Genomic DNA, 57,671 nt, shown 5'->3' with positions numbered 1-57,671 from the left:
TCCGCTTGGTGCGGGTGAAGATCATCGTCGCTCCGCGGCCCTCGGCCTGCAGGATGCGGCTGACCATCTCGACCTTGTCCAGAGCGTGGGCGCGGTACGCGAACTGCTCGGTGGTGTCGTGGGTGGCCGACGAGTGCGGGGCCTCGGCGCGGATGTGCGTGGGCTGGCTCATGAACGTGCGGGCCAGCGTGATGATCGGATCCGGCATGGTCGCCGAGAACAGCATCGCTTGCCGCTTGTCGGGGATCTGCTTGAGGATGCGTTCGATGTCGGGCAGGAAGCCCAGGTCGAGCATCTCGTCGGCCTCGTCGAGGACCAGGGTCGAGAGCCCGCCCAGCTGCAGGTGACCCTGCTGGGCCAGGTCGAGCAGCCGGCCCGGCGTCCCGACGACGACGTCGACGCCCTTCTGCAGGGCCTCGATCTGCGGCTCGTAGGGGCGCCCGCCGTAGATGGCGGTCACCGTCAGCTTGCGGGTGTCATCGGCCATCAGGTACTTCGAGGCGCCGAGGAGATCCTCGTAGACCTGGATGCACAGCTCGCGGGTCGGGACGACGACGAGGGCGCGCGGGATTCCGGTCAGCGGCCGGTCGCCGTCGGAGGAGATCCGGTGCAGCAGGGGCACGCCGAACGCGAAGGTCTTGCCCATACCGGTGCGGGCCTGGCCGATCAGGTCGTCGCCGGCCAGGGCCAGCGGCAACGTCAGCTCCTGGATGGCGAAGGGATGCTCGATGCCGCTCTCGGCGAGCGCGCGCACGATCTCGTCGCGGACGCCGAGCTGGGCGAAGGAGGGGTTGGGATGCGTGGTCACAGGGGTCATAGAGGTAGACGAAGCCTTTCGATTCAATCCTCATGCGGTTCACGCGCGCACGAGTAGAGAAGAGAACTTCGTCGGGCCCTGCACTGAGTGGGCGGGCCGCCGTCGTGCACGCACATTTCCAAGGTGTCTACGCGAAATGCGCCGACCTGACCTGGTTCGATCTGCCGACGTTCACGCCGACACCGCCACCCATGGTAGCTGGTCGCATCGCTCTTCGGTCCAGCCGGGCCGTGGCGGTTAGAGTTGGCCCATGACTTCGACCCCGTCCGCGGCCGCCTCCACCGGATCCACGGGCGCCTCCACGGAAGCGTCGAAGGCCCCGACGGCGGCCGCGGAGCACCCCGGTGTCATCGAGTTGTTCGCGTTGCTCGCCTACGGGGAGGTGGCGGCGTTCTACCGACTGACCGACGAGGCGCGAATGGCCCCCAACCTGCGGGGGCGCATCAACATGGCCAGCATGGCGGCCGCCGAGATGAACCACTACGAGGTGCTGCGCGACGCGCTGGAGCGCCGCGGGGTCGACGTGGTCCCGGCGATGACGCGCTACGCGTCGGCGCTGGAGAACTACCACCGGCTCACCACGCCGAGCACGTGGCTGGAGGCGCTGGTCAAGACCTACGTCGGGGACGCGTTGGCCGCTGATTTCTACCTCGAGATCGCCGGGTCGATGCCCGGTGAGGTCGGCGACGTGATCCGCTCGGTGCTCTCGGAGACCGGGCACTCGCAGTTCGTCGTCGGCGAGGTCCGCGCCGCGGTCACCGCCAGCGACCGGCAACGGCACCGGCTGGCGTTGTGGTCGCGGCGCCTGCTCGGCGAGGCGATCACGCAGGCCCAGTACGTGCTGGCCGATCACGACGAGCTGGTGGACCTGGTGATGTCCGAGGGTGGCCTGTCACAGATGACGGACTTCTTCGACAAACTGCAGAACACCCACCAGGCCCGGATGCGCGAGCTCGGGCTGGCCTGAGCTACCGGGTGCAGTTGGTGATGATCGAGTTGCTGTTCTGCGAGGCGATCAGGTTCCCGCCGGCGTCGGTGATGCTGCAGTTGAGCTGACCCCGCACGCTGGTGGCGGTCACCGAACTCAACGTGACACCCGGGTCCAGCACCACCGTCTTCGACCAGGGCAGCGCGACGTTCAACTCGGTTTGCAGCGCACCCTGCTGGTCGGTGTAGATGACGGTCACCAGGTCGATGAGCTCGCGGTTGCCGGTCACCCGGTAGGTGATGGTGCCGGGAGCAGCGGTCGGCGCCGGGGCGGCCTGCGGGGGCGGCAGCAGCGACGGGGCGGCCGGCACAGGCGACGGCGCCGGGGGAGCCTCGACGCTGGGTGTCACGGTGGTGATCGTCTCGGCGGGCAGCGACCGGGTCGGCGGTGCCGCCGCGCGCGGTGCCTGGCTGGGTGCCGGGGCGGCGCTCGAGGTGGCCAGCTGCGAGGTGACGGTCGCCGAGACCGACCCGCTGTCGCCGCCGCTGAGGATGAGACTGGTGGCGATGACCGCGACGAACAGCACGGCGCCCGCGACGCCGCCGATCCACATCCAGCGGCGGTCGATGTGGGACTCGTCGATCTCGTCGTCGTCTGGGTCGTACCCGTCGTCCCCGTCGTCGTAGTCCTGGTAGCCGTCGTCGTAACGGTCGTAGTCCTCGGGCGCGTAGGGGTCGTATCCGTCGTCGAGGTAGCGCGGGTACACGTCGGTGTCCCGGTCCGCATCGGGGCCGGCGCCGTACGGCCCGTCGACGTCGTCGAAGTCCCGTGTGCCGGTCCCGGAGCGGTAGCGGATGCGCTCGGTGGGCGTCAGCGAGTACGGCGATTGTGCGGTGTACGGCCTGTTCATGCAGCTGTCCCAGTCGTCTCGTGCGTGTGCCGGGGCTGATGCTATCGAGGCGCAAGTGACGGGTGAGGCTGACGCGCCTCGCGCGCGGTCACGGTCGGGACTCGGTTCGATAGCCCCTGTGTCGCGGCGGTCTCCGCCGTGTTCGCTGACCGCGAAGGTCCCGGCGCGGCGCGCACCTTCCGGCGTCGATTAGCCTTCCTGCTGAGACACGAGCAGACGACGGAAGGGTGCCCACGTGGAGGTCAAGATCGGTGTCACCGACAGCCCGCGCGAACTGATCCTCAACAGCGCGCAGACACCGGCGGAGGTGGAGAAGGCGGTAGGCGACGCGCTGGCCGCCGCATCGGGCGTGTTGGCCTTGACCGACGAGAAGGGGCGACGCTTCATCGTGCAGGCCGCCCGCATCGCCTATGTCGAGATCGGTGCGGCCGACGCGCGGCGCATCGGATTCGGGGTGGGCGCGGCGGCCGCCGACGCGGCCAATTCCGCCGGCTGAGGCCATCTCAGCGCACGAACGGCATTCCCTGCAGCCCAGCTGCGCGGAATGCCGTTCGCGCGTCGGGACGCTCGCACCCGACCTGCGGAGGTCAGGACCGGCTCAGATCAGGACCGGGTCAGCGGCACGTGTGACAACCCGCCCCAGATGAACTGGACGGTGCCCTCCACGGCGTCGTCCTTGTCGATCGGGCGCTCGTTGTTGAGCCAGTAGCGGGCGGAGTCGACGCTGATGCTGACCAGGCCGACCGCGATCATCCGGGCGCGATGCGGTTCGAGCCCGGAATCGTGGCTGATCAGGTCGAACACCGCGTCGGTGCACGATTCGGTGGCGACCTTGACCTGGGCGGCCACCTGCGGCTCGGTGACGTAGTCGTTCTCGAAGATCAGCCGGTACCCCTGGCTGTCGTGCTCGATGAAATCGAAGAACGCCTGCACTGCGGCCCGGACCCGTTGCCGGTTGTCGGTGGTGGTCCGCAGCGCTTGGCGCACGCCGGAGACCAGGTTGTCCACGTGGCGCGCCAACACCGCCAGATACAGCTCGACTTTCGACGAGAAGTGCTGGTAGAGCACCGGTTTGCTGACACCGGCACGGTCGGCGATCTCATCCATACCTGCGGCGTGATAGCCGCGGTCGACGAACACCTCGCTGGCCGCGGCCAGTAACTGACCCCGGCGCTCGTCGCGGGGTAACCGGTTGCCGCGGCGGGCGCCGCCGGCGCTGGGCAGCCCGGTACCAGTGGCGGGCTGACCCCCTCGCCGCTGCGCCGTCTTGGCAAGATCTCTCATCAGAACCTCGAGTCCTGCCGGCGCGACCGGCACGGTGAATTCGCTTCGCACTGACACTACTACCGTCACGGGGACCTTCGCGGAAGGGCGGGTCCGGCCTGCCCAGCGTGCCGGGCGGTGGCGCGCCGGGAGAGGAAGTCCGTTGACCTGTGTCATCCTGTTTCGGTGACCTACGACTCCCGCTCGCGAGGAGGGCAAACGGGTCCGGAGCATCGCGGGGGCGGTCGCGTCCCCGTGCTCCGCGATGAGTGGCGCGAGCCCCTTCGCGCCCAGCGCGACCCGCTGGCTGAAGCGTCGGGCCGGGTCAGGTCCAATCGCGACGAGCGCAAACGCTGGCGCAAGCAGACCTGGATCGGTCGCTTCGTGTCCACCTACGGCTGGCGGGCCTACGCGCTGCCGGTGTTGGTCGTGCTGACCGCGGTGGTGCTCTATCAGACCATCACCGGGACCTCGGCGCCGCGCGCTCTCGAGGAGGAAGGCCCCGTCCAGGGCCCCCCGACGATCGGGGTGCCCAGCACCGCCATCATCGGCGCACCGCCCAAGGGCCTGACCGAATTCGACGCCAACCTGCCCACCGGGATCCTGCCCGACGGCGGCCCCTTCACCCCGATGGGGGCGGGCACCTGGCGCGTCGTGCCCGGCGGGACACCGCAGGTGGGGGAGGGCACCACGAAGGTGTTCACCTACACCGTCGAGGTCGAAGACGGCGTCGACACCACCAGCTACGGCGGCGACGAGGGGTTCGCCCGGATGGTCAGCGAGACGCTGGCCAACCCGAAGAGCTGGACCCACAACCCCCAGTTCGCGTTCGTCCGCACGGATGCGGCCTCCGGGGTCCAGCCGGACTTCCGGGTATCGCTGACCTCCCCGATGACGGTGCGGGAAGCCTGCGGCTATGACATCCAGCTCGAGGCGTCCTGCTACAACCCGGTGTACCAAGGACAGCCGCGGGTGCTGCTCAACGAAGCCCGCTGGGTGCGCGGGGCGGTGCCCTTCCAGGGCGACATCGGCTCCTACCGGCAGTACCTGATCAACCACGAGGTCGGCCACGCGATCGGGTACCAGCGCCACGAGCAGTGCGCCGAAGACGGTGAGCTGGCGCCGGTGATGATGCAGCAGACGTTCTCCACCAGTAACAACGACGCAGCGCGCTTCGACCCCGGCACGGTTACCGCCGACGGCAAGACCTGCCGCTTCAACCCCTGGCCGTACCCCATCGCCTGACCTGTTCTTCGTCTGCTGTTCCGCGAGCGCGGGTTTGTCCGGCGGCGCGCCGGAAATCCTGGACCTCAGCGCGCCCTCGATGGCCCTGAGCACGCGGGAAGTGCCAGACCCTCGTTGCTGTTGAATCACGTACCTGCTGAGATGATGGCAAGAGCCAACCAAGGAGATATTCGGTGTCAACACCGCTGCCGCCGCTGGTAGAGCCCGCGGCTGAGCTCACCCGTGAAGAGGTGGCCCGCTACAGCCGCCACCTGATCATCCCGGACCTCGGTCTGGACGGGCAGAAGCGACTGAAGAACGCGCGCGTGCTGGTGATCGGCGCCGGCGGACTCGGTTCGCCGACCCTGCTCTACCTCGCCGCCGCGGGCGTCGGGACGATCGGCATCGTCGAGTTCGACGAGGTCGACGAATCCAACCTGCAGCGCCAGATCATCCACGGCCAGTCCGACATCGGCCGGCCCAAGGCCCAGAGCGCCCGCGACTCGATCCTGGAGGTCAACCCGCTCGTCGAGGTGCGGCTGCACGAGTTCCGCCTTGAGCCCGACCGCGCGGTGAACCTGTTCAAGCAGTACGACCTGATCCTCGACGGCACCGACAACTTCGCCACCCGATACCTGGTCAACGACGCCGCGGTGCTGGCGGGCAAGCCCTACGTGTGGGGCTCGATCTACCGGTTCGAGGGCCAGGTGTCGGTGTTCTGGGAGGACGCGCCGGCCGATGAGGACGGCAATGAACGCGGCCTGAACTACCGCGACCTCTACCCGGAGCCGCCGCCACCGGGAATGGTGCCGTCGTGCGCCGAGGGCGGCGTGCTGGGCATTCTGTGTGCGTCGATCGCGTCGGTGATGGGCACCGAGGCGATCAAGCTGATCACCGGCATCGGCGACCCGCTGCTGGGCCGGCTCATGGTCTACGACGCGCTGGACATGACGTATCGCACGATCAAGATCCGCAAGGATCCCTCGACCCCGAAGATCACCGAGCTGATCGACTACGAGGAATTCTGCGGCGTCATGACCGACGAGGCCTCCGAAGCCGTGCTCGACTCCACCGTCACGCCGCGCGAGCTGCGCGAACTGCTGGATTCCGGCAAGAAGTACGCCCTGATCGACGTACGGGAACCGGTGGAGTGGGACATCAACCGCATCGACGGCGCCGAGCTGATCCCGAAGTCGGCCATCGAGACCGGCGACGGTCTGGCCAAGCTGCCTCAGGATCGGGTGCCGGTGCTGTACTGCAAGACCGGGGTGCGCTCGGCCGAGGCGCTGGCGGTCATCAAGAAGGCTGGGTTCACCGATGCCATGCATCTGCAGGGCGGGATCGTGGCCTGGGCCAAGCAACTCGAACCCGACATGGTGATGTACTAACGCTGGGTTCGCCCCTGCTGCGCTTAGGCTGTTTCGGTGACCGCCGAGCGCCCGCCCGATCATGTGCTTGCGGCGTTTGGGCTGTCCGGGGTGCGCCCGGCGCCCCTCGGCTCGAGCTGGGAAGGCGGCTGGCGTTGCGGCGAAGTGGTGCTCTCCCTGGTCGCCGACCACGCGCGCGCCGCGTGGTCGGCCAAGGTCCGGGAGACGCTCTTCGTCGACGGGGTGCGGCTGGCCAGGCCGGTTCGGTCCACCGACGGCCGCTACGTCGTCGCCGGCTGGCGCGCCGACACCTACGTCGCCGGTACGCCTGAACCGCGCCACGACGAGGTGGTCTCGGCCGCGGTGCGGCTGCACGAGGCGACGGCCAAACTGGAGCGGCCGCGGTTCCTGACCCAACCGCCGGTGGCGCCGTGGGCCGACGTGGACGTGTTCATCGCCGCCGACCGGGCGGCCTGGGAGGAGCGGCCCCTGCATGCGCTCCCGCCCGGAGCGCGGGTGGCCCCCGGCACCGCCGACGGAGAGAAGTCCGTCGAGTTGATCAACCAGCTTGCCGCCCTGCGCCGTCCCACGAAGAGCCCCAGCCAGCTGGTGCACGGTGACCTCTACGGCACCGTGCTGTTCGCGGGCAGCGCCGCGCCCGGCATCACCGACATCACGCCGTACTGGCGCCCGCCCGCGTGGGCGGCGGGCGTCGTCGTCGTCGACGCGCTGTCGTGGGGTGGTGCCGACGACGGACTCATCGAGCGCTGGGCGCCGCTGCCCGAGTGGCCGCAGATGTTGCTACGCGCGTTGATGTTCCGGCTGGCGGTACACGCCCTGCATCCGCGCGCGACCGCGGCGGCGTTCCCGGGTCTCGCCCGCACCGCGGCGCTGGTCCGGTTGGCGCTGTAGCGGCGCGGGCGCGTCGGGTTGCACTCTCGGTCGCGAACGTGCATTCCCTGTCGTGGTGCAGCGCGTTCGACTACCGAGGGTGCACTCTCGCGGTTCAGAAGCGGTGGCGGCACTCACCGAGCGGAATGCGGCCGTCGCGGGTGAGCACACCCTCGGCGCGGAGCAGTTCCAGTTGCCGGCTGTGCAGATGCGGCGCCGGTTTCCCCGACGCCGGCACCACCCGGTGCCAGGGCAGGTCAGCGGAATCGGTGCGCATGATCCACCCGACGATGCGGGGGCTGGAAAGGCCTGCGGCGGTGGCGATGTCGCCATAGGTCGCCACCTTGCCCGACGGCACCGCGGCGACGAGTGCGCGCACCGTCTCGACCTGCTCGTCGGTGATGGCCGCCACGGTCAGCTCAGATGATCGCGGACCAGCGCGGCGGTGTCCGCGGGCATCGCCTGGGCGACCATGTGATCGCAATCCCACTCCAGCAGCTGGAAATCGGTGCCGAGTCGTTCGGAGAGGCCGGCGATCAGCGCGTCGGTGGCGTAGGGCGGTCGAACCTTCTTCGCCCGTACCAGGGTGGTGCGTATTCCGTTGGGAGGCAGAACGACCGGGCGCGCCAACTCACTCCAGTAGGACAGCATCGCCGGAATGCTGATCCGCCACCCGCTGCGGCCGTTGGGTAGCGCCACGAGGTGCTCGTCGAGCTCGCGCTCCACCTCGGAGGGCTCGACCTCACCCCAGGAACCGTCCACCTTCTCCGCACGGGCCTCGTCGCGGTCGGTGTAGTCCGGGGAGTCGAACATGGCGTCGGCGACGTCACGCATCCGGTCACCGTCGAGGCCGACGGCGGGGTCCAGCAACACCAGCCCGGCCACCAGGTCGGGCCGGGCCGCAGCGAGATTGAGCGCTATCGCGCCACCGAACGAGTGGCCGACCACGACGGCTGGCTCACCGCCGCCACCGTCGAGCAGGGCGGTCAGGGCGCTGACGTTCTGGTCGATGGTCCACGGCGCCGCCCACGTCGAACGGCCGTGCCCGATCAGATCCGGGGCCGCGATGGAGAGATCGGCGAGGAACCGCTGGGCCAGCGTCATCCAGCGCTGACCGTGCCCGGTCAGTCCGTGGATCGCCAGAACCTGGGCCGGGCGGTTCGGACCGAAATGGTGCACGTTCAGATCGCTCACCGGGTCGATGCTGCCAGGCTCTGCGCCGGCCGGCCAAGTCTGTCGGTGCCCCGTGATGTCATTCCGTCATGTCCGCTCCACAAGCCGAACTCACCGGGTCCGGCCTTTACGGGTCTGAATTCGTCGAGGCATCGCTGACCCGCCCCGACGCGCGCGGGACGGTGCGCGTGATCGGCGGCCCCGGCACCGGCAAGAGCAGCCTGTTGGTGAACACCGCCGCAGCTCACCTGAACGCCGGGCGGGACCCGGAATCGGTTCTGCTGCTGACCGGTTCGGCCCGCCTCGGGGCGCGGGCCAAAGCCGAGATCACCGCGACACTGCTGGCGGCGGGGGGTGACGCGGTGATTCGTGAGCCACTGGTGCGGACCGTGCACTCCTACGCGTTCGCGGTGCTGCGGCTGGCCGCCCAACGCAACGGCAGCCCTCCGCCCCGGCTGATCACCAGTGCCGAGCAGGACGGGATCATTCGCGAACTGCTCGCCGGCGATATCGAAGACGGCGATGCCTCACCGGTGCGCTGGCCCGCCGCCTTGAGGCCGGCCCTGAGCACCGTGAGTTTCGCCACCGAGCTGCGCGACCTGCTGGCCCGGTGCAGCGAACGCGGTGTCGATCCGCTGGGTCTACAGCGGCTGGGTCGCCGTGCCGACCGACCGGAGTGGCGGGCCGCGGGGCGCTTCGCGCAGGCCTACGAGCAGGTCATGCTGTTGCGCTCCGCGGTGGGCATGGCTGCGCCGCAGGCCACCATTCCCGCGCTGGGTGCGGCCGAACTCGTGGGTGCGGCGTTGGATGCATTCGCCATGGATCCCGACCTGCTGGCCGCCGAACGGGCACGCGTCACGCTGCTGTTGGTCGACGACGCACAACACCTCGATCCGCAGGCGGCGCGGCTGGTGCGGGTGCTCGCCGAAGGTGCCGAGCTCACCGTGCTGGCCGGTGATCCCCGCCAGACCGTGTTCGGCTACCGCGGCGCCGACCCGGTTCTGCTGCGCGGTGAGGGGACCGAACTCAGGCTGGACCGGTCGCATCGGTGCTCGACTGCCGTTGCCGGCGCGGTGGCGACGATGGCGCGCAAACTGCCGGGTCTCGAACCGGCCTGGGAGTTCTCCGGAACGGACGAGGAGGGCGCGGTGGAGGTGCGGATCGCCGCGTCTCCGCACGCGGAGTCCGCCCTGATCGCCGACGCGCTGCGGCGCGCTCATCTCGGTGAGGGCGTGCCGTGGCATCGCATGGCGGTCATCGTGCGGTCGATGCCACGGATGGGCGCGGCGTTGAGCCGCGCGCTGGCGGCCGCCGGCGTGCCGGTGGACCTGCCTGCGCCGGTGGCCCCGCTGGCCGATCAACCGGCGGTGCGGGCGCTGCTGACGGTCCTGGAAGCCGCCGCCTCCGGTCTCACCGCCGACGCGGCGCTCGCGCTGGTGACCGGACCGCTGGGGCGGGTCGACCCGGTCTCGCTGCGGCGGTTGCGCCGCGCGCTGCGCCGTGCCGACGGTGAGCCCACGGCGGACTTCGGTGCCCTCCTGGTGGACGCACTCGATCGCGACCGCAGTGACCTTCCCGAGGATCTGGCCCGCGCGGTGCGCCGGGTCCGCACCGTGCTGGTCGCGGTCCGCCGCAGCGCGCAGCAGGGTGCGGATCCGCACCACACGCTCTGGCAGGCGTGGAACCGCTCGGGGCTGCAGCGGCGCTGGCTGACGGCCAGTGAGCGCGGCGGGCCGAGCGGCGCCCAGGCCGACCGTGACCTCGACGCGGTCACCGCGGTGTTCGACGTCGCCGAACGCTACGTCGCCCACACCGCGGGCGCGTCGCTGCGCGGCCTCATCGACCACCTCAAGGCCCTGACACTGCCGCCGGTGCGGCGCGACGACCGTCCCGAAGCCGACGCGGTTGCGGTGCTCAGCGCGCACTCTTCGCTCGGTCGGGAGTGGGATTTCGTGATCATCGCCGGTGTGCAGGAAGGGCTGTGGCCGAACGTCGCGCCGCGCGGCGGAGTGCTGAACACCCAACATCTCGTCGACGTGATCGACGGCGTGGCCGAGCCCGGGCAGCGGAGTTTGTCGAGTCGCGCGCCGCTGCTGGCCGAGGAGCGGCGGTTGCTGTTGGCCGCGATGGGCCGGGCCCGCCGACGGCTGTTGGTGACCGCCGTCGACAGTGACGGTGGCGACGACGCCATGCTGCCGTCGGCGTTCGTCGACGAGCTCGCAGCGCTGAGCGGCGAGCCCGACGCTGATCCGCCGGCACCGATCCGTGCCCCGCGGGTTCTCGCGCCGTCGGCGCTGGTGGGGCGGCTCCGGGCGGTGGTGTGCGCGCCCGAAGGCGCGGTCGAGGACGGTGAACGAGCCTGCGCCGCAGCCCAGTTGGCGCGGTTGGCGCAAGCGGGTGTGTCCGGGGCGGATCCCGCCTCGTGGTACGGCATGCGGGAGGTGTCCAGCAGCGAGCCGATGTGGGACGACGACGGCCATGTCGTGACGCTGTCGCCGTCGACGCTGCAGATGCTCTCGGACTGTCCGCTGCGCTGGTTGCTCGAGCGCCACGGCGGAGCGCGGGCCGCCGATGTGCGCTCCGCGCTGGGGTCGCTGGTGCACGCGCTGGTGTCCGACAGCACCAGATCTGAGGCGCAGGTTCTCGGCGCGCTGGAGAAGGTCTGGGACCAGCTGCCGTTCGACGCGCAGTGGCACGCCGACAACGAACGCGCCCGCCACCTGGAGATGCTGTCGACCTTCACCACCTGGCGCGCGAACACGCGCGGTGAGCTCACCGAGGTCGGCACCGAGATCGACGTCGACGGCGACGTGGTCGCGGCTGGGGAGGGTTCACCCGCGGTGCGGGTGCGCGGTCGGCTCGACCGACTCGAACGCGACAGCGAGGGCAGGTTGGTCGTGGTGGACATCAAGACCGGCAAGTCGCCGGTCACCAAGGACGACGCGCAGAACCACGCTCAGTTGGCGATGTATCAGCTGGCCGTCGCCGCAGGCCTGCTCGCCGACGGCGACGAACCCGGTGGCGGCCGTTTGGTCTACCTCGGCAAGACCTCCGGCGGCAGCGCTGCCCAACGCGACCAGGATGCGCTGACCCCGCAGGCCCGCGACGAGTGGCGGGCACGCGTCGCGCAGGCCGCTGCAGCCACCCGGGGCCCGGAGTTCGTCGCCCGGGTCAACGACGGCTGCGCGCACTGTCCGGTGCGCCCGATGTGCCCCGCCCGCAACGCCGACGCCGACGGAGGTTCCTCGCGATGAGCCCGCACTACAGTCCCGCTGAGCTCGCCGACGCACTGGGGCTATTCGCCCCGACCGACGAGCAGGCCGCGGTCATCGCCGCGCCGCCGGGTCCGCTGGTCGTGATCGCCGGTGCCGGCGCGGGTAAGACCGAGACGATGGCCGCGCGGGTGGTCTGGCTGGTGGCCAACGGTTACGCCAGCCCCGGCGAGGTATTGGGGCTGACGTTCACCCGTAAGGCCGCCGGGCAGCTGCTGCGCCGGGTGCGCGCCAGGCTGGCCCGCCTTGCCGGTGCGGGCCTGGTGATCCCGGGTGCCCTCGACGGGCCCGGCGTGGCCGCCGATCCCGTCACCGTCGGCACCTACCATGCGTTCGCGGGCACGCTGCTGCGCGAGTACGGCCTGCTGCTGCCGGTCGAGCAGGACACCAGGCTGCTCGGCGACACGGAATTGTGGCAGCTGGCCTACCGGGTGGTCTGTGAGCATCCGCGGGCGCTCGACACCGACAAGTCTCCGGCGTCGGTGACCGCGATGGTGCTCAAACTCGCCGGGCAGCTCTCCGAGCATCTGGTGGACACCGATCAACTCCGCGACACCCACGTGGAGCTCGAGCGGCTGGTGCACACATTGCCCGCCGGTCGCTATCAGCGGGACCGCGGTCCCAGCCAGTGGCTGCTGCGGATGCTGGGCACCCAGACCGAACGCACCGCGCTCGTCCCGCTCATCGACGAACTGCATCGCCGGATGCGCGAGCAGCGCGTCATCGACTTCGGCATGCAGATGGCCTCCGCCGCGCAGCTGGCTTCGCGCTTTCCGCAGGTGGGGGAACAGCTGCGGCAGCGTTATCGCGTGGTGTTGCTCGACGAATACCAGGACACCGGTCACGCCCAACGAGTGGCGCTGTCGGCGTTGTTCGGCGGGGGAGCCGACGACGGCTTGGCCCTGACCGCCGTCGGCGACCCGATCCAGTCCATCTACGGGTGGCGCGGGGCTTCGGCGACCAACCTGCCCCGGTTCACCACCGATTTCCCGCAGTCGGACGGGACACCCGCGCCGACCCTCGAATTGCGCACCAGTTGGCGCAACCCACCCGAAGTGCTGCACCTGGCCAACGAGGTGTCCCAGGATGCTCGCCGCCGCTCGGTCGCGGTGCGGTCACTGCAGCCGCGCCCCGACGCCGCGGCCGGCACCGTGCGCGCAGCGCTGTTGTCCGACATCGTCGCCGAGCGCGAATGGCTCGCCGACGAGATGGCCCAGCTGCATCGCGCCGCCGTCGAGGACACCGGTACCGCACCCACCGCCGCCGTGCTGGTGCGCCGCAACGCCGACGCCGCACCGATGGCCGAGGCCCTGAGCAGGCGGGGGCTGGCCGTCGAGGTGGTCGGCCTGGCCGGGCTGTTGGGAATCGCCGAGGTCGCCGACGTGGTCGCGATGCTGCGGCTGGCCGCCGACCCGGCGGCCGGAGCGGCCGCGATCCGGGTCCTCGCCGGGCCCCGGTGGCGGCTGGGTGCCCGCGACATCGCCGCACTGTGGCGCCGGGCCCTCGAGCTCGACCGCGGCGCGGGACGGCCGAGTGCGGCCGAACCGGAGGACATCGTCGCGCAGCTGAGTTCCGACGCCGACGCGGCGTGCCTCGGTGAGGCGATCTGCGATCCCGGACAGCCGGCGGCGTACTCCGTCGACGGACACTCCAGGATCGTCGCGCTGGGCCGCGAGCTGACCGCACTGCGCGCCCACCTCGACTGGGCGCTGCCGGACCTGATCGCCGAAATTCGCAGGGTGCTCGGCGTGGACGCAGAGGCGCGGGCGGCCCGCCCGGTCTCGGCGGGCTGGTCGGGCACCGAACACCTCGACGCGTTCGCCGACGTCGTCGCCGACTTCGCGGCGCGGCCCGGGGCCAGCGTGTCGGGCCTGCTCGCCTTCCTCGACACCGCCCAGGAGGTGGAGAACGGTCTGGCCCCGGCCGAGGTCACGAGCGCCGGCGACCGCGTGCAGATCCTGACAGTGCACGCGGCCAAGGGGCTGGAGTGGCAGATCGTCGCCGTGCCGCACCTCAGCGCACGGGTGTTCCCGTCGACGGCATCACCGCGAACCTGGCTGACCGATGCCGCCGACCTGCCGCCACTGCTACGGGGGGACTGCGCAACGGTGTCCGAGCACGGCGTGCCCGTGCTCGACACGAGCGATGTCAACGATCGAAAAGCTCTGTCCGACAAGATCTCCGATCACAAGCGCAGCCTGGATCAGCGGCGCACCGACGAGGAGCGCAGGCTGCTGTACGTCGCGATCACCCGGGCCGAACGCACGCTGCTGGTCTCCGGTCATCACTGGGGCGCCACCGAATCCAAACCCCGCGGCCCGTCGGCTTTCCTGTGTGAGCTCAAGGAGATCATCGAGGCCGCGGCGCAGCAGGGCAGCCCGTGCGGCAGCGTGGCGGTCTGGGCCGAGGCCCCCGCCGAGGGCGAGGCGAATCCGTTGCGCGACCAGGTGGTCGAGGCGGTCTGGCCGGTCGACCCGGCGACGGGCCGACGCGGCGGCGTCGACCGGGGCGCGGCGCTGGTGTCGCAGGCGATGACGCGCGACGCGACGGTCGAGTCGGACGACCCGCACGGATGGGCCGCCGACGTCGATGCGCTTCTGGCCGAACGCGACCACACCGCACGCCCGGTCGCCCCGACACTGCCGCCACAGCTGTCGGTCAGCGCGATGGTCGAACTGGGACGTGAACCCGACGCCGCGGCACAACGGCTGAATCGGCGTCTCCCGCGCCGCCCGGACCCCCACGCCGCACTCGGCACGGCATTCCACGAATGGGTGCAACGCTACTTCCAGGCCGAGAAGCTCTTCGACCTCGACGACCTGCCCGGCGCGGTGGATGGCGACCGGCAGGACCGCGGTGAACTCGAGGAACTGCAATCCGCGTTCGCGGTGTCACCGTGGGCCGCGCGCACCCCGATCGAGGTGGAGGTGCCCTTCGACATGGTCATCGGCGCGACGGTGGTGCGCGGCCGCATCGACGCGGTGTTCGCCGACCCCGACGGCGGGGTGACGGTGGTGGACTGGAAGACCGGGGAACCGCCGTCGACTCCGGAAGAATTGCAGCGCAACGCCGTTCAGCTAGCCGTGTATCGCCTTGCGTGGGCCGGACTGCACGGCTGCGATGCCGCGTCGGTGCGTGCGGCGTTCCACTATGTGCGCACGGGGCGCACGGTCATGCCGGACGTGCTGCCGGATTCCGACGAACTGGCGGCGCTGCTGGACCGCGCATCGGGCGACACCGCCGCATGAGCGCTCAGGAGGCCCGGTAGACCTTGAGCGCCTCCAGGATCATCGGCACCTGGAACGGCAACCGTGCGATCGCGACGATCCGCATCGGCAGCGACTTGCTCGGATCCTGGAACCACAGGCGGACCATGTTGACGTTGGCCGGGAACACCGAGATGTACAGCGCGATCGCGGCCAGTGCCGCCAGCCGACGCGTCTTGGGCGCCAGCAGCGCGGCGCCGATGCCGACCTCGGCAACTCCGGAGGCGTAGGTGTAGACCCGTGGGCTGCCCGGCAGCTCCGCCGGGACGATCGAGTCGAACGGCTTGGGTGCGAGGAAGTGCAGTGACCCGACACCGAGCAGCATCGCCGCCATCCGGTAGACGCGGGTAGGGGCGTGCTGCGGTGCGGATGCGGGGAGGGTCATGATTACATTGTGCTGGTGCGGCAGTTGCATACCGTGACAGGCCCCCGTGGCTAAGGGACGTCTACGCCGACGACTGAGTCGGTTCGACCAGTCGTTGACCGATCTCCCGGTTCACGCCCTGACCGACCGCGTGCAGATCCCGCAGGATCTCCCCAGCCCGTGGGTGCGGATCACCAAGCGCATCGTCATCGCGCTGGCGGTGTTGTGCGCGGTGGTTTTGATCGTCTACATCGACCGCGACGGCTACCGCGACGTCCAGGAAGACGGGCTGTCACTGCTGGACTGCTTCTACTACGCCACGGTGTCCCTGTCGACCACCGGCTACGGCGACATCACGCCGTACACCGAGACCGCTCGGCTGGTCAACGTCCTGATCATCACGCCGTTGCGGGTGGCGTTCCTGATCGTGCTGATCGGTACGACGGTGGAAACGCTGACCACCGAGTCGCGGCAGGCGTTCAAGATCCAGCAGTGGAGGAACAAATTGCGTAACCACACCGTGGTGATCGGATACGGCACCAAGGGCCGCACCGCCGTGGCCGCGATGATCGGCGACGAGGTCGCCCCCGCCGACATCGTCGTCGTCGACGAGAACCCCGCCGCGCTGGAGCGCGCCAAGACCGCGGGCCTGGTCACCGTGCGCGGCAGTGCCACCGACTCCGAGGTGCTGCGCCTGGCCAGCGCCCAGCACGCCAAATCGATCATCGTGGCCACCAACCGCGACGACACCGCGGTGCTCGTCACCCTGACTGCGCGCGAGCTCGCCCCGAAAGCGAAGATCATCGCCGCGGTGCGCGAGGCCGAGAATCAGCACCTGCTCGAACAGTCCGGCGCCGACTCCACGGTGGTGACCTCCGAGACCGCCGGACGCCTGCTCGGCATCGCGGTGCAGACCCCCAGCGTGGTGGAGATGATGGAGGATCTGCTCACGCCGAATGCCGGGTTCGCGATCGCCGAACGCGAGGTGACTCCCAAGGAGACGGGTGGTTCACCACGTCACCTGCACGACCTCGTGCTTGGCGTGGTGCGCGCCAACAAGCTGATCCGCGTCGACGACCCCGATGTCGACGCGCTGGAACTGGGTGACCGACTGCTGTACATCCGCTCCGCGGACGCGGAGCGGTGAGCGCTTGCGCCGCGACGAGCGCTCGCGCGAGGAGCCGTCGATGAAGAGCAGAGTGAACCGATGAGCGCTTGCGCCGCGATGCGCTTGGGGGATGAGCGCTCGCGCGAGGAGCCGTCGATGAAGAGCAGAGTGAACCGATGAGCTTCCGGCTGCGCAACGTTCCGCTGTTGTCCCGGGTCGGTGCCGACCGCGCCGACGCGCTGCGCACCGACATCGACGCCGCCGTGGCCGGCTGGCCGGACGCGCTGTTGCTGCGGGTGGATCGCCGCAACCAGGTGCTGATCTCCGGCGGGCGTGCGGTGCTCAACGACGCCCGTGACGCCGGCGACGCGCCACCGCAGGACGCGGTGTTCCTCGGCCGCCTCGCCGACGGCCGGCACGTGTGGGGGATCCGTTCCGAGCTGCAGCCGCCGCAGGACGCGCCGGTCGAGGTGCTGGATCTACGCCGCACCGGTGACGTGTTCGACGACGTCAGCGCCCAACTCGTGGCGACCGCCACGGCGCTGCTGAACTGGCATGACAGCGCCCGGTTCAGTCCCGTCGACGGAAGCCCGACTGCGCCGGTCAAGGCCGGGTGGGGACGGATCAACCCGGTGACCGGCCGCGAGGAGTTCCCGCGTATCGACCCGGCGGTGATCTGCCTGGTCCATGACGGCCACGACCGCGCGGTGCTGGCACGTCAGACCCTGTGGCCGGAGCGGCTGTTCTCCATCCTGGCCGGATTCGTCGAGGCGGGGGAGTCGTTCGAGTCCTGTGTCGTGCGTGAGATCGCCGAGGAGATCGGGCTGACCGTCACCGATGTCGAGTATCTCGGCAGCCAGCCGTGGCCGTTCCCGAGGTCGCTGATGGTGGGCTTTCACGCGGTGGGCGACCCGCAGCAGGACTTCTCGTTCAATGACGGCGAGATCGCCGAGGCCGGCTGGTTCACCCGTGCCGAGATCCGTGAGGCACTCGACCGCGGTGACTGGGGGTCCGGCGGCGCCGACTCACGTCTGCTGCTGCCGGGTTCCATCTCGATCGCCCGCGAGATCATCGAGTCCTGGGCCGCCCAGGACTGAAGCCGCCCAGGACTGAAGCTGTCCGGACTGAGACCGCTGCGCCTCGCCAACCGGGGCACCGCCGCGAACGTGCATCCCCGGTAGCGCTCGTCGCCGCGGGACTACCGTGTATGCACGTTCGCGGCCGGGTGGGGCGGTACGGCCGGGTCGGCGGCACGGCCGGGTTGGCGGTGCGGCCGGGTCGGCGGCGGGGGAGATCTCAGCCGGCCAGCTTGGCTTTGACCTGTGCGCCGCTGGGGTTGGTCAGGGTCGACCCGTCGGCGAACTTCAGCGTCGGCACCGTCTGGTTGCCGCCGTTGACCGACGCCACGAACTCGGCGGCAGCCGGGTCGAATTCGATGTCGACCTCGGTGTAGGCGATGCCCTCGTTCTTGAGGATCTTCTTCAGGCGGAAGCAGTAGCCACACCACGAGGTGGTGTACATCGTGACGGTGGCGGCATCGTTGGTGCTCATAGGCCTTTCAACGTAGCCGATGCGCGATCCATGCCGTGGCGGGCCCGCATGTGTCATGGGTCGCTGACATGATGGTCGCCATGTCCCCGACAGCCTCGCGTGACCTGCTGCTCGGCGACCTGGACGAGGAGCAGCGCGAAGCCGTGCTCGCCCCGCGCGGTCCGGTGTGCGTGCTCGCCGGCGCCGGCACGGGCAAGACCCGAACCATCACCCGCCGCATCGCTCATCTGGTGACCGCCGGGCACGTCGCGCCCGGCCAGGTGTTGGCGGTGACGTTCACCCAGCGCGCAGCCGGGGAGATGCGGGCCAGGCTGCGTGCGCTGACCACCGATGCGGGCACCGCGCCCACCGAGTCGGTGCAGGCGATGACGTTCCACGCCGCAGCGCGCCGGCAGCTGGCCTACTTCTGGCCGCGCGTCGTGGGCAGCACCGACTGGCAGCTCCTGGATTCCAAGTTCGCGATCGTCGCCCAGGCCGCCAACCGTGCCGGGCTGCCGACCGGTACCGACAACGTGCGGGACCTGGCCGGTGAGATCGAATGGGCGAAGGCCTCGCTCATCACGCCCGAGGGGTATCCCGACGCGGTCGCCGAGAACGGCCGCGACATCCCGTTCGATGCCGCCAAGACCGCAGCCGCCTACGCCGGATACGAGGCGCTCAAGTCACGCAGCGCGGACCTCATGCTGCTCGACTTCGACGACCTGCTGCTGCACACCGCGGCTGCGATCGAGAACGACGCGGCGGTCGCCCAGGAGTTCCGCGACCGCTACCGCTGCTTCGTCGTCGACGAGTACCAGGACGTCACCCCGCTGCAGCAGCGGGTGCTGTCGGCCTGGCTGGGTGGCCGCGACGACCTGACGGTGGTCGGTGACGCCAACCAGACGATCTACTCCTTCACCGGCGCCTCCCCGCGCTACCTGCTGGACTTCTCCCGGCGCTTCCCCGACGCCGCGGTGGTGCGCCTGGAGCGCGACTACCGCTCCACCCCCCAGGTGGTGTCACTGGCCAACCGGGTGATCGCCGCCGCCCGTGGCCGGATGGCGGGCAGCAAGCTGCACCTGGTGGGTCAGCGCCCGCCCGGCCCGAACCCGACCTTCCGGGAGCACCCCGACGAGGCGGCCGAAGCGGCCGCGGTGGCGCGTTCCATCAAGGGGCTCATCGAATCCGGCACACCGGCCTCGGAGATCGCGGTGCTGTACCGCATCAACGCCCAGTCCGAGGTGTACGAGGAGGCGTTGACCGAGGCCGGGGTGGCGTTTCAGGTTCGCGGCGGTGAAGGCTTCTTCAGCCGGCAGGAGATCCGCCAGGCCCTGCTCGCGCTGCACCGCGCCGCCGAGCGTGGCCACGATACCGACGCCACGGTGCCCGAGGTGGTGCGCGCGACGCTGGAACCGCTCGGTCTGACCGTCGAGGCGCCGACGGGTACCCAGGCGCGCGAGCGGTGGGAGGCCCTGACCGCGCTGGCCGAACTCGTCGACGACGAAGTCGCCCAACGCCCGCAGCTGGACCTGCCGAGCCTGCTCGCCGAGCTGCGCCAACGCGCCGACGCGCGCCACCCCCCGACGGTGCAGGGCGTCACCCTGGCCTCGCTGCACGCCGCCAAGGGACTGGAGTGGGACGCGGTGTTCCTGGTCGGGCTGGCCGACGGCACACTGCCGATCTCCCATGCGTTGTCCCACGGCCCCGACAGCGAGCCGGTGGAGGAGGAGCGACGCCTGCTGTACGTCGGAATCACCAGGGCGCGGGTGCATTTGACGCTCAGTTGGGCGCTGGCCCGGAACCCTGGCGGTCGGCAGGGACGGCGACCGTCCCGATTCCTCAACGGCATCGCCCCGCAGTCACAGCGCGACGACGGCCCGAGCCGCTCCCGCAAGCCGCGCGGGCCGGCGCCGCGCTGCCGCATCTGCAACGAGCCGCTGACCTCGCCGCCGGCCATCATGTTGCGCCGGTGTGAGAGCTGCCCGTCCGACATCGACGAGCACCTGCTCGCCGAACTGAAGGACTGGCGGCTGCGGATCAGCAAGGAGATGAGCGTGCCCGCCTACGTGGTGTTCACCGACAACACGCTGATCGCGATCGCCGAGTCGATGCCCACCGACGACGCCGCGCTGGTGGCCATTCCGGGAATCGGCGCCCGCAAGCTCGAGCAGTTCGGTCCTGATGTGCTGGCGATGGTCAAAAGCCGCCAATCTTCGTAGAAATTGCGCCAAATATGCTGGTCAAAAATGTGTTGTCGGTTTCGGCTGCTAGCCTCTAACCTCGAGAGCACACAGACGACGGCCATGTGCGAGAGGAGGGTGCCACGATCATGACAAGCAATTTTGCGTTCCACGGTGTAAGCGCTGCCGGCATGGCGTGGACCTTCCGTGCCCCTGTCACGGGGCATCCCGTCATCCCCGCCCGCGCCGCTGCGGCGGCTCCGCGTAAGCGCCGCGCCGCCCAGACGATTGCCGCGTCCGTCGGAGGCTCTCCTAGGTAGAGCCCCCTCGCCACCAAGGCCACGGACCCGCAATCACCGGATCCGTGGCCATTGTCTTCTCCGGATCGAGAATCCGAGGAACACCTGGTCGCAGATCCATCACCGGACAGATGGCTCAAACCGATCAACGACCAGGAAGCAGAGGACTGGACATGTCTGCGATGACATGCGGGACAACCACACTGGCGGTGCCGTGTCATGTCGAGGATCCCGATCTGTGGTTCGCCGAGGATCCCCGCGATCTCGAACGCGCCAAACAGCTGTGCGCCGAGTGCCCGCTGCGCCGCGAGTGCCTGACCGCCGCGCTGGAACGGCAGGAGCCGTGGGGCGTGTGGGGCGGCGAGATCCTCGATCGGGGCTCGGTCATCGCCCGCAAGCGTCCCCGTGGCCGTCCCCGCAAGGACGCCAAAGACCCTGTCGCCGCGTGATTTTCGCGCGGCGGCAGGGCCGCGGCTGACAACTCGGGCTGACGGCTCAGTCTGACAACTCGGGCTGACGGCTCAGCCTGACAACTCAGGCATTGCCGGGGTCATTGAAGCCCGGCAGCGTCTGAGGACTCAGGCATTGTCGGGGTCGCTGAAGCCCGGCACCATCTCCTCGGCGATCCGGCGCGTCGGCACGTGCGCATCGAGTTGGCAGGAGATCGCGACGATCGACGCGATCACCCGCATCGGGATCGCCAGCTTCGGCGGGATGTCCATCTGACGTGCCGCCTTGATCTGTCCGGCGGCGCGGTCGAGTTCGAGCGTGGTCATCTTCTGCAGCCACGAGCGCTGGTAGTGGAACACCGGAACCTGCAGCGGCTCGACGTACTGCTTGAGCATGTCGTCGATCTCGCGGGTGGAGACCTGCTGGCCCTTCTGGATGAAGCCGGCCTTCTGCATCGTGGGCAGCAGCTTGTCGTAGTTCTTGTCCACCGCATAGCGCAGGATCTGGCCCAGCTCGACCGGCCAGCCGCCGGGCATCGGGGCCACCGCGCCGAAGTCGATGACGCCCATCTTGTCGTCGGGCAGCAGCATGAAGTTGCCGGGGTGCGCGTCGCCGTGCACCATCTCCAGCCGGCGCGGGGCGTCGTCGCTGAACTCGAACAGCCGCGTCGCCATCAGGTCCCGCTGTTCCTGGGTGCCGTCGCGGATGATGTGCGACAGCGGAATGCCCTCGATCCATTCCTGGATGACGACCTTCGGGGCGCTGGCCACGATGTGCGGCACCACGAAATGCGGATCGCCCTCGTAGGCCTTGGCGAACGCGCGCTGATTGTCGGCCTCGAGCCGGTAGTCCAGTTCCATCTCGGTGCGTTCGATCAGCTCGTCGACGACGCCCTGCACATCGGCGCCCGGCGAGAGCTGCTTGAGCACGCCGACCATGCGCTGCATCGTCTTCAGGTCGGCGCGCAGCGCCTCGTCGGCGCCGGGGTACTGGATCTTGACCGCGACCTCGCGGCCGTCGCCCCACACCGCCTTGTGCACCTGGCCGATGCTGGCCGACGCGACCGCCTTGTCGTCGAACGACGCGAACCGGTCCCGCCATTTGGTGCCCAGCTGTGCGTCGAGGACGCGGTGGACCTTGGCGGCGGGCATCGGCGGTGCCTCCCGCTGCAGCTTCGTCAGCGCCTCGCGGTAGGGCTTGCCGTACTGCTCGGGGATGGCGGCTTCCATGACCGACAGAGCCTGGCCGACCTTCATCGCGCCGCCCTTGAGCTCGCCCAGGACGGTGAACAACTGCTGGGCGGCCTTGTCCATCAGTTCGGCGTTGACCTCGTCCTTCGACTTTCCGGTCAGACGCTTCCCGAAGCCCATGGCGGCCCGCCCGGCCATGCCGACCGGCAGCGAGGCCAGTTTGGCGTTCCGCGCAGCGCGCCCACGCTTGATGTCGCTCACCACACCATCATCCATGACTCCGCTGAATTTCCACCAAGCAGTTGGCAACGTGCGATGTCAGCATGAGCACTCCGGGTGGCGCGCCCACCGACGCGCCGCCAGGACACCGGCGTCGACGTCGAATTCCAGCGTGGTGTTCACCGTCGCCGGCGGTGCGCCGGCTGCGGCGTCGACCCGTAGCACGTGGCGGATCTCACGCAGTGCCAACGCCGCCGTCCCCAGGATCGTCGCCCGGTCGGCCGCCCCCACGGTCCGGCACAGCTGGGTCGCGATAGCCGGCCACGCCGGATCGCGAGCGCTACGGTGCAGGTCGGCGCAGCGCAGACAGCTCGTCATCCCCGGGATGACCAGCGGCCCCACCAGCCCGGTGCCGTCGCGCACCCGCACCGGCAGGTGGGCCACGCCGGCGTCGTGCAGTTCTCGCACGACGCGGGGATCGGCCACCAGGTAGTCGGTGAGCACCGCCAGGTCCGCGGTGGTGGTGCAGGCGTGGGTGCGCATGGTGTGGCTGACCCGGGTGCCGGTGCAGCGCAGCGCCGAGATCAGCAAATCGGCCAGGGGTCCGTCGCCGTGCACCCGGACCGCCGTCGAGCGTGGGGCCGGCGTGACCGCGGTGACCAGGCCGGCGCCGACCAGGTGGGCCACCAGCCCGGCCACCACCTCGGCATCCGCACCGCCGCCGAGCGCCAGCAGGTCGGACACCGTGGCGGCGCCTTGCAGCGCGCGAAGCAGGTCAGCGACGGCGGCGGCGGACAGGCCCGGCGGCGGCTGCACGACCACGGCGCGCCGCGGGTCCCAGCCCACCTGCACCGTGCCGTCGGGACGGGACAGGACGGGGGTGGCCGGGTTCAGCGCGTATCGCGTCACTCCTCGACGCTGTCACGCCCGCCCGGTCGCGAACCGGGTTATCCACAGGGGTCAGTGGTCGCGAGGCTCGTCCGGGTTGTCGGGGCCGCCGGCGTCTTTCTGGATGTCGCGCTCCAGGTCCGAGATCGCCTCTTCGAGAGCGCTGTCCATTCCGCTGGTGTCGCCGCCGATCATGCGATCGATGAACCCGGCGGGCTCGTCGAGGTCCGAGGAGTCGGGCAGCAGATCCGGGTGCTGCCACACCCCGTCGCGGGCGTCGGAGCCGACCGCCTCGGTCAGCCGCATCCACAGATCGGCCGCCTCGCGCATCTTGCGCGGCCGCAGCTCCAGTCCGACGAGCGTGGCGAACGTCTGCTCGGCCGGGCCGCCGGTGGCGCGCCGTCGGCGCAGCGTCTCGCTCAGCGCCGACGCCCCGGGAATCCGGTCACCCAGCGCGTCGGCGACCACGGTCTGCACCCAGCCCTCGATCAGAGCCAGCAGGGTCTCCAGCCGCTCGAGTGCCGCGGTCTGCTCGGGAGTGGCCTTGGGCTCGAAGATGCCCTGGTTGAGCAGGTTCTCCATCTCCGACGGATCGGACAGCGAGGCCGGGTTGAATCCGCGCGCGAGCTCCTCGATCCCGCTCATGTCGATCTTGGTGCCCCGCGCGAACGCCTCGACGGCGTTGAGCAGCTGCGTCGACAGCCACGGCACGTGGCTGAACAGGCGGTGGTGGGCGGCTTCGCGCGCCGCCAGGAAGGTGACGATCTCGCTGCGCGGCTGCTCCAGACCGTCGGCCAGCGCCTCGATGGCCTCGGGCATCAAGGCGGCCACCCCCTTGGGTCCCAGCGGCAGCCCGATGTCGGTGGAGGTCAGCACCTCCTTGGACAGCTTGCCCAACGCCTGGCCGAGCTGCGAGCCGAACGCCATGCCGCCCATCTGCGACATCATCGCCATCAGCGGGCCGGCCATCGCCTTGGCCTCCTCCGGCAGCGCCTCGGCCCAGACGGTCGACAGTTGTTCGGCGACCGGGTCGCACAGCCGCTTCCAGGTCTCCAGCGTGTTGTCGATCCAGTCGGTTGGCGTCCACGCCACCGCGCTGGTGGTGCCCGCCGGCAGCGCGGTCGCTCCGTCCAGCCAGGTCTCGGCCAGGCGCACCGCGTCGGTGATCGCCGCGGACGTCTTCTCCGGCACCGGGGCGACGAAGCCGATGGAGCTGGACGCCAGCTGGCGGGCCAGGTCGTAGTTGACCGGGCCCGAGGACTTGCCGGTGGCCATCGCGCTGCCCGCGCCGCTGAACATCTCGCCGAGTTTGGAGAACATCTGACCCAGCTGCGACATGTCGAACTGGCCGCCGCCGAGGCCGAACGGGTCACCGCCGGGCCCGGACCCGGACTCCCGGTCGCGTTTGTCGCGGTCGGGGTCGTCGCCGGACGAGAAGCCAAAAGGCAGGTCAGACATGACTCCAACGGTACTCACCAGGCCCGCCGGGCGCGGGCCCGCGGGTCACGCTCTGAGTGAACCGCCGGGTTCGGGGAGGTCGACGGCGTGATCGCCGCCGGTGCGGGGTGTCACCGAGGCGGGGCCGCACGCGGTGAACCTTTACTGTGGGCGGCGTGAACAGGCGGATTTCGACCCTTGCCGTGGCGCTGGTGCCGATCATGATCTTCGGCGCGCTGCTGTGGCTCGTGACGGTCCCGTACGTCGCGCTGGGGCCCGGCCCGACCTTCAACACCCTCGGCGAGGTCGAGGGCATGGAGGTCGTCGACATCGAGGGGACTGAGGTCCATCCCACCTCGGGGCATCTGAACATGACCACGGTGTCGCAGCGCGATCAGCTCTCGCTGCTGCAGGCGCTGGTGTTCTGGGCGTCCGGACGCGACCAGCTGGTCCCGCGTGACCTCGTCTACCCGCCGAACCGCACCCGGGAAGAGGTCGAAGAAGCCAACACCCGTGACTTCCGCGAGTCCGAGGACAGCGCCGAATATGCCGCGCTGCACTATCTGGACTACCCGATGGCCATCTCCGTCGAGAGCATCGACGAGGAGGGCCCGTCGAAGGGCAAGTTGCAGGCCGGCGATGCCATCGACGCCGTGAACAACACCCCGGTGGCCGACCTGGAGGAATTCCAGGCGCTGATGGCCGACACGAAACCGGGCGAGACGATCGTCGTCGACTACCGCCGCAAGAACGCCCCGGCCGGCACCACCGAGATCACCCTCGGTGAGCACCCCGACGGCGACAAGGGCTTTCTCGGAGTCAACGTGCTCGACGCACCCTGGGCGCCGTTCACGATCGAGTTCAACCTGGCCAACATCGGCGGGCCGTCGGCCGGGCTGATGTTCAGCCTGGCCGTGGTCGACAAACTGACCACCGGGGACATCAACGGCTCGAAGTTCGTCGCCGGCACCGGAACGATCAGCGGTGACGGCGAGGTCGGCGCGATCGGCGGTATCACCCACAAGATCGTCGCCGCCGAAGATGCCGGTGCCACGGTGTTCCTGGTGCCCGCCGACAACTGCGACGAGGCCAAGACCGCCGATGCCGACGGCATCGACCTGCTCAAGGTGGACACGTTGAAGCGCGCGATAGATTCTTTGCGGGAACTTTCCGCTGGTGGCGAACCTCCTCGCTGCTAGCCGACCGCTCGCGCAGGCATGCGTAGAGTTGGGTCCACCTGAACAACTGCTGGGAATGTTCGAGACTGGAGTGATCGAGTGGGTATGCGGCCCGCGGCGAAAATGCCGAAGCTGACCCGACGGAGTCGGATCTGGATCGCGGTCGCAGTGGCCGCGGTGCTGTTGTTGCTCATCGGTCCACGGTTCGTGGACACCTATGTCGACTGGCTGTGGTTCGGCGAACTGGGCTATCGGTCGGTGTGGACCACTCAGGTGGTGACCCGGTTGGTCATCTTCCTCGTCGTCACGGCGCTGATCGGCGGCGTGGTGTTCGCCGCGCTGGCGCTGGCCTACCGCACCCGGCCGGTGTTCGTGCCGACCGCCGGACCCAACGATCCGGTGGCGCGCTACCGCACCGCGGTGATGTCGCGGCTGCGTCTGGTCGGCATCGGGGTGCCGGTCTTCGTCGGCCTGATGGCCGGCTTCGTCGCGCAGAGCTACTGGGACCGGGTGCAGCTGTTCCTGCACGGCGGCAGCTTCGGGGTGACCGACCCGCAGTTCGGCATCGATCTCGGTTTCTACGCGTTCGACCTGCCGTTCTACCGCCTGGTTTTGTCCTACTTGCTGGTCGCGACGTTCCTGGCGTTCATCGCGAACCTGCTGGGCCACTACCTGTTCGGCGGCATCCGGTTGTCGGGCCGCACCGGTGCGGTCAGCAAGGCCGCCCGCATCCAGTTGATCTCATTGGTCGGCACCTTCGTCCTGCTCAAGGCCGTGGCGTACTGGCTGGACCGCTACGAACTGCTCAGCCACACCCGTGGCGGCAAGCCGTTCACCGGTGCCGGCTACACCGACATCAACGCCGTGCTGCCCGCCAAGCTCATCTTGATGGCGATCGCCATCATCTGCGCGATCGCGGTGTTCTCCGCGATCTTCTTGCGCGACTTGCGGATCCCGGCCATCGGCGTGGTGCTGTTGCTGCTGTCGTCGCTGGTGGTCGGTGCCGGGTGGCCGTTGGTGGTCGAGCAGATCAGCGTCCGGCCCAACGCTGCGCAGAAGGAAAGCGAATACATCGGCCGCAGCATCACCGCGACCAGGCAGGCTTACGGGCTGACCGACGAGCACGTCACCTACCGCGACTACCCGGGGGATGCCCCGGCGTCCGCTCAACAGGTGGCCGCCGACCGGGCCACCACGTCGAACATCCGTGTGCTCGACCCCAACATCGTCAGCCCGGCGTTCACCCAGTTCCAGCAGGGGAAGAACTTCTACTACTTCCCCGAGCGCCTGAACATGGACCGCTACCGCGACGAGGACGGCAACCTGCGCGACTACGTGGTGGCCGTGCGTGAACTCAACCCCGACCGCCTCATCGACAACCAGCGCGACTGGATCAACCGGCACACCGTCTACACGCACGGCAACGGCTTCATCGCCTCGCCGGCCAACACGGTGCGTGGCGTGGCCAATGATCCCAACCAGAACGGCGGCTATCCGGAGTTCCTGGCCAGCGTGGTGGGTGCTGACGGCGAAGTGATCTCACCCGGGCCGGCGCCGCTGGCCCAGCCCCGGATCTACTACGGGCCGGTCATCTCCAACACCCCGGCCGACTATGCGATCGTCGGTGAGAACGGTGCGCCGCGCGAGTACGACTACGAGACCAACGTGGCGACCCGCAACTACACCTACACCGGCAGCGGCGGGGTGGACATCGGCAACCTGTTCACCCGGAGCCTGTTCGCCGCGAAGTACGCCGAACGGAACTTCCTGTTCTCCGATGTGATCAACGAGAACAGCAAGATCCTGTTCAAGCGCAACCCGGCCGACCGTGTCAAAGCTGTCGCGCCGTGGCTGACGACCGATACCTCGATGTATCCGGCGATCGTCAACGAGCGGGTCGTGTGGATCCTGGACGGCTACACCACCCTGGACAACTATCCGTACTCGGAGTCGGTGTCGTTGTCGTCGGCCACCACCGACTCCAACGAGGTGGCGCTGAACAGGCTCCAGCTCGACAAGCAGGTGTCCTACATCCGTAACTCGGTCAAGGCGACCGTCGACGCCTACGACGGCACCGTCACGCTCTATGCGCAGGACGAGAGCGACCCGGTGCTGCAGGCCTGGATGAAGGTGTTCCCGGACACGGTGCAGCCCAAGAGCGCGATCACCCCGGAGCTGCAGGACCATCTGCGCTACCCGGAGGACCTGTTCAAGGTGCAGCGCGCGCTGCTGGCCAAGTACCACGTCGACGATCCGGTGACGTTCTTCTCGACCTCGGACTTCTGGGACGTGCCGCTGGACCCGAACCCGACGGCCAGCAGCTATCAGCCGCCGTACTACATCGTCGCCAAGAGCCTGGCCGAGGACAACAACGACGCCTCGTTCCAGCTGACCAGCGCCATGAACCGGTTCCGGCGTGACTTCCTGGCGGCCTACATCAGTGCGAGTTCGGACCCCGAAACCTACGGCAAGCTCACGGTTTTGACGGTTCCGGGTCAGGTCAACGGGCCGAAGCTGGCGTTCAATGCGATCAGCACCGACACCACGGTGTCGCAGGAACTCGGTCTGATCGGCCGTGACGGCCAGAACCGGATCCGATGGGGCAACCTGTTGACCCTGCCGATGGCCGAGGGCGGTCTGCTGTATGTGGCGCCGGTGTATGCCTCACCGGGCAGCAGTGACGTCGCCTCGTCGTATCCGCGCCTGATCCGCGTGGCGATGATGTACAACGACCAGATCGGTTTCGGGCCGACGGTGCGCGACGCGCTGATCGACCTGTTCGGCCCGGGGGCTGACAGGACCGCCACGGGACCGGCACCGACCAACGGGCCGGCCGGCGAGCCCGCCGCGTCGCGCACACCGGGCACCGGTTCGGCACCGGAGGCGCCGCAGAACCAGAGTGCGACTCCGCCGGAGGCGACTCCAGAGGCGCCGCCGCCCGCCGCTGCGGTGCCGAGCGGTCCCACCGAGCTGTCGGCGGCGAAAACCGCTGCGCTGCAGGAGGTCAACTCGGCGCTGGAGGCGGTTCAGGATGCACAGCGCAACGGTGACTTCGCCCAGTACGGGGAGGCGCTGCAACGTCTGAACGACGCGATGGAGGAGTACCAGTCGGCCGACTGAATCAGGCCGCACGCCGGTGCGTTATCGGTTGCTGGGACCACTGGAGGTGGTCCGTGACGGCAGCCCCGTCGACATCGGGCCGCCGAAACAGCGTGCGGTGCTGGCGGTCTTGCTGCTGGCGAACGGCAGGGTGGTGTCGGTCGACCGGTTGATCGACGCGGTGTGGGGTGACGACGTCCCCGCCAGCGCAACCGCCAGTCTGCAGGCGTATGTGTCCAACTTGCGCCGCGCGTTGCGAGCCGGCCCGTCAGAGACGGCACCGGTGGCGTCGCCGGTCGTGCGGCAGCCGCCGGGTTACTACCTCGCCGTCGACCCTCAGGCGGTGGATCTGACGGTGTTCGGTGCGGCGTGTGCGCGTGCCGCGGCGGCGGTCGAGAGCGAGCAGTGGACGGCCGCGCTGGCGGAGTCGGAGGCCGCACTGGCCCTGATGCGCGGGGAGCTGCTCGACGATTTCGCCGGTGCCCCCTGGGTGCGCGACGACGCTGCGCGGGTCGCTGAGATGCGCGCCGAATGTGTTGCCGGTCAGGTGGTTGCGCTGCTGGCGCTCGGCAAGGTCGGGCGGGCGCTGACCGAGGTCTCCCGGCTGCGGGAACTCGACCCGCTGGCCGACCGCGGGGTCCGGTTGCAGATGCTGGCGCTGTACCGGGCCGGTCGGGCTGCCGATGCGCTGGACGCCTACACGCGTCACGCCCGGCTGCTGGACGACGAACTGGGCCTCGAACCCGGCCCTGAGTTGCGTGACCTGCAGACCGCCGTGCTGCGACAGGCACCCGAACTGGCCGGCTGGCCGCGCACACCGGAGTGGACCGGAGCTGTGCGGATCCCCGCTCCGGAACCGGTGACGGTCGCGCCTGCGCCGGTCGCTGCTCCGCGCCGCACCCCGCTGGTCGGACGCTCGCGCGAATTGGCCGCCGCAGCAGATGCTCTCGACCGCGTGTCGGCGGGAGAGACCCGGTGGGTGGTGTTGTCGGGCCCGCCCGGGATCGGCAAGACCCGGCTCGCCGAGGCCGTCGCCGGACTGGTCACCGACGGCGGTGGTGAGGCAGTGTGGGTCAGTTGCCCCGACGAACGAGCGACACCCCCGTGGTGGCCGATGCGCCGCCTCGTGCGCGCGCTGGGTGCCGATCCGGAGGACGTTCTCGAGGTGCCACCGAACGCCGACCCGGACACCGCCAGATTCCTGGTCTACGAACGGGTCCAGGCGCTGCTGGAGAACGCCCCGCGGACACTCGCCGTCTTCGTCGACGACGTGCAGTGGTCGGACACCGCATCGGTCAGTTGCCTGAGTTACATCGCCGGCGCTTTGCGCCGACACCCGGTGCTCATCGTCGTCACGGTGCGCGACGGCGAGCACAGCCCCGAGATCGCGCGTCTTCTCAGCACGGTCGCCCGCGGTGCGGACAACCGCCACATCGAGGTGCCTGCGTTGTCGTCGGCCGATGTCGCCGCGCTGGCCAACGAGATCGCCGAAGAGGCGGTCACGGCGGCGGAGGCCGCTCAGCTGGCCCAGCGCACCGGCGGCAACCCGTTCTTCGTCTCCGAGTACGCCCGGTTGCCGCGGGCCGAACGCACGGGCAGCGAGATCCCCAGGGCGGTGCGGGCAGTGCTCGACCGGCGGCTGGCGGCGCTTGATCCGGCGGTGCTGACGATGCTGCGCACCGCAGCGGTGATCGGCGACACGCTCGACGCCGCGTCGGTACCGATGCTCGCCCACGCCACCCGGCTGGATCTCGACACCCTGGCCGACTACCTCGACGAGGCCGCAGATGAACGCATCATCGTCGCCGTCCAGGATGGTGACGGGTATGCCTTCGCCCACGGCTTGCTGCGCGATCAGTTGCTGGCCGGCATGCCGGCCCTGCGGCGGCAGCGCGTGCACGCCAAGATCGCCGAGGTGTTGGCCGACAGCACCGCGCAGGACGCGCCGACCCGGCGTGCGCAGCATCTGATCGCTGCGCAGCCGCTCGTGGAGCCGGCCGACGTGGTCGCGGCGTGCCGGTTGGCGGCGGAACAGGCCACCGCGCAATGGAGTTCGGACATCGCTGCGCAGTGGTGGCAGGCCGCGCTGGACGCCTACGACCACCTGCCCGCCGCGGCGCGCGACGACGGCGAGCGCGACGCCTTGACCGTCGAACTGCTGGAAGCGCATTCGCGTGCCGGGCGGGGTCAGCTCGTGCTCGACAGCGTGCAGCGCTATCTCGGTGAGGCACTGCGCATGGGGCGGGCCGCGACCGCCGGTCGGGTGGCCAGCGCACTGCTGCGTGCCAGCGGTGGATGGCCGTGGCTGGCGCCGGGCCGCGATCCGGGGGAGTTGCTGTCGTTGCTGGCACGGGCCGCCCCGCTGACCGACGGCGAACCGGTGGCCACCGCACGCTCGCTCTCGGCGCTGGCCGTCGGGCACTGCTATCACCCGGAGGCCTCGACGGCGGCCGTGATGCTCGAACGCGCCGAGCAATTGGCCCGGCGCAGCGGTGATCCGGATGTGCTCGCCGACGTGTTGATGGGACGACTCATCACGTACTCGGGTGTCGCCACGTTCAGCCGCGAGACGCTGGCGTGGGTCGACGAGCTGAACACGCTGCAGCACAGCAGGGCTCGCGAGGACGCGGTGATCGCCGACTCGGTGGCGACGATGGCGGCGATGAATCTGGGCGACGTGGGCAGGGCACGCGCGCATCTGCGCGCCGGGATCATCGGCAGCGAGGAACTGCAGCTGCCGGTGCTGCGCGCTCAGCTGCGCTGGATGGAGGCGGTACTCGCAATGTGGGTGGGCGACTTCGCAGAAGCCGCGCGGCACCATGAGATCGCCGCTCATGTTCACGAGCAGACCGAGCTCTACGAGGCCGGCAGCGGCATGCTCGCCACGGCCTCGCTGCTGCGCGAACGGGGTGGGAGGGTCGAGACGGAACGCCTCGAGGTGCCCGTCGACGAACAGTCCGGCGGTCAGAGCATGGTCGACGTGGTGCGCACCGCGCTGCTCACCGTCACCGGCGGACCCCCCGCGCGCGCGGAAGCCGACGCCACGTTGCGTGCGTACCTGGCCGACACCGACGCCGCTCACATCTGGACCACGCTGGGTCATCTGACGCTTCTGGCGCACCTGGCGGCCGATCACGGGCTGCCCGGGTACGCCGAGCCCCTGCTGAGCCGACTGGCGCCGTTCACCGATCGGATCGCGGTCATCGGCCAGGTGGGGATCGCCGGCCCGGTGGCCTTGGCGACCGCGCGTCTGCACGCACTGCGCGGCGACCGTCCGCGCGCTGTGCAGGATCTGGCTGCCGCCAGATCGATCGCCGAATGCACCGGCGCTGCGCCCACCCTGCTGCGCTGCCGCCTGCTGGACTGTGAGCTCGCGGAGCCGGCCGCCGGCCGTGCCGCGGTCGCGCAGGAACTGGCGGCCGAGGCCGAGGCACTCGGCATGGCCGGAGTGGCTGCCGCTGCGCGGGCCATTGCTCTGACCCCGGCTGGGGAGGACCATGGGAACGGTCCGGCAGCGCCGCCGTGACGCTGCCGCCGACCATGGAGGCAGATGATGCATGCACGCAGTTACACCATTCACGCGCGGTCTTCGGCGCTCGACGCCGGAATCGAGTACATCCACGACACGGTGTGGCCTGCCCTGAGCGGGCTCGATGGCTACGTCGGTCTGTCGCTGCTGGTGGACCGCCTCAGCGGGCGCTGTATCGCGACGACGGCGTGGCGCACCGAAGAGGCGATGAACGCCAGCCGCCGGCCCACCCAGGAGCTGCGCGATCGCGCGGCCCACATCCTCGGCGGCAGTCCCACCGTCGACGAATGGGAGATCGCCGCGCTGCACCGGGAGAACCACTCGGGGCCGGGCGCCTGCGTGCGGGTGACATGGGCGCGCGTCGAACCCGAGCTGGCCGAGCGCGCCATCGACGGCTATCGGCTGGCCACCATCCCCGCCCTGACGGAGCTGGACGGGTTCTGCAGTGCCAGCCTGCTGGTGGACCGGGACTCGGGCTTCGGGGTCGCCTCGGCGGCGTTCGACAGCCCGGAGGCGCTGCGGTCCAGCCGCATCGCGTCGGACGCGATCAAGTTGGCGACTGTCCGTGACACCGGTGCCGAGGTCATCGACGAGTGCGAATTCGACCTGGTGCTGGCACACCTGAGAGTCCCCGAGATGGCCTAGTCGCGAATCCGGCGCGTCAGGGGACCCTCGACGTCGTATTGCGCGCCGAATTCGCAGGTCGAGGGCTTGGAGTGCGCTTGGTTTCGGCGCGCCAAGTGTCTTCCAAGTCGGGTCGGCGATGCTTCTCTCCACACACACCTTGTTGAGGAGAGGACCTCGATGACCGTACCGACCGACCTGAGTCGCGCCGACACGCTGCGCACACTGCGCGAGCAGGTCAACACGCATGTGGCACTGCCAGGTGAACCCGGCTACGAACGGTGCATGCCGTGGAATGTGGCCGCGGCGATCACGCCGGCGGCGGTGGTGCTGGCGACCACGCCCCAGGACGTGGCGGGCACCGTCCGCTTCGCCGCCGAACACGGCTTCACCGTGACGGTGCAGTCCACCGGTCATGGCGCCGTCGGCGTCGGCGACGAGACCATCCTGGTGCAGACGTCGGCGATGAAGCACTGCGAGATCGACGTCCTCAACCGCACCGCCCGGGTGGGTGCGGGGGCGCGGTGGCAGGACGTCATCGCCGCGGCGGCGCCGCACGGTCTCGCGCCGCTGTGTGGTTCGTCGCCGAGCGTGGGCGTGGTCGGTTTCCTGACCGGCTGCGGCATCGGGCCGCTGGTCCGCACGGTGGGTCTGTCGTCGGACCACGTGGTGGCCTTCGATGTGGTGACCGGCTCGGGGCACCTGGTGCGCGCGACCCCGCAGGAGAACGCCGACCTGTTCTGGGGTCTGCGCGGGGGCAAGGCCACCCTCGGCATCGTCACCGCCGTCGAGATCGAGTTGCCCTACATCCCCGAGTTCTACGGCGGAGCCGTGTATTTCGATGGTTCCGACGCCGCCGCGGTGCTGCACGCGTGGCGCAGCTGGAGCGCCGGCCTGCCGGAGACGGTCAACACGTCGATCGCCATCCAGCAGCTGCCGCCGCTGCCCGGGGTGCCCGAGCCACTGGCCGGCAGGATGACCGTGGCCGTGCGCTACACCGCCGTCGGTGATTTCGCCGAGGCCGAGCGTCTGTTGGCGCCGATGCGGACCGTCGCGACGCCGCTGTTGGACAGCGTCGCGGTGTTGCCCTACGCGGCGATCGGTGCGGTGCATGCCGACCCCGTCGACCCGATGCCGGTCATCGAGGACCAGGCGTTGCTCTCGGATCTGCCGGTTGCGGCCGTCGATGCGCTCCTGGCCGTCGCCGGGCCCAGGTCGGGTTCACCGCAGGTGATCGTCGAATTGCGCATGCTGGGTGGGGCATTCGCGCGTCCGGCGGCGCACCGCAGCGCGTTCTGCCATCGCAACGCCGCGTACGCGTTGACGGTGATCGGCGCCCCGATGCCCGACACCGCGACGATGGTGGCCGAGCACGCCGCAGCCGTGGCGGCGGCGGTGGCGCCGTGGTCGACAGGCGGGCAGATGCCCAATTTCGCCCCGTCCTACGACCCGGCCCGTCCGTCGCGGGTCTACAACGACGACACCCGGCACTGGCTGGCCGCGCTGGCCGACCGCTACGACCCGGCCCGGGTGCTGGCCACCGGCCAGGTGGTGCGCTGAGATCTGGCTCACCATCTCGGCGAGCGTGCGGTTCTGGGGCGGGCAGGCAGTCGGAAAACCCGTCGTCAGCGCACGCCGCCGCGGCCGGCGAACCGTTGAGCAGGCGATTTGGAGGGCTGCCGGGCCCACCGGTAACCTAGCGTTCACCCGACGCGGGGTGGAGCAGCTCGGTAGCTCGCTGGGCTCATAACCCAGAGGTCGCAGGTTCGAATCCTGTCCCCGCTACTAGGTGGAACGGCCCCCGGACGCAAGTCCGGGGGCCGTTCTCATTCGCGGACCGCGACCGTGTGGCCGCAGTGTGACCGTGTGGCACAGCCACCGTCAGGAGGCGCCGCGCCCGTCGGGCTGATCGTTGTTCTTCTGCGCACCCCAGCCGTGGATCCGGTCGATCTCGATGAGCGCGCTGACGCGGGGCCGGTCCCGGTCCGGGTACGGCTTGCCCTGATAGTGCTGCGACAGCGCGTCGATGTCTTCGAGACCTTCGTCGTCGTACATGCGCACGACGCGGCCGATGGCGGTGACGTGGGTGTACCAGTCGTCGCCGTCGATCACGGTGAGCGAGACCCGAGGGTCTCGGCGCATGTGGGCCAACCGTTTTCGGGCGACGTCCATGTTGACGAGCAGCTGGTCGTCACGGAGCAGATACCAGGTGGCGGCCGAAACCGGTTGGCCGTCGCGGCGGGTGGTGGCGATGACGGCAGGGTTGGGCCTACCCAGCATCTGTCGTGCGTCGTCGGAGAGCGGTGCTGAAGTCATGGAGTGGGGATGCCCCGACTACGCCTCGTTCACGCCGTCGGCTACCCGCGATCTTTACCCCGGCGCGGTATCTGCGGCACCCCCGCGAGCAGTCCGCGCTGCGGCACGCCGGTGATCGGCTCGGCGGCGGCGCCCAGTTCGGCCAGGACGTCGTTGGCCGCCAGCACACCGGACATCGCCGAGCGCTCCATCAAACCGGCCAGGTAGGGAAGTTCGATGTAGTCACCGGCCAGTCGCAGCCCGCGGGCGTCGGTGCGCACCCCGGGACGGCTGCCCGCCGAGCCGGGCGGGAACGCCGGGGCGGTGGCCTCCAGCCGGTTGTGCGCGTGGGTGACGGTCGCGTCGGCGGTTTCCGGCCACAGAACGGCCAGTTCGGCGCGCATCGCCGCGGCCGCCTCTGCGGCGTCGTCCAAACGGCATGAGTACGAATGCAGTTCGATTATCGATCCGCCCGTGGCGGCGGCCCACCGGATGCTGGGTTCCTCCAGTCGGGAGTACACCGCGATCGAATCGAGGTTGGGTTGCCCGCTGACGGCGCTGAACGGTGCCCGATCGGGTGCGACGTCGCGGTCCAGCCAGATCCGGCTGACCGCGAACGGTGGTGCCACCAGCAGGTTTCGGCACTTCTCGGCCAGCAGCGGGGCCGCCGCAGCGGTCGCCGGGGAGTTGTCGATCACCGAGCGCAGCGCTCCGGGATCCAGCCCCAGGATCACGTGCCGGGACGTGAAGCGCCCGGCCTCGGTGTCGACGTGCCAGTCGGGGCCGTCCGGTTCGACGGCCGTGACAGCGGAGCCCCGATGCACCCGGCCGCCGCGCTGTTCGAGGTAGCGCTGCAGCGGATGCCAGATGGCGGTGGCGTGATCGGTGTCGGGCACGTCGAAGCCGATGCCCTCGGGGTTGCCCAGGAAGTAGTAGTGGAACATCGCCACCAGTTCGGCCGCGGAGAGCTGACCCTGGTTGCAGAAGAACGACCGGGCGAACGCCTCGAACAGCATGGTGCGGGTCCGCTCGGTCATCCCGAGACCGTCGAGAAACGTTGCCGCGTCGATGTTGTCGAGTTCGGCCGTCGTGGTGGCGCGGTCGTAGGCCAACAGGGCGCGGCCCGTGTCGGGGTCTGCTCGGGTCAGCTCGCGCCGGGTCAGGCTCTTCGACCGCAGCGCCAGCGCCAGCAGATTCAGCGGTGGCGCGGCGGGCAGCCCGGACAGGTCCTCGGCCGGCCAGCTCGCCGAGATCACCGGGTAACTGGCTACCGGGGCGAGAAACGACAACTGCGGATCGGCGCGACGCAGAATCGAGCGCCAGGTGTAGTAGTGCCGGAAGAACGCGTGGAAGCCGTGCTCGATGTACTGCTCGGTGCCGTCGTGGAGCCGCTCGGGCCAGGCACCCAGGCGTCCACCCAGATGATCGTTGGCCTCCAGCACGGTGACCGCGACGCCCCGTTCGGCCAGCACGACGGCCGCCGACATGCCGGCGATGCCGCCACCGACGACGATCGCCGTGGCGCCGGGTGCGACATCGGCGGGCAGCAGCGGATCCGGTGTCACCAGCTGTCGGGGCCGCATCCGCAACGGCGCGGCGCGGCTTCTCAGCGCATCGGTCATGGTCGCTCCGGTTCGCGGGCGCGCCGCCGCAGCAGGGCAAGCGTGAACGGGATGGCGATCGCTCCCATCAGGATTCCCCCCATCACCGCGGACCCCGGCAGGCCGAAGAAGACGAAATGCGCCATCACCGAGGAAAAGTACACCCACAGGTACAGCGCGGCCGCCGGACCCGACGGGCCGTCGTGCGACGGCAGCGTCGTGTGCAGGGCGGCCATGATCAGGGTGGTGACCAGCAGCCACCCGAGATAATTGGTCAACGGGATGCCGGGGACGAGGGGCAGTCCGGGGTCGGGGTGCGCCCACGTCCAGTGCCCGGCGTCGACCATCTGCGGGTCCAGGAACACGTCCCAGGCGGTCAGCGCAAGCGCACCGACCGCCACGACCGCTACCGGCCGCCTGGCCAGAGTCCGGGCGACGACCAGCGCCGGCCAGGCCATCATGACCCACGCCAGCGGGATCACCACCGGCACGCCGAGCAGTTGTGGACCCAGCGTTCCGCTGTAGGCGTAGGCGCCGAACGGAAACCCGGTGTGCACACCGACCGCCTCGGCCAGCAGACCACCACCGCCGGCGATCGCGATCAGCAGCGCCGCGCCTCTACCGCCGTGCACACGGGTGACGTCGGCGACGGCGGCGAGGAAGAACAGCACGACGCTGATGGTCGTGACCTCGGTGCGCGGGCCGTCGGGCAGCAGCGGGTAGAGGATCTGGCTCGCGATCGCCGCCGCCACCAGCAACCATGCGGGATGGACCGCGCGCAGCGAGCGGGACGGCACGGCCAGCGCCACCTCTGCTACCTCCGTTCGCGACGAAGCGGTCACCCCAGGTGCGCCGCCGGGTGGTGGCGGACGGGGTGAGCGCTCCGTAGAGTTCTCAGGTGCCCGACGCGCGACGCCCCAAACCGTTCCGGACGCTCGTCCTGGCGGGATCGTCGCTGGCGTGTTTGGGCACGGTCCACCAACTATTCAACCTACGTTACCTGCGGCGTCCGCCTTCAAAGCCGCCGTCGGTGAGCGTGCCGGTGTCGGTTCTGGTGCCGGCGCGTGACGAGGCCCATCGCATCGAGCCGACGATCCGGTCGCTGCTGGCCCAGCGCGGTCTCACCGATGTGGAGATCCTGGTGCTGGATGACAACTCCACCGATGGCACGGCCGACGTGGTGCGCGCTGTGGCGCCGGCCGATGCCCGTTTGCGGGTCCTGGCCGGGACCCCGCCGCCGGCCGGCACGCTGGGCAAACCGCACGCGTGCGCGCAGCTGGCCGCCGCGGCCCGCGGGGTGATCCTGGTGTTCGTCGACGCCGACGTGGTGCTGTCCCCGGATGCCGTGGCGGCCGCGATCGCCGTGTTGCGCGGCCCGGACCCGCTGGATCTGGTGAGTCCGTGGCCCCGCCAACTCACGACGGGGCGCTCCGGGCGTCTGATCCAGCCGTTGCTGGCCTGGTCGTGGCTGACCACGGTGCCGCTGCGCTTCGCGGAGCTGTCGGCCCGGCCGTCGATGGCGGTGGCCAACGGTCAGTTCCTCGTGGTCGAGGCCGACGCCCTGGCCCGGGCGGGCGGGTGGCAGTCGGTGTCCGGGGAGGTGCTCGACGACATTGCGCTGGCACGAAAGATCCGCGCCGGCGGCGGGCGCACGGGCGTCGCCGACGGGTCCGCCATCGCGACCTGCCGGATGTACGACAACGGCCGTGAACTGCGCGACGGCTACCGCAAGTCGCTGTGGGCAGCGTTCGGCTCGCCGCCGGGAGCCATCGCGGTCGCCGCGGCTCTGGCCGTGGTCTACGTGGTGCCCCCAATCGCGGCGACGACGGGGTCCCGGATCGGCGCCGTCGGCTATCTCGCCGCGGTGCTGGGACGGATCCTGTCGGCGCGTTGGTGCGGTACGACGGAGCGAGGCGCGACCATTGATGCGGAGCGAGGCGCGAATATTGATGCGGAGCGAGGCGCGACTATTGATGCGGAGCGAGGCACGATCATCGATGCCGTGGCGCACCCGTTCTCGGTGCTGACCCTGCTGTGGCTGCTCGGCTCGTCCTGGGTGGGTCGGCTCCGTGGTTCGCTGCACTGGAAGGGCCGGGCCCTATGAGCCGGGTGGTGGTCATCGGGGCCGGACTGGGCGGGCTTGCGGCCGCGGCCCGGCTGGCGGCCGCCGGGCACTCGGTGACGGTGTTCGAGGGCGCCGACACCGTGGGCGGAAAGCTCGGACTCCTCGAGCGCGACGGCTTCACCTTCGACACCGGCCCGTCGCTGCTCACGCTGCCCGCGGTGCTGCAGCAGGTGTTCACCGACACCGGTGCCCCGCTCGAATTGCCGCTCAGCGCAGTCGATCCGGCGTGTGCGTACGTGTTCGGCGACGGGACGACCCTGACGCTGCCGCACGACGCGGCTGGCGTTCCGGCGGCGCTCGACGCGGCGCTCGGCGCCGCCACCGGAACGGCGTGGCAGCGGCTGCACAACCGCTCGCGGAGGCTGTGGGAGCTGGTCGGCGAGCCGGTGCTGCGCCGTCCGGTGTCCCTGACCGCGATGGCGCGCATGAGCACCCGGCCGGCGGATCTGCGCGTGGTGGCGCCGTGGCTGACCATCGACGGTCTCGGCCGGCGCATGCTGCCCGACGCCCGATTGCGGACGTGGCTGAACCGCTACGCCACCTATTCCGGATCCGACCCGCGCCGCACGCCCGCGGTGCTGTCGGTGACCGCGTTCGTGGAGCAGGAGTTCGGCGCGTGGTACGTACCCGGCGGGCTGCGGCGCATCGTGGAGGCGCTCGCCGAGCGCTGCCGTGAACTCGGTGTCGAGGTGCACACCGCGACGCCGGTCGAGTCGGTGAGCGTGCGCGACGGCCGCGCCACCGGCGTACGGGTCGGCGGGCGTGACGTGACCGCCGACATCGTCGTCAGCAATGCCGACGCCGCGGTGCTCTACGAGCGGCTGCTGCCGCGCGGCGCGGTGCGGGGTGCACAGCGCCGGGCGCGGCGCATGCCGCGCTCCATGGCGGGCGTCGTCCTGTTGCTCGGGCTGACGGGACGAGAGCCGGGCCCGGCGCATCGGGTCTACTTCCCCGCCGACTACGACGCCGAGTTCGACGCCATCTTCGGCCGGCGACCCGTGCCCGTCGCCGATCCCACCGTCTACGTGCACGCACCCGATGACCCGGCGCTGCGGCCCGACGAGAACTCGGAGGGCTGGTTCGTGCTGGTCAACGCGCCCGCGCACGATCCGGCGCGCGGGGTGGACTGGGACGAGCCCGGTCTGCGCGAGCGCTACAGCCGGCACATCCTGGACGTGCTGGCCGCCCGTGGCGCCGACGTGCGCGACCGGATCCGCGTCCTGGAGACCGTGACTCCCGCCGACCTGCAGCGTCGTGCCGGTGCACCCGGAGGCGCCATCTACGGCACCGCCTCGCACGGCCCCCGCGCGGCGCTGCGCCGCCCGTCGAACCGCAGCCCGCTGCCCGGGCTCTACCTGGTGGGCGGCTCGGCACATCCCGGCGGCGGCATCCCGCTGGTGCTGATGTCCGCCGAGATCGTCGCCGGACTCATCGGTCCGTCGGGTACGTCGCCGGGATCGAGCGACGAATCCCGAGCCACAGTTGCACCATCGCGACCACACCGGCGGCGGTCCACGTGACAGCGAACATGGTGCCCCAGTTCCACCCGGTGAGCGGCACCCCCGACCCCCGCACCGCCGCACCCGCGGCCGCCAGTGCGACGACGATCAGCCGGGTGGGACGTTCGCCGACGGTGATCGCGCCGGCGCCCGGCATCCCGACGGCCTGGGCGCGGGCGCGCACGTACTCCAGCAGCAGCACGAGCGTCAGCGCCGCGATCACCCAGCCGGGCGCCGCGCCCAACGCCAGCAGAACCGCGCCCAGCAGCAGATCACCGAGTCGGTCGGCCGTCGAGTCGACCACCGCACCCAGCGGGCGGGCCCTTCCCGTGCGCAGCGCCACCGCGCCGTCCAGACCGTCCAGCACGCCGGCCGCGATCACCAGCGCCACCGCCAGGGCCGGCCAGCCGGGGCCCGCCACGGCCGCCCACGCGCCCACCAACGCCAGCACACCCAGCAACGACAGGACATCGGGCGGAATGCGAACGATCGGACCGCGGGCCAACATTCGCACCATCGACAGCCAACCCCGCACGAGGCGCGACGGTTGCACGCCACTGTGCAGCGAGGACCAGCCCGCGTCACCGTCGCCGGCGGGTTGCTTCGCTGTCATGGTGTCAGCTTGCCAGCACGGCGCGACCCGTCGACGGGTATGGCGGTGAACCGGGCACGCAGGCTGGCTGTTCAGGTCAGCAAAACGTTCCCCGGGACCGACCTCGCGCTGTGGGCGGCTGGAGCCACCTTCTTCGGAGTGATCGGGCTGGTGCCGCTGGCGATGGCATCGCTGTGGGCGGCCGGACTGCTGGTCGGACAGGACACCGTGACCTCCTCGATGGACACGGCCATCTCGGGGTTGCCGTCCGGACACGGAACCCCCGAAGCGTTGCGGACCCTGACTTCGGTCGCGTTGGCGATGCCGTGGTGGCAGGCCCTGGTGGTGCTGTTCCCGGCCAGTCTCTACGGGGAGGGCCTGCGCCGCGCGTTCGTCCAACTGACCCCGGAGACAGACAAACTCACCGGGTGGCGCGGACGGGCAGGCCTGCTCGGCGTCGCGGCGGTCGCCCCGTTCCTGGTCCTGGCGGTGCTGGCGTTCGCGCCCTACGTGGCGCCGCTCTATACCGGCGAAGGGTGGTCGCTGGTGTGGGGGGTGTTCGTCGGGTTCCACGTCGTGTGGATCGCGGTCTCGACGGCGCTGGTGGGCGTGTACGGGCTCATCGCGCCCGGTCGGTTCGGCGTGAAGCCTTTGCTTTTGGGGGCTTTCGGCAGCGGGGCGATCCTGGCCGGGTTCCTGCAGGGGTTCCTGCTGTTCTTGGCCATCCCGATCGAATGGTCCGCACCGTTCGGCGGCCTGCCCATCGTCGGTGCGGTGTCGGCGTTGGCGCTGTGGCTGTACCTGATACACATCCTGGTGCTCTGCGGGTTCCGCGTCACCGTGTATCTCAACGGGGTGTTCGGTGCGAGTGGCGCATCCGACTAGGGGTGCTGTCCGAGGGAGTTTCGCCGGCGTCATTTCGGGGAAACAAGATCGCCATGAAACGTGCGCAGGTGCTGATGATGTCCATGCTGGCCTCGGCCGCCGTCCTCAGTGGATGTTCCCAGGTCGAGGAGGTCACCAATCAGGGTGGCGATACCACCTGCGAGGACTTCCTGGCTGCTGACGAGGCATCGCAGAACGAGTCGATCACCAAGATGCTGACCGACGAGGGCAAGAACGAGCCCGCCAACGCGGAGCTGGCCGGGACGCGCGTGTCGATCACCACTTACTGCCAGACGGTCGGTACGCCGGAGAGCACCATCAAGGAAGCGCCGCACCTCTGACCGACGGCGGTCGACACATTTCGTAGCGGCCCGGAGGGCTGGCGCGCGACTCGGCTAAGCCAACTCCGGCGCCGGCTGGGGAAGCGGGTGGGCGCCTTCGGGCCGCAATCCGTCGAAGATGATGGCCAGATACCGCTTCCACAGCAGCGGCTCCGGGGCGGCGAGGTTCTCGACGACATGGACCGGTGCGCACATCAGCAGGAAGACGTCGGTCTCGGTGACGTCGGAGCGGATCGCTCCTGACTGATGTGCGCGGCCGACCAGAGTTCCCAAGGCCGAGTGCAATTCGTCGCGGACCTCGTGGACCCGTGGGTCGCTCTCGCTGGCTGACTGCAGGAACGTCAGATCGTGCTGTTGTCGTTGATCGGCGGCGATGGTCAGGAACTCCAGCAGCGCGGTTCCGGGGTCGGCCGCGTCGGAGAGTCTCCGAGCGGCTTCGGTCAGCGCTGCGATGTGCGCGCAGACGATGGAGGCGATCAGGTCTTCCTTGGTGGCGAAGTGGCGGAACACCGTGCCCTTGGCGACGCCCGCTCTGCGCGCGATGTCGGCCACCGAGGCTGACAGGCCCCTTTCGGCGAACTCCTGCTCGGCGGCAGCCAGCAACGACTCGCGATTGCGGGCGGCATCCGCGCGGACTGTCGGAGTCGAATTCACTGGCCCAGGCTACCAAGTTGACCGCATGGTCATCTTGTGGCAGCTTTGGCTTCGCAAGGTGACCGGCTGGTCACTTTCGTTCTGTCGACCCAGGTGGGAGGACTCATGGACCTGTACGGAGCTACGGCGCTGGTCACCGGGGCGAACCGGGGCATCGGGTGGCATTTCGCGCACGAACTGCTCCGCCGGGGAGCCAAGGTCTACGCCGGCGCGCGGCGGCCGGAACTCGTGGACATCCCCGGGGTCGAGGTGATTGCCCTCGACATCACTGACCAGGCGTCGGTCGCTGCGGCCGCCGCCCGTGCCGCGGATGTCGACGTGCTCATCAACAACGCGGCCGACACCGCGGGAGGCGACCTCGTCACCGGCGATCTGGCAGGCATCAGGTCCACCATGGAGTCCAACTACTTCGGCACGCTGTCCATGGTTCGAGCCTTCGCCCCGATACTCGCCCGTAACGGCGGCGGCGCCATTCTCAACGTGCTGTCCGTCGCGGCCTGGAACACCGTGTCGGGCAACACTGCTTATGCTGCAGCCAAATCCGCGGAATGGGGCCTGACCACCGGGGTCCGCCTCGAATTGCAGGGACAGGGCACGCTGGTGACCGCGTTGATGCCCGGATTGATCGGTACCCCAACGCTGTTCGAGTTCGCCGAACGCAACGGTATCGAATTCCCCGACGGTGTCGTCCTCGATCCTGCCGATCTGGTCACGCTGGCGCTCGACGGACTCGAAGCTGGTGACATCGAAATACTGGACCCGATGGCCGTGGCGGCCAAAGCTGCGTTGAGCGGCCCTCCGCGGGAGTTCAGCCTGTAGGCGCCCCGAGACGGGCATCGACGTCCCGACTCGGCATCCGCGCCGAAGCTGCGCCGGAAGCAGGCCCACTCTCGAGCCAGACCGACCCGACGGCCAGTCGATAGGATGGATCGAGTCCCCTGGACAGTTGCTGAGAACAATGCGGCCGCGGACACTCGGGGCGAATCGACTTTTGAGGAACAGAGCCATGCCGGCCACCTGGCTGACCGAAAACGGGTTGGCGCTCCACGGTGCCGCCTGCCGGCGTCGACGCCGCGTGTTCCTCCTCCTCGGTTTTCCGCTGGTCCTGTTGGCCGCGGTGTACGTCACGGACCTGATCGTCACCTCGGGCAAAGTCCCTCGCGGGGTCACCGCTGCCGGTGTGCCGCTCGGCGGGCTGGCGCCGGACGAGGCCGAGGATCGACTCCGGGACGTCGTCGGCCCGCGGTCCGAGGAGCCCATCCCCGTGACGGTGGGCGCACTGGACACCGAGGTGACGCCACGCTCGATCGATCTTCAGGTCGATGCGCGCGCAACGGTTGCTCAAGCCGGCGGGCAGCCGCTGAACCCGATCACCCGGCTCACGTCGTTCTTTGTCGACACCCCGGTGGGCGTCGTCTCGTCGGTGGACGATCAGGCCCTGACCGCCACCTTGGAGGTTCTCGCCGCCGACGTCGCCGAGGACCCGGTCGAAGGGTCGATCGACTTCGTCGACGGCGAACCGGTAGCGGCCGACCCGGAGAGCGGGCAACGACTCGATGTCGACGCCGCGGCGGGTGTGCTCATCCGGGATTGGGCACTGGGCGGGATCGTCAATCTGCCGATGGCCGAACTCCAACCGAGCACCACCGCTGCGGACGTCGACGCTGCCCTGCGCGACGTCGCGACACCCGCGGTCTCGGCGCCTGTCATCGTCGACGCCGAGAACGACACGCGGGCGATCCTTTCCGAGCAGACGATTGCTTCGGCGTTGGGGTTCGAGGTCGAGGGTGGGCGACTGGAACCGATGATCGACACCACGATCGTGGTGGACGCGCTCCGCCCACAGCTCGAGGCGTCCGAGGTCCCGGGCCGCAACGCCGATATCGACTTCACGGTGAGTCCGCCGGCCAAGTCTCCCGAACAGGCGGCCCGCCGCGTCGACTACGACGCCACCCTGGAGAATCTCCTTCCGGTGCTCACCAGTGACGACGACCGCGAACTCGACGCGGTCTACGTCACCGAACCGGCCACGTTCACGATGGCCGAACTCGACGGGCTCGGCCCGATCGAAGTCATCGGCGAATTCGAGACAAGTGGTTTCGCCACTGATTCGGGCAAGAACATCAGGCGTGCCGCCGAACAGATCGACGGGATCGTGGTGAAGCCGGGAGAGACGTTCAGCCTCAACGAGGCAACCAACCCGCGCAACGCCGCGGCCGGGTATGTCGAGGCGGGAATCATCCGCAACGGCAGGCCCGCACGCGGTGTCGGCGGCGGGGTCTCGCAGTTGGCGACCACCCTGTTCAACGCCGCGTACTTCGCCGGAATGGAAGACGTCGAGCACCACGAGCACAGTTACTACATCAGCCGATATCCGGCCGGCCGGGAGGCCACGGTGTTCGGCGACGTGCTCGATGTGAAGTTCCGCAACGACGGCCCCACGTCGGTGCAGATCCAGACGGACTGGACGCCCAGTTCCGTCACCGTCCGCCTCGTCGGGATCAAACGCTACGAGGTGACGTCCTCGCAGAGCTCGCGCAGCCGTCCGACCAGCCCGCAGACCATCACGATCCCCGCCGGTGAGGCGTGCAGCGCCAGCGGCGGCGCGTCGGGGTTCACCATCACCGACACCCGAACCCTGCGCGACATCGTCACCGGGGAGACGACAACGGAGTCGCACACCGTGACCTATGACCCCATCCCGCGGGTGATCTGCGGCGGTTGAGGAAGCCCGCTGATCACGCCGAGGCAGCGGAACACGTCCGCCGTCGCGGCCCGACAGCGTCAATTCCCTGCGCGGAGGCGGGTGTTGGTGGTCGCACCGGCAACGGGCGTCAGGCCGGCCGTTGAGGAGAGCGGTCCCTGGCTTGCAGCCCGATGGAGAAGGCGGCGAGGTCGTCCACGTTCATGGGGTTGCGTCCGGTCAGCTCGTGGATCCGCCCCAATCGGTGACGCACGGTGTTGGTGTGCAGGAACAGCTCGCGCGCAGTGTCCATCACCGATCCGTTGTTGGACAGGAAAGTCCGCAGCGTTCTGATGTGTTGCGTGCCACGGTCGCGGTCGATCTCCTCGAGAGGGTCGATGAGCTGATTCTTGAACGGAGCCAATCGGTTTGCTGGAAGTCCTTCGAGCAGACTGCTCAGCGTGCTGAGCTGATCCGGCCCGATACTGCCGCCGTGCTGGCGCGCCATCTCCAGGGCGATACGCGCTTGGACGATGGCCGAGCCCAGATCGACCAGGGGTGTCGCGGCGGAATGTCCCGACGGAAGTGACAGCTCGGAGGCCACCCGACGAAGGTCGTCGGCGACGTCGGTGACCACCAGGCACACCTCGGGTGCGTCGCCGACCAGCGCGTCGGGAAATGCCAGGGACAACACTGCACCTGCTCCCGCGGGCCAGGCCGAACACGCCAGCTCTGGCGCCGCGAGCCCTGGCCACGCCACCAGCTGGTTGAGAGCATCCGGGAGCAGCATCCGGCGCTCCACCAGGGACAACAGCTGACCGACCCGCTCGCGCGACAGCGCCGCCTCGATGTCGCGATCACCTTGGGCTGCCTGAGCGAAGCGGGCGATCACCTCCAGCACCGCCCGCTCAGGGGGGTCGTCCCGTCCCACCCACACCAGGACCCCCAGTCCTTCCACGGTGACCAACCCGTCGGCACTGTCCCGATCGAGGATGAAGTAGCCGCCCAACACCTGTCCCGCGCGGTCGAGCAACTGACGTACCGATTCGCCGCGGCGCTGCGCCGAGAGCAGCTCAGGGACAAGGGTGTTGGTTGCGCGGGCGGCCGCGATCTCGTCACCCATCCGGGAATCGGCGATGAATCGACCGAGCGCGGCGAAGGGCACCTCGAGCGGCGCGACCAGCAGGGGCAGCTGGTGTTCGCGGCACTGCTCGAGCAGATCGCCCGGCACGTCGTCATGAACGTCACCGACCCCGAAACACAGCCCGGACACGCCTGCGCCGCGCAACGAACCGACGAAGTCCCGGCAGTCCTGCGCACTGCGCAGGCTGATCCCCACCGTGCACACCAGTTCCCCGCCGCGCAGATAGCGCGACGGGTCGCGCAGTTCCGTGGTGTGCGCCCAGCTGACGGGCTGGTCGAGGTCACCGGTGCCCGGCTCCGCTTCGACCAGGCCGGGCACGGAGCCGAGGACGTCGCGCAGCGTGGGATTCGGCATCAGCCGAGCGTAACGCCGACGAAACGCGGATGGCCCGCCGATGTTGTGCGATCGCACAATGCCAGTGCTCCTCGGTGGTGCTTTTGCGGCGTCTTCGCGCCGAAGACTGGCACCATGCGGAGCTGGCGTTGATAGTTCGTCCAACCACGTCTTGAGGAGTTGTGATGTCAGCATCTGACGCCAACGGGGCGAACGTGCTGCGGCGGGAGTTCTCGCTGTGGTCGGCATTCGCGTTCGCCTTCGCCTTCATCTCGCCGATAGTGGCGCTCTACGGGATCTTCGGCCTGGCTCTGGCCGCGGCCGGCCCCAGCTTCTGGTGGGGCTTTGGTCTGGTCTTCGCCGGACAGTTCCTGGTCGCGCTGGTTTTCGCGGTGCTGGTGTCGCGCTGGCCGCTGGAAGGGTCGATCTATCAATGGTCACGCCGCCTGCTGGGCACCACCTACGGGTGGCTGGCGGGCTGGGTCTACATGTGGACGCTGGTCATCGCGATGGCGACGGTGGCCCTCGGGGCGGCAGGATTCGTGGCCAACATCGCCGGGGTGGAAGCGCCTTCGGGTGGGTTGCGCGCTGTGATCGCGCTCTTCATTCTCATCGGCGGTACCGCGATCAACCTGATCGGGCGCGGTGCGCTGAAGATATTCATGACGGCGAGCATCGTGGCTGAAGTGATCGGCTCGCTCGGATTGGGCACCTGGCTGCTGCTGTTCCATCGGCAGAACTCGATCTCGGTGCTGTTCGACGGTGGTGGCACAGACATGAGCACCTGGGCCTACCTCAACGGCCCGTTCCTGTTGGCGGTGGTGTTCATCGGCTTCTCTTTCGTGGGCTTCGAGAGCGCCGGTGCGATCGCCGAGGAAGTGCACGAGCCGCAGCGCGACCTACCGAAGGCCGTGTTGTTCTCACTGACCTTCATCGCGCTGGTGGTGGCCTACTCCAGCCTGGCGATCATCCTGGCGATTCCCGACCTCGACGCCGTGACTGCCGGCACCGTGGCCGATCCGGTCTACGAAACCCTCACCACCGCATTGGGTCACGGCATCGCCAAACCTGTCGAGATGCTGTTCGTCATCGGCTTCGTCGCCAGTTTCCTGGCACTGCAGACCTCGGCGTCGCGGGTGATCTGGGCATACGCCCGCGATGGCGCGCTGCCCGGCGCCACCGCGTTGGCGCGACTGAGCGGCACCGCCCGGATTCCGGTGCTGGCCATCCTGGTGACGACAGTCGCGGGAGGGGCGCTGTTTCTGCTCAGCACAGTGGCCGGAGACATCTACTCGCTGATGGTCAACTTCACCACGGGCGGGTTCTATCTCGCCTTCCTGTTCCCGGTCATCGGTTTCGTCGTGGTGCTGGCACGGCGCAAGTGGACAGACGGAAAGTTCTCGCTGGGCAAGGCAACGGCTCCGGTGGCGGTGGCCGCCGCGGTCTGGGCGGTACTGCAGATGCTGAACATCTCCTGGCCGCGGGCCGTGTACGAGCAGCGTTACCTGGACTGGTCGGTCTGGATCGGGGTCGCGGTGTTGCTGGTCGTCGGTCTGGCGATCCTGCTCGGCTTGCGCCGCCGCATCGTCGGCACCGAGGTTTCCGTCGAACCGGAGTCGGCGGATGCCTGAGGCGCCGGTAGCCATCGTCACCGGTGGTGCCAGCGGGATCGGCGCGGCCACCGTCTCGGCGCTACGAGGTCGTGGATACCGCGTGGGCGCGCTGGACCTCAGTGACCGGGCAGACGCCGATCACGCTGTGGCGGTCGATGTTTCCGACGGTGCCGCAGTGACCGGTGCCGTCGCCGAGATCGAGCGGAGGCTGGGACCGATCGCGGCACTGGTGACGTCGGCGGGGCACTATGAGATGGCGCCAGTGGGCGAGATCAGTGTTCAGGCGTGGCGACGCATGCTGCGTGTGCACCTGGGTGGCTTCTTCAACGCCTCTCGGGCGTGTCTACCCGGGATGTTGCGGCGCCGCTCGGGGGCCATCGTGGCGGTCGCCAGTGAACTCGCTGTCGGCGGCGGAGAACATGACGCGCACTACGCAGCAGCAAAGGGGGCGATCCTCGGGCTGGCGCGCAGCCTGGCGGTCGAGGTCGCGGGAAGCGGCGTCCGGGTCAACGTCGTCGCACCGGGCCCCACCGACACTCCGCTGCTGGCAGCGGATTCGCCCTGGCGTGCAGAGGATTATCTGGCCACGCTGCCGCTGCGCCGGCTCACTGCACCCGCCGAAGTGGCCCGCTGTGTGGAATACCTCGTCTGCGATGCGACCTTCAGCACCGGCGATGTGGTGAACGTGAATGCGGGGGCGGTCATATGAGCTCACTGGAGGGCCGGGTCGCACTGGTGACCGGTGCGGCACAGGGAATGGGAGCCGCCCACGCGCGCAGGCTGGCCGCCGCAGGGGCGACAGTGGCGGTCAACGACATACGGGCCAGTGACGCGCTGAGTGAACTGGCCGACGACATCAGCGGCGTCGCGGTCCCCGGTGATGTGTCCGAACCGGAGGTCTGCACCCGGATCGCCGATGCCGTCGCGGCGGCCACCGGTCGGCTGGACGTGCTGGTGGCCAACCATGCCTACATGACCATGGCGCCGATACTGCAGCACGACGAACGGGACTGGTGGCGCGTCGTCGACACCAACCTCGGCGGCACGTTCCATCTGGTGCAGGCCGTTCTGCCGCACATGCGCCGAGCGGGTGAGGGGCGGATCGTGGTCATCACCAGTGAATGGGGTCTGACCGGCTGGCCTGACGCCACCGCGTACGCCGCGTCCAAGGCGGGACTCATCTCGCTGGTCAAGACGTTGGGCCGAGAGCTCGCGCCGGAACGGATCATCGTCAACGCCGTGGCGCCCGGCGTGATCGACACCCCACAACTGCAGGTCGACGCCGACGCGGCCGGGACGGACCTGGCCTCGATCCAGGCACATTACGCGGAGACGATCCCACTGGCCCGACTCGGAACGTCCGGCGAGATCTCTGCAGCGGTCGAACTGCTGGCTGATTTTTCCATGGAAGCGGTTGTCGGGCAGGTGATCTCTTGTAACGGTGGGACGACGAGGAGCAGGGTATGACCGAGCGGTATGTGACGACGCAGACTGGAAAGGTCGGTCAGGTAGACGCCCGGGTGGTGCCGCGTTACGCGGGCTTGGCCACCTTCGCGCGGCTCCCGCAGCGGCACGAGGTGGCTGATCACGACATCGCCGTGGTCGGAGTTCCGTTCGACAGCGGGGTCACCTATCGGCCCGGCGCGCGGTTCGGTCCCGCCGCCATTCGGCAGGCTTCCAGGCTGCTCAAGCCGTACCACCCTGCGCTCGACATCACCCCGTTCGCGCAGGCCCAGGTGGTCGACGCCGGTGACGTCTCGGCCAATCCGTTCGACATCTCCGAGGCGGTGACGCAGATCCGCGACGCGGTGGCCGGACTGCTCGTACGTCCGGAGCAACGGGTGGTGTTGCTCGGCGGCGACCACACGATTGCGCTTCCCGCACTGCAGGCCGTCAACCAGGTGCACGGGCCCGTGGCCCTGATTCATTTCGACGCGCACCTCGACACCTGGGACACCTATTTCGGAGCACCGTGTACACACGGCACCCCGTTTCGCCGCGCCGCCGAGCAGGGGCTGCTGGTCAAAGACCGCTCCGCCCACGTCGGCATCCGGGGATCGCTGTACGACCGGGCGGACCTGCTCGAGGACGAGGCGTTGGGGTTCACGGTGGTGCACTGTCGCGATATCGACCGAATCGGGATCGACGGTGTCATCGACCGCATCCTGACCCGCGTCGGGGACCACCCCGTGTACGTGTCGATCGACATCGACGTCCTGGACCCCGCCTTCGCGCCGGGCACCGGAACACCGGAGATCGGTGGTATGACCAGCCGTGAACTGGTCGCCGTGCTGCGTGCGCTCCGTACTCTCCGCATCGTCGGGGCCGACGTCGTGGAGGTCGCTCCCGCCTACGACAACGGTGAGGTGACCGCCGTCGCAGCCGCCAATCTCGCGTATGAACTGGTTACTCTGATGGCTGATGACTTCTGATCTCCGTTGGCCCGGCGGCAAGTCGGCCGCGGCGGCTTTCACGTTCGACGTGGACGCCGAGTCGGCGGTGCTGTGGGGCAATGATGCCGTCGCGGCGCGGATGAGCGTCATGTCCCATCAGGCCTACGGGCCGCTTGTCGGGCTACCGCGGATTCTCGAACTCCTGGACGCACACCAGATTCCGGCGACCTTCTTCGTCCCTGGGCACACCGCACATCGGTACCCCGCCGCCGTGCGTCGTATCGTCGAAGCCGGACACGAGATCGCCCACCACGGATACCTGCACGAACAACCGACCGCGCTGACCCTGGCCCAGGAGATCGAGGCGCTCGACCGGGGTTTGCAAGCCCTGGCCGAGGTGGCCGGTGTCCGGCCGGTCGGCTACCGCGCACCGATGTGGGATCTGTCCTGGCGTACGCCAGAACTGCTGGTCGAGCGAGGGTTTCTCTACGACTCCAGTTTGATGGACGCCGACCATCCTTACGAGCTCGCGGTGGGGGACGGCTCGGTGGTGGAGATACCCATCCAATGGGCGCTCGACGACTGGGAGCAGTATTGCTATCTGCCGGACATCGCCGGCAGTGGAGTGATCGAAAGCCCCCGCAAAGCGCGGGAATTGTGGCAGCTGGAGTTCGACGCACTGCGTGCTGCCGGCGCGTGTTGGGTGCTCACCAACCATCCGTTTCTGTCCGGGCGCGCCTCGCGCGCCGCCGAACTCGGTGACCTGATGCGCTACGTCGTCGGCCACGACGACGTATGGACCACCAATCTCGGCGCCATCGCCGAACATGTCCGGACGCTGCACCTGCCGCCCCGCACCATCACCCGCCCGGGCCCAGCGTGACGTGCCGCATCGCCCGAGCCCGCGTCCCGGTGCGATCACACCGCCGCGTAGCGTCGCTCCGGCCGTCCGACCCCGTACTGCAGCCGCAACTGCAGGGCACCGGCACTGAGATAATGCTCGAGGTAGCGCCGCGCGCTGACCCGTGAAATACCCACGATGTCAGCGCATTCCGCGGCGGACACTTCACCGACGCGGCGGGCCGCCGCCAGCACGAGCTCGCCTGTTTCGGCGCTGAGCCCCTTGGGCAGGACTTCGTGCTGCCGCGTCGCGCCGGGGCTGCCGAACAACGAGTCGATGGTGGACTGGTCCACGGCGGGACCGGCTTCCAGCGCGTCGGCGCGCGCCGCGTAGGCGGCCAACTTCGCCTGCAGCTGGGCGAACTCGAACGGCTTGGTCAGATAGTCTGCGGCTCCGCCGTGCAGCGCGCCCCTGACCGTGTCGAGTTCACGGGCCGCGGTGATCATGATGACTCCGACACCCTCACCGGCGGCGCGCAGAGTCTGCAGCACGTCCAATCCGGTCATGTCCGGCAGGTACACATCCAGCAGGATCAACTCCGGATGGTGATCGCGCACCGCGTCCAGCGCCTCGCGCCCGGTGCGGGCCACCCCGACGACACGGAAACCGTCGACGCGTTCGACGAAGCGCCGGTGGATCTCGGCGACCATGAAGTCGTCGTCGACGACGAGAACGTCACGCATGCGCGCCCACCCGGGCCCTCGGCAGCCGCACTGCGAACACCGCACCACCGCCCGGCCGGTCTGATACCTCCACCGAGCCGCCGTGCTGAGCGGTGACCATCCGCACCAGGGCCAGACCGATGCCCCGCCCGCCGGCGACCTCCGGTTTCGAAGTGACGCCGCGGGCGAAGATGCTGTCGCGCAGGTGCGACGGAACGCCGGGCCCGGTGTCGGACACCGAGATCTCCAGCCCCGTGGTGTCGCAAACCCGCACGGTGACGGTGGGCTGCGCGGAACCGACGGACACATCCACGGCATTGTCGACGAGATTGCCCAGCACGGTGATGACATCGGTGGCCAGACCCGGTTCCAGCGGTGACAGGTGGGAGTCCTCGGCGATCTGCAACGACACCCCGCTCTCGGCGGCCAGCGTTGTTTTCGCGATCAACAGGGCGGCGACCGCGGGGTCGGAGATATGCCGTGTCACAGCATCATTGATCGCGGCCCGGCGCTGAGTGAGCTCGTCGACGAACGCGCGGACCGCGTCGTACTCGCCGAGTTGCACGAGGCCGGAGATGGTGTGCAGCTGGTTGGAGAACTCGTGGGTCTGTGCGCGCAGCGTGTCGGTCGCGCTCTTGTGCGAGGACAACTGAGCCTGCAGGGCAGCGAGTTCGGTGCTGTCACGCATCGTGGTCACGGTACCGATGTCCTGGCCTGCGCTGGTCGCTGATCGCCGGTTGAGGGCAAGCACCCGTGCGCGGGTCGCGATCACGACGTCGCGGTCGTCCTCGCCGGCGAGCAGGAAGTCCACCACGGCGCTTTCGAGTCCGACCGAATCGACGCGCTCGCCGACCGCCGAGTCCGGCAGCCCGAGCAGTTCCTGAGCGCTGTCGTTGAGCACGGTGATGACGCCGTCGTTGTTGACCGCGACCACACCCTCGCGAATGCTGTGCAGCAACGCCTCACGGTGGTCGGCCAAGCCGGCGATCTCGGCGATCTCCAGCCCGCGGGTGTGGCGTTTGATCCGGCGGGACAGCAGCCAGGACGCCACCATGCCCAGCGCCGCGCCCAGACCGAGATAGAGCAACAGCCGTTCCCCGGCCCCGCTCAGCAGAGCCCACCACGACGGGTACGGCTCACTGACCGACACGATCGCCAGCACCCGTCCGTCCGACGCCAGGATCGGAACCTGGGCCAGCAGGCTACGAACGCCGCCCACCTCGGCGTCACCGAACCATGCCCGCCCGGTCTCGGCCGCCCCCACCCGCGTGCGCTCGCCGAGCCGCGACGGGTCCGACGAGGCGCGTACCAGGCCGTCCGGGCCGAGGATCTCCGCCAATTCGGCGCCGGACAGCGCGACCGCACGGTCGACTTCGGGCGCCAATGCCTGCGCGGCGAACGGGTCGGCGTAACGGTCCCGCACCACCGGCGTGGAGGCGAGGTTCTCGGCGGTGGCGAGCATCCGCGCTCCGCGCACGTCACGGAATTCGTTGGTCGACTGCGCGACCGAGACGACGGCCACCGCGCCGAGCACGACAACGACGACCAACAGCTGGAAGGCCAGGAACTGGCCGGCCAGGCTCCTCCTGCCGAAGGTGCGCACCGCCTCCGACCACCGTCCACTCACCCCGCGACACGTCCTTCTCGTCAGTGACCCAGCTCACGCTTGTGACCAGTATTGCGTAGCATCGTGCTGCCTCGACAAGGACTGATGTGACAAGACTGCTTGCTCTGACCGCGACCGTGGTGCTGGCGGTATCCCTGACGGGTGGGTGCGGCGCGGCCGACGACAACACCCCCGGCCTGTACAGCCTGCGCATGATGGTGCCCAACAGTCCCGGCGGCGGCTACGACCTCACGGCGCGCACTGCCGTCAGGATCATGGAGGACGAGGACATCACCGGTCGCGTGGAGGTGTTCAACGTCATCGGCGACAGCGGCGCGGTCGCGATGGCGCGCCTGATGAACGAAGTGGGCAACGACGACCTGATGATGACCATGGGCCTGGGTGTGGTGGGGGCGACGTACACCTTCGACACGGGTGTCCGGGCGTCCGACGCGACCGCGCTGGCAAAGCTGATCGAGGATCCCGGTGCCATCGTCGTCCCCACGGATTCCCCGTTCGCCACGGTCGGCGACTTCGTGGCCTCGTGGCGGGCGGACCCGACCGCGGTGACGATCGGAGGAGGCTCCGCCCCGGGCGGCCCCGACCATCTGTTCGCGATGCGCCTGGCCGAAGCCGTCGGAATCGATCCGGTGTCGGTCGACTACGTCACCCACGACGGCGGCGGAGACCTGTTGGCCGCACTGTTCAGCGACGAGGTCAGCGTCAGCACCTCCAGTCCGGGGGAGTTCCTCGCCCAGATCGACGCCGGTCAACTGCGGGTGCTCGCGGTGTCCAGCGATGAGCCGGTCCCGGGAATCGACGCGCCGACGTTGCGGGCTTCCGGCATCGGGCTGACTTTCGCGAACTGGCGCGGAGTGCTTGCCCCACCGGGCATCTCGGCATCGTCCCGGGAGTCGATGATCCGGTTGCTGACCGAGCTGCACGACAGCGGTCGTTGGCAGGAGGCGCTGCGGGACAACGGGTGGACCGACTCGTTCGTCACCGGCGCCGAGTTCGAACGCTTCCTCGACGAGCAGGACGACCGCGTTTCCACCACCTTGACCCGGCTGGGCCTGATCTGACTCACCTGACCCCGGAGTCGGCCTCGGACTCGGACTCCTGCAACTCGGAGCGGACCCGCACCTTGTTGTAGACACTGACGCCGATGACGATGAGCAGCAACGTGTACAGCGTGATCGTGATGGGTGTGCTCACCAGCGTCAACGGGTTGTTCTGCGAGTTGTTCATCGCCGAACGCAGCGACGACTCGGCCAGCGGGCCCAGGATCACCGCGATCAGCACCGGTGCGATCGGCACGCCGTAGCGGCGCATCGCGAACGCGATCAGGCCGAGGATCAGCATGAACACCACGTCGATCATCGCCGCACTGGCCGCATAGACGCCGAAGCAGGCGAACATCGCGATGCCGGCGTACAGATACTCCTTGGGAATGGTGAGCAGCTTGGCCCACAGCGGGGCGAACGGCAGGTTGAGCACCAGCAGCACGACCATGCCGATGATCAGGCTGGCCAGCAGCGCCCACACCAACTCTGCGTTGCGGGTGAACAGCAGCGGGCCGGGTTGGATGCCGTACTGCTGGAAGGCCGCCAGCAGCAGGGCTGCGGTCGCCGAGGTCGGCAGACCCAGCGCCAGCAGCGCACCCATCGCGGTACCGGCGGTCGAGTTTCCTGCGGCTTCCGGCGCGGCCACACCGCGGATCGCGCCGGTGCCGAACAGCGGCCTGCGTCGACGCCCGTCGAGGCGTTTCTCCAGACCGTAGGCCAGAAATGTCGGGACCTCGGCGCCCCCGGCGGGGATGACACCGAACGGCACGCCGATCGCGGTGCCGCGCAACCACGCCGGCAACGCGTCGCGGTACTCGGCGCGCGACAGGAACGGCCGCCCGGTCGACGGGGTGAAGCTGCGGTCGTCGGGACGCCCGATCCGCGAGGCCACGTAGATGACCTCGCCCACCGCGAGCATGGACACCGTGATGACGACGATGCTCACCCCGTCGAACAGCGCGACGCTGCCGAACGTGAATCGCTGTGAGCCGCTGACCTGATCGGTGCCGATCATCGCCAGCACGAGCCCGATCAGCAGCGCTGCCAGGCCTTTGAGTACCGACTCCGACACCACCGCGGAGGTGGCGATGAACGCGAACACCGCGAGGGCGAAGTATTCTCCGGGGCCGAACTCGGTGGCCCAGTCGGCCAGGGCCGGCGCGAAGAACACCACCAGGATGGTGGCGATCATGCCGCCGATGAACGCGCCGATGGCCGAGGTGGCCAGCGCCTGCGCGCCACGTCCCCGCCGCGCCATCCGGTGTCCCTCGATCGACCCGGCGATGGCCGTCGAGTTGCCCGGCGTGTTCATCAGGATGCCGGCGATCGCGTCACCGAAGAGCCCGCCGAAGTAGATGCCGGCGAACATCACCAGTGCGGCAAGGGGATCCAGGGTGAAGGTGATGGGCAGCAGCAGCGCCACCGCCATCGAGGAGCCCAGACCGGGGAGCACACCGACCGCGGTGCCGATCAGCGCCCCGATGAGCACGTACATCAGATTGGTCGGCGTCAGGACATCGCCGAAACCGCCGAGGAGACCTACCAGTGCATCCATCAGAACATTCCCATGACGCCGGGCGGCAGGCTCAGGCCGAGCAGGCCGCTGAAGATGATTTGCATGACCGACGAGGCCGCCAGCCCGATCAAGATATTGGGGACGTAGCGGGTGCTGCCCAGGCCGACGGTGACGCCCCAGAACACCACGGCGCCGGCGATGATCCAGCCGGCCGGCACCAACAGCACGGCGAAGGCCACGAAGGCTCCGATGGTGATGCCGGTGGAGCGCCAGTTGCTGGACAGCTCAGCCTCGGGCACCTCGGGATTGCGGATGATGCTGACGGCCAGCAGTACCGCGACCACGAAGCAGAAACCGGCGGTGATCGCCGGGAAGGATCTGGGCCCGAACAACTCCGAGTCGTCGGCCAGTTCCATGTCGATGATGCCGAAGATCAGCAGGAACCCGAGTGCGACCAGCAGGCCGGGCATGACCAGTGCACTCTTACCGGACCAGAAGGTGCGTGTGTGGCCGGTGTCCGGCGCGGTGTCGCGTTGGTCGTTGATCGTCATGCCAGCC

Annotated in this window: 49 protein-coding genes and 1 tRNA gene (2 of these 50 running past the window's edge); 29 read left to right on the top strand and 21 right to left on the bottom strand. The window is 69.4% G+C overall.

The window, feature by feature from the left end; genetic code table 11:
* Positions 1-817: the 5' portion of a DEAD/DEAH box helicase gene (locus ACEWX3_RS20770; protein WP_207067755.1), read on the bottom strand. 704 nt of this gene lie to the left of the window's left edge; 817 of the gene's 1,521 nt are visible here — the first part of the coding sequence; the start codon lies at positions 815-817; its stop codon lies beyond the left edge, outside the window.
* Positions 818-1,067: 250 nt separating this feature from the next.
* Here ACEWX3_RS20770 and ACEWX3_RS20765 point away from each other — a divergent pair, with 250 nt between their 5' ends.
* Positions 1,068-1,784 carry a ferritin-like fold-containing protein gene (locus ACEWX3_RS20765; protein WP_374157547.1) on the top strand — a complete coding sequence of 239 codons (717 nt, stop codon included), beginning with the start codon at positions 1,068-1,070 and terminating at the stop codon, positions 1,782-1,784.
* A 1-nt stretch (position 1,785) separates the two neighbouring features.
* On the opposite strand, the gene ACEWX3_RS20760 is transcribed toward ACEWX3_RS20765, so the two are convergent.
* Complete coding sequence (locus tag ACEWX3_RS20760; RefSeq protein WP_374157546.1) at positions 1,786-2,655, bottom strand: hypothetical protein; 870 nt, start codon at positions 2,653-2,655, stop codon at positions 1,786-1,788.
* Positions 2,656-2,890: 235 nt separating this feature from the next.
* Here ACEWX3_RS20760 and ACEWX3_RS20755 point away from each other — a divergent pair, with 235 nt between their 5' ends.
* Positions 2,891-3,151 (top strand): DUF3107 domain-containing protein, encoded by a 261-nt coding sequence (locus tag ACEWX3_RS20755; protein WP_207067758.1) that lies wholly within the window; start codon positions 2,891-2,893, stop codon positions 3,149-3,151.
* A 107-nt stretch (positions 3,152-3,258) separates the two neighbouring features.
* Here the strand turns inward: ACEWX3_RS20755 and ACEWX3_RS20750 are convergent, their stop codons facing one another.
* Positions 3,259-3,939 carry a TetR/AcrR family transcriptional regulator gene (locus ACEWX3_RS20750; protein ID WP_207067759.1) on the bottom strand — a complete coding sequence of 227 codons (681 nt, stop codon included), beginning with the start codon at positions 3,937-3,939 and terminating at the stop codon, positions 3,259-3,261.
* A gap of 165 nt (positions 3,940-4,104) precedes the next feature.
* On the opposite strand from ACEWX3_RS20750, the gene ACEWX3_RS20745 reads away from it, so the two are divergent.
* From ACEWX3_RS20745 to ACEWX3_RS20735, 3 genes are all read left to right on the top strand, one after another.
* A complete protein-coding gene (locus ACEWX3_RS20745; protein WP_207067760.1) occupies positions 4,105-5,163 on the top strand; it encodes a DUF3152 domain-containing protein in 1,059 nt (352 codons plus the stop codon).
* A 173-nt stretch (positions 5,164-5,336) separates the two neighbouring features.
* Entirely contained in the window at positions 5,337-6,530 is a 1,194-nt protein-coding gene (moeZ, locus tag ACEWX3_RS20740) for an adenylyltransferase/sulfurtransferase MoeZ (protein ID WP_207067761.1), read from the top strand.
* Positions 6,531-6,566: 36 nt separating this feature from the next.
* A complete protein-coding gene (locus tag ACEWX3_RS20735; RefSeq protein WP_207067762.1) occupies positions 6,567-7,421 on the top strand; it encodes a TIGR02569 family protein in 855 nt (284 codons plus the stop codon).
* 94 nt (positions 7,422-7,515) lie between these two features.
* Here ACEWX3_RS20735 and ACEWX3_RS20730 read toward each other — a convergent pair whose 3' ends face one another.
* Positions 7,516-7,812 carry an MGMT family protein gene (locus tag ACEWX3_RS20730; protein ID WP_374157545.1) on the bottom strand — a complete coding sequence of 99 codons (297 nt, stop codon included), beginning with the start codon at positions 7,810-7,812 and terminating at the stop codon, positions 7,516-7,518.
* Between the two features lie 2 nt (positions 7,813-7,814).
* Positions 7,815-8,594: an alpha/beta fold hydrolase gene (locus ACEWX3_RS20725; protein WP_374157544.1), complete on the bottom strand. Its 780-nt coding sequence runs from the start codon at positions 8,592-8,594 to the stop codon at positions 7,815-7,817.
* 68 nt (positions 8,595-8,662) lie between these two features.
* Between ACEWX3_RS20725 and ACEWX3_RS20720 the strand changes: the two genes are divergently transcribed.
* Complete coding sequence (locus ACEWX3_RS20720; RefSeq protein WP_374157543.1) at positions 8,663-11,827, top strand: ATP-dependent helicase; 3,165 nt, start codon at positions 8,663-8,665, stop codon at positions 11,825-11,827.
* The gene (locus ACEWX3_RS20715; RefSeq protein WP_374157542.1) at positions 11,824-15,093 is read left to right on the top strand and encodes an ATP-dependent helicase; all 3,270 of its coding nucleotides are present in this window, start codon (positions 11,824-11,826) and stop codon (positions 15,091-15,093) included. Before ACEWX3_RS20720 ends, ACEWX3_RS20715 begins: the two co-directional genes overlap by 4 nt.
* Before the next feature lie 4 nt (positions 15,094-15,097).
* Here the strand turns inward: ACEWX3_RS20715 and ACEWX3_RS20710 are convergent, their stop codons facing one another.
* The gene (locus ACEWX3_RS20710; protein WP_207067767.1) at positions 15,098-15,496 is read right to left on the bottom strand and encodes a hypothetical protein; all 399 of its coding nucleotides are present in this window, start codon (positions 15,494-15,496) and stop codon (positions 15,098-15,100) included.
* 46 nt (positions 15,497-15,542) lie between these two features.
* Between ACEWX3_RS20710 and ACEWX3_RS20705 the strand changes: the two genes are divergently transcribed.
* Entirely contained in the window at positions 15,543-16,622 is a 1,080-nt protein-coding gene (locus tag ACEWX3_RS20705; RefSeq protein ID WP_207067768.1) for a potassium channel family protein, read from the top strand.
* A gap of 137 nt (positions 16,623-16,759) precedes the next feature.
* Positions 16,760-17,680: an NAD(+) diphosphatase gene (gene nudC, locus ACEWX3_RS20700; protein ID WP_207067769.1), complete on the top strand. Its 921-nt coding sequence runs from the start codon at positions 16,760-16,762 to the stop codon at positions 17,678-17,680.
* Positions 17,681-17,879: 199 nt separating this feature from the next.
* Here nudC and mrx1 read toward each other — a convergent pair whose 3' ends face one another.
* Positions 17,880-18,134, bottom strand: coding sequence for a mycoredoxin Mrx1 (mrx1, locus tag ACEWX3_RS20695; RefSeq protein ID WP_374157541.1), 255 nt, complete (start codon positions 18,132-18,134; stop codon positions 17,880-17,882).
* Between the two features lie 80 nt (positions 18,135-18,214).
* Between mrx1 and ACEWX3_RS20690 the strand changes: the two genes are divergently transcribed.
* Positions 18,215-20,332, top strand: a complete 2,118-nt coding sequence (locus ACEWX3_RS20690; RefSeq protein WP_374157540.1) for an ATP-dependent DNA helicase UvrD2 — start codon at positions 18,215-18,217, stop codon at positions 20,330-20,332.
* 433 nt (positions 20,333-20,765) lie between these two features.
* Positions 20,766-21,041 (top strand): WhiB family transcriptional regulator, encoded by a 276-nt coding sequence (locus ACEWX3_RS20685; protein ID WP_207067772.1) that lies wholly within the window; start codon positions 20,766-20,768, stop codon positions 21,039-21,041.
* Between the two features lie 129 nt (positions 21,042-21,170).
* On the opposite strand, the gene ACEWX3_RS20680 is transcribed toward ACEWX3_RS20685, so the two are convergent.
* The 3 genes from ACEWX3_RS20680 to ACEWX3_RS20670 are packed head-to-tail and all read right to left on the bottom strand — an operon-like array spanning position 21,171 to position 24,815.
* Entirely contained in the window at positions 21,171-22,508 is a 1,338-nt protein-coding gene (locus ACEWX3_RS20680) for an ABC1 kinase family protein (RefSeq protein ID WP_374157539.1), read from the bottom strand.
* A gap of 42 nt (positions 22,509-22,550) precedes the next feature.
* Entirely contained in the window at positions 22,551-23,360 is an 810-nt protein-coding gene (locus ACEWX3_RS20675) for a cyclodehydratase (protein WP_374157538.1), read from the bottom strand.
* 51 nt (positions 23,361-23,411) lie between these two features.
* Positions 23,412-24,815: a zinc-dependent metalloprotease gene (locus ACEWX3_RS20670; protein ID WP_374157537.1), complete on the bottom strand. Its 1,404-nt coding sequence runs from the start codon at positions 24,813-24,815 to the stop codon at positions 23,412-23,414.
* Positions 24,816-24,952: 137 nt separating this feature from the next.
* On the opposite strand from ACEWX3_RS20670, the gene ACEWX3_RS20665 reads away from it, so the two are divergent.
* The 6 genes from ACEWX3_RS20665 (at position 24,953) to ACEWX3_RS20640 (ending at position 34,991) form a co-directional block, all read left to right on the top strand.
* On the top strand, positions 24,953-25,975 hold the full coding sequence (locus ACEWX3_RS20665) for a PDZ domain-containing protein (RefSeq protein WP_207067065.1): 1,023 nt from the start codon (positions 24,953-24,955) through the stop codon (positions 25,973-25,975).
* Positions 25,976-26,053: 78 nt separating this feature from the next.
* Complete coding sequence (locus ACEWX3_RS20660) at positions 26,054-29,074, top strand: UPF0182 family protein (RefSeq protein WP_374157536.1); 3,021 nt, start codon at positions 26,054-26,056, stop codon at positions 29,072-29,074.
* Positions 29,075-29,102: 28 nt separating this feature from the next.
* Positions 29,103-32,579, top strand: a complete 3,477-nt coding sequence (locus ACEWX3_RS20655) for a BTAD domain-containing putative transcriptional regulator (RefSeq protein ID WP_374157535.1) — start codon at positions 29,103-29,105, stop codon at positions 32,577-32,579.
* Positions 32,580-32,606: 27 nt separating this feature from the next.
* Positions 32,607-33,227 carry a hypothetical protein gene (locus ACEWX3_RS20650; protein ID WP_374157534.1) on the top strand — a complete coding sequence of 207 codons (621 nt, stop codon included), beginning with the start codon at positions 32,607-32,609 and terminating at the stop codon, positions 33,225-33,227.
* 159 nt (positions 33,228-33,386) lie between these two features.
* Complete coding sequence (locus tag ACEWX3_RS20645) at positions 33,387-34,766, top strand: FAD-binding oxidoreductase (RefSeq protein WP_374157533.1); 1,380 nt, start codon at positions 33,387-33,389, stop codon at positions 34,764-34,766.
* Between the two features lie 151 nt (positions 34,767-34,917).
* Positions 34,918-34,991, top strand: a tRNA-Met gene (locus ACEWX3_RS20640).
* 96 nt (positions 34,992-35,087) lie between these two features.
* On the opposite strand, the gene ACEWX3_RS20635 is transcribed toward ACEWX3_RS20640, so the two are convergent.
* From ACEWX3_RS20635 to ACEWX3_RS20625, 3 genes are read right to left on the bottom strand one after another with little or no spacing between them, the layout of a single operon-like run.
* Positions 35,088-35,522, bottom strand: coding sequence for a PPOX class F420-dependent oxidoreductase (locus tag ACEWX3_RS20635; RefSeq protein WP_374157532.1), 435 nt, complete (start codon positions 35,520-35,522; stop codon positions 35,088-35,090).
* Positions 35,523-35,563: 41 nt separating this feature from the next.
* Positions 35,564-37,123: an FAD-dependent oxidoreductase gene (locus ACEWX3_RS20630; protein ID WP_374157531.1), complete on the bottom strand. Its 1,560-nt coding sequence runs from the start codon at positions 37,121-37,123 to the stop codon at positions 35,564-35,566.
* Complete coding sequence (locus ACEWX3_RS20625; protein ID WP_374157530.1) at positions 37,120-37,911, bottom strand: carotenoid biosynthesis protein; 792 nt, start codon at positions 37,909-37,911, stop codon at positions 37,120-37,122. Before ACEWX3_RS20625 ends, ACEWX3_RS20630 begins: the two co-directional genes overlap by 4 nt.
* 221 nt (positions 37,912-38,132) lie before the next feature.
* Between ACEWX3_RS20625 and ACEWX3_RS20620 the strand changes: the two genes are divergently transcribed.
* Together ACEWX3_RS20620 and ACEWX3_RS20615 are read left to right on the top strand one after the other, a co-directional pair.
* A complete protein-coding gene (locus tag ACEWX3_RS20620; protein ID WP_374157529.1) occupies positions 38,133-39,206 on the top strand; it encodes a glycosyltransferase family 2 protein in 1,074 nt (357 codons plus the stop codon).
* Positions 39,203-40,747, top strand: a complete 1,545-nt coding sequence (locus ACEWX3_RS20615; protein WP_374157528.1) for a phytoene desaturase family protein — start codon at positions 39,203-39,205, stop codon at positions 40,745-40,747. The genes ACEWX3_RS20620 and ACEWX3_RS20615 overlap by 4 nt, the downstream gene beginning before the upstream one ends.
* On the opposite strand, the gene ACEWX3_RS20610 is transcribed toward ACEWX3_RS20615, so the two are convergent.
* A complete protein-coding gene (locus ACEWX3_RS20610) occupies positions 40,656-41,339 on the bottom strand; it encodes a CDP-alcohol phosphatidyltransferase family protein (protein WP_374157527.1) in 684 nt (227 codons plus the stop codon). The genes ACEWX3_RS20615 and ACEWX3_RS20610 overlap by 92 nt on opposite strands.
* Positions 41,340-41,348: 9 nt before the next feature.
* Between ACEWX3_RS20610 and ACEWX3_RS20605 the strand changes: the two genes are divergently transcribed.
* The gene (locus ACEWX3_RS20605; protein WP_374157526.1) at positions 41,349-42,203 is read left to right on the top strand and encodes a YhjD/YihY/BrkB family envelope integrity protein; all 855 of its coding nucleotides are present in this window, start codon (positions 41,349-41,351) and stop codon (positions 42,201-42,203) included.
* Between the two features lie 53 nt (positions 42,204-42,256).
* Positions 42,257-42,544 (top strand): hypothetical protein, encoded by a 288-nt coding sequence (locus ACEWX3_RS20600; protein WP_221348764.1) that lies wholly within the window; start codon positions 42,257-42,259, stop codon positions 42,542-42,544.
* Between the two features lie 54 nt (positions 42,545-42,598).
* On the opposite strand, the gene ACEWX3_RS20595 is transcribed toward ACEWX3_RS20600, so the two are convergent.
* A complete protein-coding gene (locus tag ACEWX3_RS20595) occupies positions 42,599-43,198 on the bottom strand; it encodes a TetR/AcrR family transcriptional regulator (protein WP_374157525.1) in 600 nt (199 codons plus the stop codon).
* A gap of 105 nt (positions 43,199-43,303) precedes the next feature.
* Between ACEWX3_RS20595 and ACEWX3_RS20590 the strand changes: the two genes are divergently transcribed.
* Both ACEWX3_RS20590 and ACEWX3_RS20585 read left to right on the top strand, forming a co-directional pair.
* Positions 43,304-44,017: an SDR family NAD(P)-dependent oxidoreductase gene (locus ACEWX3_RS20590; RefSeq protein WP_374157524.1), complete on the top strand. Its 714-nt coding sequence runs from the start codon at positions 43,304-43,306 to the stop codon at positions 44,015-44,017.
* 187 nt (positions 44,018-44,204) lie between these two features.
* The gene (locus ACEWX3_RS20585) at positions 44,205-45,923 is read left to right on the top strand and encodes a VanW family protein (RefSeq protein WP_374157523.1); all 1,719 of its coding nucleotides are present in this window, start codon (positions 44,205-44,207) and stop codon (positions 45,921-45,923) included.
* A gap of 109 nt (positions 45,924-46,032) precedes the next feature.
* Here the strand turns inward: ACEWX3_RS20585 and ACEWX3_RS20580 are convergent, their stop codons facing one another.
* Complete coding sequence (locus tag ACEWX3_RS20580) at positions 46,033-47,379, bottom strand: PucR family transcriptional regulator (protein WP_374157522.1); 1,347 nt, start codon at positions 47,377-47,379, stop codon at positions 46,033-46,035.
* Positions 47,380-47,543: 164 nt separating this feature from the next.
* On the opposite strand from ACEWX3_RS20580, the gene ACEWX3_RS20575 reads away from it, so the two are divergent.
* The 5 genes from ACEWX3_RS20575 to ACEWX3_RS20555 are packed head-to-tail and all read left to right on the top strand — an operon-like array spanning position 47,544 to position 52,247.
* Positions 47,544-48,989 (top strand): APC family permease, encoded by a 1,446-nt coding sequence (locus tag ACEWX3_RS20575; protein ID WP_207068996.1) that lies wholly within the window; start codon positions 47,544-47,546, stop codon positions 48,987-48,989.
* Positions 48,982-49,680, top strand: a complete 699-nt coding sequence (locus tag ACEWX3_RS20570; protein WP_163673577.1) for an SDR family NAD(P)-dependent oxidoreductase — start codon at positions 48,982-48,984, stop codon at positions 49,678-49,680. The genes ACEWX3_RS20575 and ACEWX3_RS20570 overlap by 8 nt, the downstream gene beginning before the upstream one ends.
* Positions 49,677-50,438: an SDR family NAD(P)-dependent oxidoreductase gene (locus ACEWX3_RS20565; protein ID WP_374157521.1), complete on the top strand. Its 762-nt coding sequence runs from the start codon at positions 49,677-49,679 to the stop codon at positions 50,436-50,438. The genes ACEWX3_RS20570 and ACEWX3_RS20565 overlap by 4 nt, the downstream gene beginning before the upstream one ends.
* Entirely contained in the window at positions 50,435-51,403 is a 969-nt protein-coding gene (gene speB, locus ACEWX3_RS20560; RefSeq protein ID WP_374157520.1) for an agmatinase, read from the top strand. Before ACEWX3_RS20565 ends, speB begins: the two co-directional genes overlap by 4 nt.
* Complete coding sequence (locus ACEWX3_RS20555; RefSeq protein WP_374157519.1) at positions 51,393-52,247, top strand: polysaccharide deacetylase; 855 nt, start codon at positions 51,393-51,395, stop codon at positions 52,245-52,247. The genes speB and ACEWX3_RS20555 overlap by 11 nt, the downstream gene beginning before the upstream one ends.
* Positions 52,248-52,282: 35 nt before the next feature.
* On the opposite strand, the gene ACEWX3_RS20550 is transcribed toward ACEWX3_RS20555, so the two are convergent.
* On the bottom strand, positions 52,283-52,948 hold the full coding sequence (locus ACEWX3_RS20550; protein WP_207068991.1) for a response regulator: 666 nt from the start codon (positions 52,946-52,948) through the stop codon (positions 52,283-52,285).
* On the bottom strand, positions 52,941-54,554 hold the full coding sequence (locus tag ACEWX3_RS20545; RefSeq protein WP_374157518.1) for an ATP-binding protein: 1,614 nt from the start codon (positions 54,552-54,554) through the stop codon (positions 52,941-52,943). Before ACEWX3_RS20545 ends, ACEWX3_RS20550 begins: the two co-directional genes overlap by 8 nt.
* 95 nt (positions 54,555-54,649) lie before the next feature.
* On the opposite strand from ACEWX3_RS20545, the gene ACEWX3_RS20540 reads away from it, so the two are divergent.
* Positions 54,650-55,615, top strand: a complete 966-nt coding sequence (locus tag ACEWX3_RS20540) for a tripartite tricarboxylate transporter substrate binding protein (protein ID WP_286183697.1) — start codon at positions 54,650-54,652, stop codon at positions 55,613-55,615.
* Position 55,616: 1 nt separating this feature from the next.
* On the opposite strand, the gene ACEWX3_RS20535 is transcribed toward ACEWX3_RS20540, so the two are convergent.
* The 3 genes in view from ACEWX3_RS20535 to ACEWX3_RS20525 are tightly spaced (each overlapping or abutting the next) and all read right to left on the bottom strand, a layout consistent with a single transcriptional unit that may run on beyond the window.
* Entirely contained in the window at positions 55,617-57,152 is a 1,536-nt protein-coding gene (locus ACEWX3_RS20535) for a tripartite tricarboxylate transporter permease (protein ID WP_374157517.1), read from the bottom strand.
* Entirely contained in the window at positions 57,152-57,664 is a 513-nt protein-coding gene (locus ACEWX3_RS20530; protein WP_374157516.1) for a tripartite tricarboxylate transporter TctB family protein, read from the bottom strand. The genes ACEWX3_RS20535 and ACEWX3_RS20530 overlap by 1 nt, the downstream gene beginning before the upstream one ends.
* Positions 57,661-57,671, bottom strand: the 3' end of a protein-coding gene (locus ACEWX3_RS20525) for a tripartite tricarboxylate transporter substrate binding protein (protein WP_207068987.1). It continues 991 nt past the right edge of the window; only the last 11 of its 1,002 coding nucleotides appear in the window; the start codon falls outside the window, past its right edge; the stop codon is at positions 57,661-57,663. The genes ACEWX3_RS20530 and ACEWX3_RS20525 overlap by 4 nt, the downstream gene beginning before the upstream one ends.

This window comes from Mycobacterium sp. G7A2 (assembly GCF_041902445.1).
Lineage (GTDB): Bacteria > Actinomycetota > Actinomycetes > Mycobacteriales > Mycobacteriaceae > Mycobacterium.
Note: the sequence above shows the minus strand (reverse complement) of the source record. Positions and strands in the feature narration are given on the sequence as shown.

Excerpts from the sequence above, each read along its gene's own strand:
- nudC (WP_207067769.1), top strand. The coding sequence starts at position 16,760 with ATGAGCTTCCGGCTGCGCAACGTTCCGCTGTTGTCCCGGGTCGGTGCC.
- mrx1 (WP_374157541.1), bottom strand. The coding sequence starts at position 18,134 with ATGAGCACCAACGATGCCGCCACCGTCACGATGTACACCACCTCGTGG.
- ACEWX3_RS20555 (WP_374157519.1), top strand. The coding sequence starts at position 51,393 with ATGACTTCTGATCTCCGTTGGCCCGGCGGCAAGTCGGCCGCGGCGGCT.
- ACEWX3_RS20600 (WP_221348764.1), top strand. The coding sequence starts at position 42,257 with ATGAAACGTGCGCAGGTGCTGATGATGTCCATGCTGGCCTCGGCCGCC.
- ACEWX3_RS20615 (WP_374157528.1), top strand. The coding sequence starts at position 39,203 with ATGAGCCGGGTGGTGGTCATCGGGGCCGGACTGGGCGGGCTTGCGGCC.
- ACEWX3_RS20650 (WP_374157534.1), top strand. The coding sequence starts at position 32,607 with ATGCATGCACGCAGTTACACCATTCACGCGCGGTCTTCGGCGCTCGAC.
- ACEWX3_RS20765 (WP_374157547.1), top strand. The coding sequence starts at position 1,068 with ATGACTTCGACCCCGTCCGCGGCCGCCTCCACCGGATCCACGGGCGCC.
- ACEWX3_RS20550 (WP_207068991.1), bottom strand. The coding sequence starts at position 52,948 with ATGCGTGACGTTCTCGTCGTCGACGACGACTTCATGGTCGCCGAGATC.
- ACEWX3_RS20585 (WP_374157523.1), top strand. The coding sequence starts at position 44,205 with ATGCCGGCCACCTGGCTGACCGAAAACGGGTTGGCGCTCCACGGTGCC.
- ACEWX3_RS20760 (WP_374157546.1), bottom strand. The coding sequence starts at position 2,655 with ATGAACAGGCCGTACACCGCACAATCGCCGTACTCGCTGACGCCCACC.
- ACEWX3_RS20530 (WP_374157516.1), bottom strand. The coding sequence starts at position 57,664 with ATGACGATCAACGACCAACGCGACACCGCGCCGGACACCGGCCACACA.
- ACEWX3_RS20720 (WP_374157543.1), top strand. The coding sequence starts at position 8,663 with ATGTCCGCTCCACAAGCCGAACTCACCGGGTCCGGCCTTTACGGGTCT.
- ACEWX3_RS20630 (WP_374157531.1), bottom strand. The coding sequence starts at position 37,123 with ATGACCGATGCGCTGAGAAGCCGCGCCGCGCCGTTGCGGATGCGGCCC.
- ACEWX3_RS20635 (WP_374157532.1), bottom strand. The coding sequence starts at position 35,522 with ATGACTTCAGCACCGCTCTCCGACGACGCACGACAGATGCTGGGTAGG.
- ACEWX3_RS20715 (WP_374157542.1), top strand. The coding sequence starts at position 11,824 with ATGAGCCCGCACTACAGTCCCGCTGAGCTCGCCGACGCACTGGGGCTA.
- ACEWX3_RS20535 (WP_374157517.1), bottom strand. The coding sequence starts at position 57,152 with ATGGATGCACTGGTAGGTCTCCTCGGCGGTTTCGGCGATGTCCTGACG.
- ACEWX3_RS20685 (WP_207067772.1), top strand. The coding sequence starts at position 20,766 with ATGTCTGCGATGACATGCGGGACAACCACACTGGCGGTGCCGTGTCAT.
- ACEWX3_RS20580 (WP_374157522.1), bottom strand. The coding sequence starts at position 47,379 with ATGCCGAATCCCACGCTGCGCGACGTCCTCGGCTCCGTGCCCGGCCTG.
- ACEWX3_RS20575 (WP_207068996.1), top strand. The coding sequence starts at position 47,544 with ATGTCAGCATCTGACGCCAACGGGGCGAACGTGCTGCGGCGGGAGTTC.
- ACEWX3_RS20690 (WP_374157540.1), top strand. The coding sequence starts at position 18,215 with ATGTCCCCGACAGCCTCGCGTGACCTGCTGCTCGGCGACCTGGACGAG.
- ACEWX3_RS20590 (WP_374157524.1), top strand. The coding sequence starts at position 43,304 with ATGGACCTGTACGGAGCTACGGCGCTGGTCACCGGGGCGAACCGGGGC.
- ACEWX3_RS20570 (WP_163673577.1), top strand. The coding sequence starts at position 48,982 with ATGCCTGAGGCGCCGGTAGCCATCGTCACCGGTGGTGCCAGCGGGATC.
- ACEWX3_RS20645 (WP_374157533.1), top strand. The coding sequence starts at position 33,387 with ATGACCGTACCGACCGACCTGAGTCGCGCCGACACGCTGCGCACACTG.
- ACEWX3_RS20710 (WP_207067767.1), bottom strand. The coding sequence starts at position 15,496 with ATGACCCTCCCCGCATCCGCACCGCAGCACGCCCCTACCCGCGTCTAC.
- ACEWX3_RS20610 (WP_374157527.1), bottom strand. The coding sequence starts at position 41,339 with ATGACAGCGAAGCAACCCGCCGGCGACGGTGACGCGGGCTGGTCCTCG.
- ACEWX3_RS20565 (WP_374157521.1), top strand. The coding sequence starts at position 49,677 with ATGAGCTCACTGGAGGGCCGGGTCGCACTGGTGACCGGTGCGGCACAG.
- ACEWX3_RS20750 (WP_207067759.1), bottom strand. The coding sequence starts at position 3,939 with ATGAGAGATCTTGCCAAGACGGCGCAGCGGCGAGGGGGTCAGCCCGCC.
- ACEWX3_RS20680 (WP_374157539.1), bottom strand. The coding sequence starts at position 22,508 with ATGGATGATGGTGTGGTGAGCGACATCAAGCGTGGGCGCGCTGCGCGG.
- speB (WP_374157520.1), top strand. The coding sequence starts at position 50,435 with ATGACCGAGCGGTATGTGACGACGCAGACTGGAAAGGTCGGTCAGGTA.